This is a genomic window from uncultured Treponema sp. (assembly GCF_946187725.1).
GTDB lineage: Bacteria > Spirochaetota > Spirochaetia > Treponematales > Treponemataceae > Treponema_D.
The window spans coordinates 172,137-225,607 of sequence record NZ_CAMHSK010000001.1 but is presented as its reverse complement, the minus strand read 5'-3'; the positions used below and the strand labels follow the sequence as shown (position 1 = coordinate 225,607).

Here is a 53,471-nt window from a genome sequence, read left to right as displayed (position 1 = left end):
CATACATTTACACAACCGACGGTTGGACTCTTCTTGCAAAAGCAGGAGCAAACGGGAGAGATGGTACGAGTGGCACTGGCGGAACCACAATAATTTCTTCTGGATTGACTTCTTCAATCGGTTCTTACGCAATTGCAACTCTTCTTAGTACGGAAGAACTTACAAACCAAGATGTCACAATCACTGTGAATGTTACGGAAGATAACCTTTCAAAAGTCGGATTTGTATATTCAGAATCTCAAATTGACTGGTCAGATTCAAAATCTGTTTTAACAAACGCTTCATTCACGGCGATTACAGCTGATTCAGAAGGAAAATACAAAATCACGGCAACTAAGAACGGATATTACACCGTGGCAGCCAAAAAAGGTGGTGGCTATGTTGTTGCGACAGAAGACAAAATCTCAAACATCGACAAAACAGCCCCGGCAGCTGTAAGCGGACTGACTGCAAAATACATGACAAGCACTCAGAAAATCACCGTAACATGGGTGAACCCGACAGACAGTGATTTGGATTACATTTCATTAAGCTACACAAAGGTCGGAACAGCAGTCGTTACTGATTCTCATGCGACTTCTCCGTATGTTTTGAGCGATATTGAAGTTGACGGAAGCGAATATGTGTTCTCTGTTAAAGCCGTTGACAAAACATGAAATGCGAGCGTTGTTCAGACAGCAAGCGTTACTCCGGCGGAAGGTGCTCGCGTACAGGACATCACTTTGAGCCGCTACCATTTGGCGTACAACGATGCTGACCAGACTGTGACGGTGGTTGCCAGATTGATGAACGCAGAGCAGATTGAGGAAGGCACGGTCGTAAAGATTCAGACAAAAGACCCGAGCGGAAACATGACCACTACGGTTGCGACACTCGACAAAGCGGCCGGAACAGCCACCGCAACTATTACCGCTCCTTCAACAAGTTCTAATTCTGATTATAGAGACCGTACGTACACGGTGCTGTGCAAGATTGGCAATGATGAAACGGACACGACGCATACAGCGCGCTTCACTGTAAGCGCAGGGTCATCCCTGTTTTCAGTGTTTCACTCCTTGAACAGAAGTGAGTACACCAGCGCCAAGGTGCAGATTCCCCTGAACAATGTGACGGCTTCCACAAGGTATTATGTGCGCATCGAGGGCAGCAACCTTGACTTGACCGCTCCGTACATTCAGTTGTACGACTCTACGGGAGCAGCGTACTATACCGAGCCGGTTGCCGTAGACACGAGCGCGGTTCGATGGACGGCGACAAGCGGAGAAAATCCCCAGACAATCGACACAGAGATTCCCGTTCCCATGGCGAATGATACCTACACGGTAGGGGTGCTGTTCGGAGATGCTGTGGTGACCTCGCGCACACGGACATTGCAGGTTTACGATGTGCCCAATTTCACGAGTTTCACCATTCCTCAGGTCGAGTTCACGGAGGTAGGCAACACGGTTACGGCGACAATCATCGGAAAAAACTTTGACACGCCAGATGTGGTTTTGTCCAATTTCACGGCAACTTGCGCGGGTAAGCCGAGCATCGTTGCAAGCACCAGCTTTACGCGTACAAGCGACACCCTGTTAACTGCCACGTTCACCATTCCGGGAACGGTTGGTGAATACGACATTACGGTGCGCTACGGCACGAATTTGATAACCGGCACGCTCAAGGTAGTCAGCGCGTACAGCGTGGGCGACGTGCTCCTGAGCGACGGCACGATTGTGCGCTATGATGCAGACAACCTTACCTTTACCTCTGAACAGAAGTCAAAGGCGGTGGGCGTTCTGTACGGACTTGACGAGTACGGCATACCACGCGGTTGGCTGGGCATATACAATTCTTACGGCGGAACGAACAGCGGAGAGTACAGGTGGGCACCAAGCGGAACGACGGGTTACAACACGAAATTCAGCGACATCGTCTGTACGCCAAGCAATGCTGGTTCGGGTGTGGCAGATACGGCTACCTTTAAGGGCGACACGGACGGAAGCGACAACTGGGCGTACATCTGCTCCGTAGACCCTGCGGGAACTGCGGACGCGGCGACAAACTACCCGGCGTTCAACTACGTGAACAATTACGCCACGACGTTCGGTCTTACAGGCGAATACGCTGACGGCTGGTACATGCCGAGCATTGCAGAACTTTGTTACATCTACAGAAGCAAGACCGTGCTGAATGCAGTATTAAATGCAGTGGGTGGAATACACTTGTGTGATTTCTATTGGTCGTCGTCGCAGAACGGCTACTACTACTACGAAGCGTGGGATGTCACTATCTCTGACGGCAAAGTGGACTTCATCAGCAAGAACTACGATAACTATGTCTGTTGTGTCCGGGCTTTTAAATAGCGTAGCGGTTGTCGCTATGTAACGGTACACAGTGACTCCCCATGCAGAAACATTTGGAGGGGGCTGTCCAAAAAGAATTGGGCAGCCTCAATTATTTTAAATTTACAAGAGAATTCAAATCTGCTAAAATTTAAATATGAGCAGAGGCGTAAGCGATAAAATTACATACAAACCGTATAATCAGGGCGAGCAGTGGCTTCTGCCACCAAGCCTGGATGAACTGGTTCCGCAAAATCATTTTGTAAGAATAGTCAGTAAAACGGTAGACGAACTTAAGATTGGAGAAGTTTTTGAAAAAAATACAAAAGGCGGAGGTGCAAGTCGTTACACTCCGGTCATGCTTTTTAAGGTATTGATTTACTGCTACATGACAGGAACTTATTCTTCAAGGCAGATTGCAAAGCAGTGCCGGGAGAATGTAAATGTAATGTGGCTTACAGCCTTTCAGCAACCTGATTTCAGGACGATTAACAAATTCCGTAGTGAAAAGTTAAAAAACTCAATTGAAGAAATATTTGTATCAACAGTAAAGCTTCTGAACAGAAAAGGTTATGTTAGCCTTGAAAAATATTTTGTTGACGGGACAAAAATCGAAAGCGCAGCAAATAAATATACTTTCGTGTGGAAAAAAGCTGTAGAAAAAAATGAGAAGAATCTGGATGAGAAACTAAAAGTATTCCTCAAAGATGTAGAAGAAATTACCAAGAAAGAAAATCAGATTTACGGTGACAAAGATTTTGCCGAAACGGGCGATGACACTCCGGTAACTAGTGAAGAAATAAAGGAAGTGGCAGAACCGATTAATAAAAAACTTGCCGAAATCAATAATCTTGAGGACGACGAATCAAAAGATATAAAAAAAAACTGAAAAAAGCAAAACGTTTGATTGAAAAAGATTATCTTCCAAGAAAAGAGAAATATGAAAACTCAAACGAAACTTTCAAAGGCAGAAACAGTTATTCAAAAACTGATGAAGATGCAACTTTCATGCGGATGAAAGAAGATCATATGCTCAACGGTCAGCTTAAACCTGGCTACAACATTCAGGTCGGCACAGAGAATAATTTTGTAATTGGTTATGATGTATTTCCGAATCCGACTGACACACGAACCTTTATACCTCATCTTGAAAATGTTCAGAAACGGCTTAACTGTAAGTTCAATACTGTGATAGCAGATGCTGGCTATGGAAGTGAAGAAAATTACGATTATCTTGAAAAGAATGAAATAACTGGAATTGTAAAGTACACAAGTTACGAAAAAGAAATGAAAAGAAGTTTTAAGAAGAAAACATTCAATGCAGAAAACTGGAAATACGATTCCGTTCAGAAAGAATATACATGTCCCTGCGGAAATCCAGTTCCTTACAAACTGACACGAAAAAGAAAAAGCGATTCTGGCTATGAACAGACCGTGGATGTTTACCAATGTGAAAACTGTGAGGGCTGCCCATTCAGAGAGTTATGTACTAAATCAGAATATGGACGAATGGTTCAGAGAAACGATCACTGGCTTGAACAGAAAACAAAAGTAAAAAACTATCTCGCAACAGAAGAATATAAATCTCTTATGAAAAAACGTTCCACCGAATGCGAAACCGTCTTCGGTCAGACAAAAGGTAATCTAAAATTCAGAAGATTTCATCTCCGTGGGAAAGAAAAAGTTGGAACAGAATGGGGCTTGTTGATGATTGGATATGATTTTAAGCAACTGATTCGCTTAATGAATGCCTAAAGAAAAAAACAAAATGGACAAATCCTCAAAAAAGAGCGCTTGAACATGAAAAAGGGGCTGTCCATATGAAGTTATTATTAACTTCTAGGACAGCCCCCTCCAAACCTCTGCTCATCATGAAATCTAGCATTATGCGCTCTCCAATGCATCTAAGTTTCTGAAACTTGTTATCGAAGAATAAATTTGTTTTAGGTACTTCTTGAAATATTCATTTTTTTCTGAATCAAAATTGGAATGTATAACTTCGCCATCGTTCGTGAGCAGAATAGATTCTGCCGTTTTGCAATCTTCAAAACAAACATCAGTATCAGTATAAGTAATCAAAATTCCGTCTTTTTCACAAAATTCTTTTCTCATTTTATACACCAAAAGATTACATTTTTCTTCCAATAAATATTCTATCACAGTTCTTTTGAAATTGTATATATTTGTCTAAGTTTTTATATTCTACATCCCCTTTCTCACATAGTAGGAGAAAAAAAAGGCGAGGAATTTCCCCGCCTTTAGATGGACTTGTGTCTTTCGACCAGCCTGATAAATTCTGTCGTTACTATTTATTTCACAATCTCAGCCAATGCAGCCTTCATTCCCTTGCTCTGGATATCAGCGAGGTGGCCTGCAACTGCGGCTTCGAGTCCTGCGTATTTTGTCAAATCTTCTTTCCAGAAATCAACATTTGAGAGGACGCGGTTTGCGATTACTTTTGCGTCTTTTGTCTCTTTGTTGAGGGCTGCGAAGAATTCGAGGACTGGCATTGTGTCCTTGTTCGGGTAAACGCCATCGTCGCGTTTAGATTCGAGGTATTTTGCGCCCTTCTCGTCTGTTTTGATTTCGGTGCCGTTGTAGAATGCGATGAGGGCTGCGATTGAGAATCCGAGCAATTTTGGAACTGAGCCGCTCTTTTTGATTGACTGTGTAACTGATGGCAAACAGCGTGTCCAGTATTTAGCGACTGAGTTCAAAGAAATCTCGATGAGGCGGTGCGGGTTGAACGGATTCTGGAAGCGTGTCCATACATCCTGTGCGTATTTCTTGAGGTCTTCCTGGTCGCCGTCTATTGAAGGAACGATTTCATTGAAGATGATGTCGTGCATGAATTTCTGAGCGTCTGCGTTCGGTGTGTTGAATCCGCTTCCGACTTTCTCTGAGCAAACGATGTCCTGAACATAGTTTGAACCTGCGAGGAATGCTGCCAAAACAGAAGATGTGTGTGCGCCGTTCAAGATGCGGACTTTTCGTGTGTGGTAGTAGTCCATGTTCTGAACCCACTTAACTGAAAGGCCTGCTTTAACGAGTGGAAGTTCATCTTCGTGTGATTTTTTAGATTCGATAACCCAGAAGTGGAAAAGCTCTGCTGAGTCAAGGAGTTTGTCTTCGTAGCCGAGTTTTTCGCAAAGGTTCTCTGCCTGAGTTTTGCCGTTTTCTTCTTTAGAAAGGAGTGGGAAATATCCCGGAACGATGCGGTCAACCAAGCATGAACAAACATCACAAGCCTCGTCGAACCAGTTGATGAAGTCCGGTCCGAGCTGCCACATTTCTGCGTAGCGGAGGATGTTGATTCGGAGGTTGAGACCTGCCTGATCTGAAAGCTCACAAGGAATCAAAATCATGCCTTTTGATGTGTCGCCTTTGAAAGCCTGGAATCGTTTGTAAAGGAATGCAGTTACTTTTGCAGGGAAGTTTTTCTGCGGCTTCTGATCGAGTGTAACTGGAACTCCATCAATTTCTGTGTCGAAGCGGATTCCGGCCTCTGTTGTGTTTGAAACGATGAATCGCAAATCCGGGCTTGAAGCCAATGCGATATAATCATCATAGTTTGTGTATGGGTTGATTGAGCGGCTGATTGAATTAATAGCCCGTGTCTCAACAGTTGGTTTTCCGTCTTTCATGCCACGGAGAACTGTTGTGTAAAGATTGTCCTGTGCATTCATTGCATCAATCATGCCTTTTTCGAGCGGCTGAACGATTACGATATTGCCGTTAAAATCGGTTTTTTCGTTTACAATATCAATCTGCCAGTCTACGAATGCGCGCAAAAATCCGCCTTCGCCGAACTGAAGAACCTTTTCTGGTCGCTGAACCTTCTTTACTACATCTTTTATTGATTTAAGAGCCATAATCTGAACCTCCGGAATTTACCTGAATTAAAATCTTCTCTAATTTTATAATCTTGAAACTCAAAAATTCATATAGCGATTATTGACACCTTTTTGATTAAAACCGTGAAAAAAATTTTTAATTATTTTTTTTTGTAAAATAGAGATAAAACTTGTAAAAAAAACGCGCTCATTATAGAATATAGAGATGTATAATTCTAAAAGCAGTCGAAGATTAGGCTTCATCCTTTCAACCATTCATGCAGGCTCTGCACTCAAGCTTTTTCGCAAAGTCGTTTCGCAGGCCATGAAAGATGACGGAGCTTTTTTCGTTTTTCCGGGTGGCAAGCTTAATTCAAAAAGCGGTCCAGAGCGTCTCCGCAATGATATTTACAAACTCGTCAATCCTTCGAATGTTGACGGTCTCATCAGCTGGGCATCTAGTATCAGCGGTTCAGTTTCAGTTCAAGAAGTCGAAGAATTTCACAAGCAGTTTCAGTCCATTCCTTTTGTAACAATCGGTCAGAAAGTTCCTGGGCATCCGTACACAGGTTTTGACGCTTATACCGGCATGAAGGAACTTGTAAGGCACTTCATTCAGGTTCACGGCGTAAAAAAAATCGCTTTCCTTCGCGGTCCTGAAAATCATACTTCCGCAGAAGACCGTTTCAGAGGCTACAAAGATGCACTCATCGAAGCAGGTCTCGACACTCCCGAAAATCAGGAGCTTGTCACCTATCCGCTGAGCTGGTCCGACGGTGAGCTTGGCATTGCATGGCTCATCGAAGAAAAGGGCTTCGTTCCGGGCAAGGATTTTGAGGCTCTTCTTTCAGCCAGCGACATGATGACATTCTCTGCGGTCAATTATCTCAAACAAAGAGGAATCCGCATTCCAAAAGACCTTCAGGTTGGCGGTTTCAATGACACAGAAGAAAGCCGAATTTCAATTCCTTCATTCACTACAGTTCACATGCCGAATGCAGAACTTGGACTTGCCGGATACGAAAAAATCAACAATATTCTCGACGGAATGCTCGGTGTTGCCGATTCAAATCTTCCAGCATATCCTGTCATTCGTGAAAGCTGCGGCTGTGTTCACACAAAAATCTGGTCATCATCTGATACGCACACAAAAATCCGTTCAAGGGAGCAGTTTCAGCAGGAAGTCTGCAAAGTTTTCCGTCTCGACCAGAATTCTACCGCACTCGACTCAATGCTTAATCCGCTTTTTGGGAACGACAAATCTAAATTCTACGATCAGTTCACTCAAAAAGTCACGACTTATTTCCAGAACGGCGGCGATTTGATTCGTATGTTTACCGCCATGTCACTCTTCCGCTCGGTCACCTGCCTTCCGCCAGAGTACATCGAAAAAGTCATCCGTCACATCACGCTTCTTGTACCGCGAATTCAGGAACGGGTCTTAATCGAAAAACAATACGAAAGTGACAAAATCAACGGAATCATAAGTTCATTAAAAAACAGCCTTCTTTCTGTTTTTGAACGCGACAAGCTCATTTCGGTTTTAAAAGACCATCTTTGCAAAATCGGAATCAATACAACGGCAATCGTTCTTTACGACGACGATTCATATTCAAACTATATCGGCGGATTCAATTCAGCGAACGAAATCCGAACTGAAGAAGTTCGATTCCCAAAAGAATATCTCGTTCCAGAACGATATGCTTCTGATTTTGAAAAGGGTGCTTTCATCGTTCAGCCGCTTTTTGTTGACGAACGCTCTTACGGTTACATCATCTGCAATTATTTTGGTGCTCAGGGCATCGTTTACGAAGATTTGCGTTCTTCGGTCAGTTCAGCATTGCAGAGTATTTTCCTGTTTGAGCAGACAAGTGATGCAAAACGCGTTGCAGAACAGGCCGAATTCGCCAAAACAGAGTTTTTCGCAAATGTTGGAAGCGATTTGTGCGATCCTCTCAAAGACCTTTCTTCAAAGCTCCAGCAAATGGAAACAAACATTGAGAACGGTGTTCTTGACAGGGACATTCTGGCAGAGCAGCTTCTTTTCCTGCGCTCACAGATTGATGCACAGCTCGAAAAAACAGAAACTCTCGTCGATTTGACGCGCTCTCAGGTTGATGACCTGCCGATGGATAAAAAGCTCTTTGACATACGGCAAATTCTTCCGGGAAGCGTTGCAGCAGGTCTCGACAGGACATTCCCGCTTCTGTACGGTGATTCAGAACGACTCAAGCGCGCACTTCACACAATCTTTGATTTCTCAGAAAAAACTACCTGCGTTTCAGAAAAACTTGACGGAATTCACATTGAATTCTATTCAAGCAAATTTGAATGGCAGAAACCGGAACTTCTTCTTGCCGAAAAAATCATTCTCCTTCAGTACGGTGATGTCATAAAATCTGAAAATTACACAGAAGTTGTTCTTCCGTGGCCAAATCTTGCAGGGCAGCCTTCACTCGTCCACAATATTGACGAAGCCAAGGTCTACAGTTTCACCGAAAATCTTTCAAGCGACCGCAAATCTTTCAATGCGAAATATCTCTTTAGCGATGATGTTGATTCAGAATCCCTCGAAAACATCATTCTTCTTTGGGAACCTGATTCAGCACCTATCGATGAATGGGTAAAAGTTTACGGTCTGCGCCACGATGACCTTTTCTACCGTGCGCCGCTCATCTGTTACAGCCGCAACATGATTGGACACAGTTTCATCGACATGCTGGAACAGAAAATCAAAACTCAGCGCTCTTCACCGGTTCTCTTCGTCAATGCAAAACATACTCACTACGGAACATGGGCAACGGACGCGAACAGCATAAACATCCCTTCTATGGAAGAATTTGATAAAATTCTTGCTGAAATCACGCCGTCGCTTATCGTATTTGAGTCAATCACCGAAGAAAATATCCGGCAAATCAGACAGAATCCAAAAACTGTTCTCGTGCCGATTATCGTTCTTCCAGACGCAATTGACACCGAAGAAGAAATTGAACTTCTCTGCTCTCATCCAAGAATCATTCTCTGCAACCGTGGAGCCGCTGAATCAGAGCAGTTTGACGAACGAATCCGTGGAATCCTTTCGGGTGATGAAATTCTTCCACCGCACACGGGCGCACTCGTTAAAAAAGCAATTCTGTACCTCAACAGGAATGCCTCTCAGCAGATTGTCCGCTGGAAGCTCGCAGATACCGTTCATGTAAGCGAAGATTATCTCACGCGAATCTTCCACAAGGAAATCGGTCTGAGCCTTTGGGAATACCTGAACCGCTACAGAATCTACATCGCAACAAAAATGCTTCTTGAAACAAACGATACAATCTATGAAATCGCGGAGAATTCCGGCTTTCAGGACCAGGCATACTTCTGCCGCGTATTCAAGAAGATTTACGGTGTTCCGCCAGGAAAAATCCGCTCTAAATAAACTCATTATCCGGGGAAACTGGCATTTCTGCCTTTATTCTCCGGATACATTCCTGCCTCCCGACTTTTATTTAATTAGTATTAAAAAAAAACGAAGAAATTTAGAAAATATTGCAAATTAGGTCGAAATAGTTATAATCAGTCGGTTTTGTCCAATAACACAAAAGTATTTTTAATTTCTAATTAGCGGTTTACGCGTTAATATGGTTCTACGAGGTTAGGTATGAACGCACAAGAAACAAATGTTTTAAATGCACCGAAGAAGGATCTCTGGAAAAATGTAAAGAGACATTTCTCGGTTTATGCTCTTCTTATCATTCCAGTTGTGTACTATGCTATTTTGAAGTATGGACCAATTGTTAATGGTCAGATTGCATTCAAGGACTTCGCCCCTGTAGATGGTGTTTGGGGAAGTGTTTGGGTTGGATTCAAGAATTTCAGCACTTTCATCCATTCGTTCTATTTTGGCGAACTTTTGAGAAATACAATTCTTTATAGTTTGGCAAAGCTCTGTATTTCAGTGCCACTTTCAATTATTCTGTCTGTGGCTTTGTATGAATGTACACACAATGTACTGCGCCGTGTCGTTCAGACTTTGGCTTATTTGCCGCACTTCCTTTCTTGGGTTATCATGTACGGTATTCTTCTTATTTTGCTTGCACCAGGCGATGGTCTTGTAAATGATGTAATCAAATCATTCGGCGGTACAGCAAAAGACTTCCTTACAAACACAAGGGTATTCCCTGTTGTCGTTGTTCTTTCTGACGCATGGAAGGAAATGGGTTGGGCCGCAATCATCTTCATCGCAGCTCTTATGGGAATTGACCCGTCTTTGTTCGAGGCTGCAATGGTTGAAGGTGCTTCTGCTGTTCAGCGCGTATGGTACATCACAATTCCTTCTATTAAGCCTGTTATCGTTACAGTAGTTCTTTTGAAACTTGGTACAGTTCTTGATGCCGGATTCAACCAGATGTTCATGCTTTATTCACCTGCCGTTTATTCGGTCGCTGATATCATCGATACATGGGTTTACCGACAGGGTCTTCTTCAGTTTGAGTTCGCTCTGGCAACTGCAGTAGGTATCTTCAAGGGTGTAATCGGTATGCTCCTTGTTATGGTTTCAAACAAAATCGTCAAAAAACTGACTGAATCATCACTCTTGTAATTTGAGGTGCTAAAAATGGAAAAACCAAAGACAGTAAAACTTACATCTGGTGATAGAGCATTTTACATCGGTGTCAACACATTCCTTATTTTCATCGGAATTATCATCGCTGTACCAATCATCAGTACGATTTCATCTTCTGTAACACCAAACGGTTTCAGAGGAAACTCTTTCGATAAATTCTTCCTGATGCCATGGTATTGGGATGGTTCAGCATACAAAGCTCTTCTTGGAAACAACGGATTTATCCTTGCTTTCTGGAACTCAATCAAAATCATGCTTTTCGGAGTAGTCACTTCATTGTCACTCACTGTTCCGATGGCATATTGTATGTCTGTTCAGGATTTGCCTGGCCGCAAAATCCTCAACTACTTCGTTCTTATTCCATATTTGTTCAACATCGGTGTTATCCCGACCTTCCTGGTTGTCACAAATCTTCATCTTACGAATCATTTGTGTTCAATCTTCTTGCCGGGTGCAATCGGTACATACAACTGTTTGATTATGCGCGGCTTCTTCGAGGGAATTCCTGAATCACTTAAAGAATCTGCACGAATCGACGGTGCTGCTGAATGGTATGTTCTTCTTTCTATCATTCTTCCACTGTCAAAGCCAATCATCATGACAATCGGTTTGTATTATGCAGTCGGTTACTGGAATGACTTCATGCACGCACTTCTTTACTTAACAGAAGCTTACTTGCAGCCACTTCCAATCCTCACTCGAAACATTCTTTTGGGTGCTTCAATGAGCGAAACTTTGGATACTGGTACAGCGTTCGGTGCAGCTTCAATTGCATCAATCAAGGCAGCATGTGTATTCCTTTCTGCTATTCCGATGATGCTCGCTTATCCGTTCATCCAGAAATACTTCACTAAAGGTACAATGCTCGGTTCAGTTAAGGGCTAATCCTAAAATCGTAACAATATGGGCGACTGTGGGTTTTATATCCAGTCGCCTAGTTGTATATAGTCTCTCTTCGGGGAGACATAATTTAAAACTTAATTTCATTTGTTTTCATAATTAAGGAGGAAAAAATGAAAAAATTGTTGAAAGGGCTTATTGCTTCAGCATTGGTCGTTGCAATCGCAGCTCCAGCTTTCTCTGCAAAAGCAAAAACTAACAAAGACGGTACTGTAGACATCGAACTTTGGTACGGTGCTGCTGCATCTGAGGCCGGTCCAGTTCCAAACGAATGGGTTGGTTATAAAATCATTAAAGACAAACTCAAGATTAACCTCAAACTTACAAACTTGCCTTCATCAGAGGCTGACCAGAACACAAAAATCAACGCTGCAGGTGCTGCAAACACATTGCCTGATTTGTTCATGGTTTCTAACGAAGTTTACCCAACTCTCGTTTCAAAGAAATTGCTCGCTGAAGTCGACAAAATGTACAAAATGATGCCTAACCGCACTGCAAAATTGTACGACAAAGAATCACGCGCTTTCACTACAATCGGAAAGCACTCTTACGCTCTCGCTCAGCCGGGTTCTATCGTTCGCAACGAAGGCGTTCTTATCCGAAAAGACTGGCTCGACAAACTCGGTCTCAAAGTTCCAAAGACAACTGATGAGTTCTTCGAAGTTATGAAAGCATTCACAGAAAAAGACCCAGACGGTAACGGAAAAGCTGATACATACGGATACGGTGCATTCCTTGAAGTTAGTTCATCAAACGAAGGTCTTGGACGACGCCTTGACCCAATCTTTGGTGCATTCGGTGTTGCTGGTACATGGAACCTCGCAAATGCAAAAGAAGCTGGTCTTAACATCTACAAACCAGAATATTATGACGCAATGTGCTTCGTAAAGAAAATGGTTGACGCTGGTGTAATCGATCCAAACTGGCTTTCATACAAAAAAGATGACTTCCGTGCAGCATGGAAACAGGGCCGCTTCGGTATCATGCGTGAACAGAACGCTGCTTATGCTAACGAAGGAAACTACAAACCATTCGACAACAACTTCCCAGAGGGTGAATGGATTGTTGTTGAGCCACCAGTAGGACCAAAAGGAAAGTCTGCTGCAGGTACATACTCACAGGCTTACCGAATGTATGCCGTTTCTGCAAAAGCTGCTAAAGAAGGAAAACTTGAAAAAATCGCTGAACTCCTTGAATGGATGTCTTCAGACGAAGGTTACTACCTCCTCGGATGGGGTCAGGAAGGTGTAAACTATGTTCTTGACAATGGCGTTCCAACAGCAAAAGGTTTGGCTGATCCATCAAAAGCTTACACAGAATCTGCTATGATTCCTTACACACAGCTCCGCAACATGGTTTACTACAATGGCGATGCTGAGTTGGCTTCTCGCTACCCAACATGGTACTCAAAGAATGGTAAAGCAATGTCTGCTCTCAAAACACTCCGCGAGATGCAGTCAAAAGCTTGGACTCCATGTAGAGGCCAGGATAAAATGCCAAACCCAACAGCAGATGTTAAACGATTCTACGAACAGGGCGTTGTTGAGTTCATGACTGGTAACCGTGCTCTTAACCCAACTGAATGGAAGAAATTCCTTGATGATTTCAGCAAGAACGGTGGTAAAGCATGGGAAGCTGAAGGTCTTGCAAAGGCTAAAGAAGCTCGTCTCATCAAATAAGTTGAACTGACGGTTTAATTCCGAAAGCAAAACACTTTTCCACAGCGGGCATTGGAGAAATCTAATGTCCGCTTTTTTTTGTGTATCTTTTGTGGATAACAAAGTGAGTTTTCCACATAAAATACCCTAAATGTTGAGAATTTGTGGAAAACTGAAAAGTTGTACACAGATTTTATACAAGTTTTCAACACTTTTTCCACATTTTCACATTATAAAGAGGCATCGAATGAGCAAAATCGCTATCAGAATCAATGCTGCGGATGTCGTGGCAGTCGCACTTGAACCGCTTTCAAAAGGAACCTGCGTAACACTTGAAGCAATGGACGATGTTCCAGAAGTCTCTGTTACACTTCAGGAAGACATCACAGCAGGTCATAAATTCGCAATCAAAGACATCAAAAAAGGCGAGCCAGTCATCAAATACGGCTACCCGATTGGAGCCGCAACAGAGGACATCGCAACAGGAAAACATGTTCACACACATAACATTCACACTTTGCTTTCCGGCGAACTTGAATACACTTATGATGAAGCAAAGGCAAAAGCGGCTTACGATGCCTGGTACAAGGAAACTGAAAAACTTCGCGCAAATGTTCCGACGGTGAATGTCTACAAACGCGCTGATGGTCGGGTCGGAAGCCGAAACGAAATCTGGATCGTGCCTCTCGTTGGCTGCGTAAACAAAATCTCTGAAAATCTTGCCATGTGGGCAAACGCTAAATTCTGCGCAGGAGAGCCAAAACCGAGCGAGAAGGGCGGTGTCGAAGGATTTTTCACATGGACTCATCCATACGGCTGTTCTCAGATGGGCGGCGACAAGGAAACAACTGCAAAAATCCTTTCTGATTTGGTTCATCATCCGAATGCGGGCGGCGTTCTGGTCGTTTCACTCGGCTGTGAAGAAAACAATGTTCCGTATTTCAAGGAATTTTTGGGTGAATACGACGAAAACCGCGTAAAATTCATGGTCACCCAGCAGTTCGAAGACGAAATGGAAGAAGGCAAAAAGCTTTTGACCGAACTTGCTGAATACGCCGGAAAATTCCAGCGCGAAGAAGCTCCGCTCACAGACATCGTGCTTGGCATGAAGTGCGGCGGCTCGGACGGAATGAGCGGAATCACCGCAAACGCATTGATTGGCCGAATCTGCGACGCAATGACAGGAATGGGCGGCCGTGTAATGCTCACTGAAGTGCCAGAAATGTTTGGTGCAGAGCAGATGCTCATGAACCGCTGCGTTGACAAAGAAAGATTCGACAAAACAGTAAACCTTATCAACGGATTTAAAGGCTACTACGCCCGTCACAACCAGGTCTGCTACGAAAATCCTTCACCGGGAAACAAAGCAGGCGGAATCACAACGCTGGAAGACAAATCTTTGGGCTGTGTCCAGAAGGGCGGAAAAGCCCCGGTCACAGGCGTTTTGAAGTACGGCGAGCGGCTCCCGCAGAACGTAACAGGCCTCACCTTGCTTGAAGGACCTGGCAACGACATAGTTTCAACGACAGACATGACAGCCGCAGGCGCAAACATCATCCTCTTCTCAACAGGACGAGGAACTCCTCTCGGTGCCCCAGTTCCGACAGTCAAAATCGCCACAAACCACCCGCTCGCACAGAACAAACACGGCTGGATTGACTTTGATGCAGCCCGCATTCTCGACGAGCCAAGCGATTCTGTACGCGACGCACTCTTGCAGCAGATTATCGACATTGTTTCAGGCCGCGCCGTCACCAAAAACGAAAAGAACGGCTACCGCGAGATTGCGATTTTTAAGGATGGGGTGACACTGTAAAAAACACGGTGGTTGAGCCAGTCGAAGCCACCACCCCGCATTGTCGGGCATTTTACCCCCACCCGGCAATGCAATCTTTTCTCTTTTACAAAAATGCACTACACTCTTCTTATGAAAAAGATTTTTGGGGGCGCATCCCTCACTTCGTTCGGGTCGGGCTTTCCACGGTTACGCTTAAGCTCCATTGCTGGCGCAACGCTTCGCGCCGTTACAATCCCTTGCGCTTTTCTCCTTCTCGCACTTAGTGGGTGCAAAGAAAAGTCTCCTGCAACCGTTGCAGCAAATTCTTCAGAAGAGGCAGCAATCGCACAAAACAATGCAACTTCTGTAAAATCTTCTTCCGCAAACGGAAAAAAAATCGACTATGACCTTTCTGAAATGAACTCAAATCTCGTATATGCTGAAGTTTTCAATATGATGATTGAGCCTGAAATCTACGATGACAAGGTAATCAAAATGCGTGGAAATTTTGTTACCTACGAAAATTCTCCCACGGCAAACGGCGGCAAATCTTACGCTGTAATCATCTCAGACGCCCTTGCGTGTTGCAAACAGGGAATCGAATTTCGCTACGATTTCGACGGCAAAATGCCAAAAGACGGCGATATCATCACGGTTACGGGAGTTTATGTCACTGCCATGCTTCCAAACGATGTCGCTTACAATTATGTAAAGGCAGATTCTGTGGAAATGTAATCTTTTTGTGCCGATAATCATGGCATGAAGAAATTTGCTATTTTTATCGGGATTTTCTCCTTTATTTCAGGTTTTGCGTTCTCGCAGACAAAAATCACATATTCTGGTGATTCAGGTTATTCTCTCGTCGAAAGAACAAATCTCAGACGGTACATAAACGGAAAATACTCAGGCTTAACGAGCCGTGAAGTCCGTTCGTTTATCAGCCGGGCAAACGCTCCCAAAGGCATGCGCTCTTCTGAAAAAGACCGCTGGTATGACGGCAATTTCTTCGTGCTTGAAGAGACTCTCCGTGATACCCATGCGACAATGGCCGGAATCCACGATACAATTCCTTCAGTTTTTAAGATTTCTACGGACGGAAAAATGTCCATGATAGAAGACAATGGATATCCGACTTTCAGAGGCTTTCCTTCATATCCCGCTGATGAGCTTAAATCGGGCGATTCATGGACTGGGCAGGCAGAACGAGCCGTTGACCCGATGAACAAGGGCATTTTTACACGAATGCCTGTCCTGGTACGATATACCTTCGCCGACAGTGAAGTTTACAAAGGCGAAGATGTTTACAGAATCAAGGCAATCTGGCAGACAAATTATCCTGCCTCAAGTTACGGTGCGGATCCGAGAGGGGATTCTACGCTCAAAAAAGGAATCGGCAGTCACAAAGCAGACATAATCGTTCGCAAGGCAACAGGAGAGGCGATTTTAATCAGTGATTTGGTTGATGAGACCTTCGCTTACGCAGACGGAACTCAGGTCAATCTCAAAGGCACAATCACCATGTTCACCGAATACCCGCCTGCAATCGACCGCGACAAACTGATTTTTGCATTGAACCGAATCGCAAAGGCAGAAGAACCACCAGCAAAACCAGCCGTCAAAACAGAAGTTGCAGGAACAGCTATCGCTTCTGTAAAAGAAACTGCACCATCAGCTCCGAATTTCGGCTTTGGAGAAAGTCCTGCCATAGCAAAGGCACCAGAAGCAAATTCTTCCGGCACAGGCAGCACGCTTTCAGAGAAAATTTCATCAGCAAGCGGCAATTCATCTTCAGGAAACGATAAAAACAATATGGTCTTCGAGGAAACGCCCGCTGGAATCAGACTTTCGGTTCGAGACATAAAATTCAAGGCTGATAGTGATGATATTGTTGAAAGCGAAGGTGCCAGAATTGACGAAATTGCAGAAGTTTTGAAACTCGCACCAAATTCTCAGTTTTTGATTGAAGGCCATACGGCTGCAACTGGAAGACCAGACGGCGAATATAAACTTTCCGTTCTGCGTGCAAAAAAAATAGCGGCGGAACTCTCAAAACGAGGAATTTCCGCCGACAAGTTCATTTGTAAAGGTCACGGTGGCAACAAACCGATTGCAAGCAACTCCACCAACTCAGGCAAAGCGCAAAACCGCCGTGTAGAAATCACAATTTTGGAATAAAATCCTTAAAGAGCTTACTTCCTTTTTCCGGAAATTGTGATTGTCGCGATTGTCGGTGCTTTTCCGCCCGCAATTGCTGTTTCACCGTTTCCATCGCGTCCATAAAGAATCACACGGATGTTTGCGGTTGACCCCTTATTGATTGTGTATGCAACTTCATAAGTCTTTTTGGCAGAGCGTGCTTTTCTTGATTCATCAAGTGCAAGTTCTGTCTTTTTACCGCCTGAAATGCCCTGAATCAAAACAGCGACATTGCTTGTTCCGTGGTTTCCGAAAGCAGCTTCAATCTCATTGATTTCAAGATTTTCCTGGGCTGTAATCGGGAAGTCAACATAAAGAGTGTCTTTTCCTTCAATCTTTCCAGAATATCCTGTGTAAGTGATTCCGCCTTTTGCGAAGGTTGCGTTAATTTTTGAAGCATTGTGTTTCCATGTACCTGCAGAAGGAACAGCTTTATTTGCCTTTGCGATGTCCTCATTGTCGCTTCGACCTTCAAGAGAATTGCTTGCGTCCAAGCTGTCCAACCATGTGACAGAGAATGAGTTTGGATCCGGCTTTGAGATTACGAGCTTGAATTCACCAGAAACACCTTTTTCGTCTTTTGCAGTTGCTTTGACCGTAATTTCAGTGTCTTCGGCAACAGGTTTTGAAATAAGGAAGCCAGTCTCATCAATGCTTGCGATGTTTGAATCAGAAACAGTCCATTCATAATCAGCATTTGTAGGTCGAACAGGAGTGAGGCTTGCAGAGAACTGAAGGCTTTTTTTGCCGTAAATCATCTTTGCGTTATCAGCAGAAGAAATTTCGATGCTCTGAACAGGCACAAATTCAACTTTTTTGTCTGAAAGAACAGTGATTTTAGAAATTGTGGTCTTCTTTGTGGCGGTGATTGTTACAGCAGAAGGAGCGTACACAACATAAGCCTTTTCCTTGAATTTTACAGGTGAGCCAGTGTTGAAATCATAGAAGCTTTCGCCCTGCTTTGCGGCCTTAATCGTTCCGTTTCCGGCAGCACAGCCTGTTACAGAAACAACCGATTTTGCCTTAACCGGAATTGTGATTTTGCTTCCTGCTTCACCGACAAGTTTTCCGTCCACTACAGCAAATCCTTCGAGGCTCAAGTCCTTATAACTCTTTTCGTCAGCAAAAGTATAAGTCGTGAGTTTTGCCTTTTCTTCGCCTGAAAGAAGTGATTTTGAAGAATCTTTTGAGACTTTCCATCCGTGCTCTTTTGCGAAATTTTTGACATCCCAGTATGATTCCAGGTCTTTTTTATATTTGAGGGTTGTGATGTCGTAGTATCGGTTGAGGATTGAATCTCGTCCGCTGAATTCAGATTTTACATCGCTGTCTGAAAGAACATATGCCTTTCCATCAGTTTCTGCACCGATGCTTTCAGCAGTTGCCTTATCGATTTTCCATCCGATTACAGTGTCCAAAACACCTTCTGCGGTGAGGGCATTTCCTTTCCACAAAGATTTTTCGATTCCGCTCGCAGAACTGTTAACGAAAGCAACCTGATTGTAGTAGCCTGAATTCCATGGCGTTCTTGCAAGATAAGTTTTTTCGCCGTCCTGAGATGAAATTTTTGAATTGAAGATTACGAGACCTTTTGCAGCCTTGTTTCCGATTGTCATTCTCGGAGCACCGATATAAGAAGTCGGGTCTGTGTGGAATTCATCAAAAAGGGAAACAAGCTCACATTCTTCAAACAAAGCGACTTTTCCGCTTTCTTCCATCCAGATGAAGTCCGTGTCGCCTTCGACATAGCACTGATAGAACCATGATTTTCCTGTCATGCGGAGTGTGTCCTGATATGACTTGAATGCACAGTTATATGCGGCAAGATTTCCAGTTGAATCGAAGCCGATTGTCTCAGCCTGACCGTTTGAGCCGGTTGCGTTTTTTCGAAGGAATGTATTATGGAATGTGATATTCTCTACGGTAAGATTTCCTGTGCCTTCAAATTCAAAGACACAGCGTGCTTTCTGACCAGATGCCTGCTTGCATTTGAGCAAATCGCCATTGTTCTCTACAGCGATTACAACATCTTCGCCATATTTTGCGCTTGTATCGCCCGAAAGAGTGATGTCAGCCGCACCATTATAATAGAGAACTTCTTCGTAAGTTCCTTTTGGTACTTTGATTGTGTATGAACCTGAATCTGAACCTATTGCATCAAGAGCTTCCTGAATTGTAGCAAAGTTCTTTGCAGCAACATTCTTTCCAGAAAGGGTGACTTCCGCAGAAATCTGTTGAACAGCGGCGGTAAATGCAAGTCCGGCCGCAAGAAGACCAATTATTTTTTTCATGAAAATTTCCTCCATTTTCTGATTCTAGTATTCTATTTGTCAAATACCGAAAAAGAAATGGAGAAAAAAAACATGAATTTGATGAATAGAGACAAAAAAGACAGGACTCGCGAAGCAATCTAACTCTGCATTGTTGTGTTCTTTACGATAACATCATGTGCGCCGCCTTCCGTAATTGAAACAGAAGAAACCAGCGTAAGTTTTGCTTTCTCCTGCAATTCAGGAATCGAAAGCGCACCACAGTTACACATCGTGTGAGTGACCTTGCGTAAAGTCATGCCGACGCCATCATGTAAGTGACCGGCATAAGGAACATAAGAATCAACGCCCTCTTCAAAGGCCATTGATTTTTTGCCGCCCAAGTCATATCGCTGCCAGTTGCGTGCTCTGTTGCTGCCTTCGCCCCAGTACTCTTTGACATACTGACCATTAACCACGAGTTTGTTTGAAGGAGACTCGTCGAATCGGGCAAAGTAACGACCGAGCATTACGAAATCCGCGCCCATTGCAAGTGCGAGCGTGATGTGATAGTCGTGAACGATTCCGCCGTCTGAGCAGATTGGAATATAGATTCCTGTTTTTTTGTAATATTCATCTCGAGCCTTTGCAACTTCGATTGTAGCAGTTGCCTGACCACGACCAATACCTTTCTGCTCACGAGTGATACAGATTGAACCGCCGCCAATACCGATTTTGATGAAATCAGCACCAGCATCTGCAAGGAAGTTAAAGCCTTCGGCATCAACAACATTTCCTGCACCGACTTTTACATCTTTACCGAATTTTTCGTGGATGTCTTTGAGAGCCTTTTCCTGCCAGTAAGAAAAACCTTCGCTTGAATCCAAAACGAAAACATCTGCACCGGCTTCAAGCAATGCCGGAACTCGTTCCATATAATCGCGTGTGTTGATTCCGGCACCAACGATGTAGCGGTGTTTTGAATCCAGAAGCTCAAGCGGGTTAGATTCGTGAGTTGCGTAATCTTTTCGGAAAATCAATGAAACAAGATTGCCGTTTTTGTCAACGACAGGAAGCTGATTGACCTTTTTATTCCAGATAATCTCATTTGCTTCGCTGAGGGTGATTCCTTCCTGACCTGTGACCATTTCAGAAAGCGGAGTCATATATTCAGAAACTTTTGAATTCGGCTTGCAGTGCGTGATTCGGAAATCTTTTGAGGTGATGATTCCAACCAGTTTTCCGTGTGCAGTTCCATCTTCAGTAACGGCACAAGTTGAATGACCAGTTTTTTCGCTCAAAGCGATTACATCTTCCAAAGTCTGATCAGGACGAACATTTGAATCGGAAGTAACAAATCCTGCCTTGTAAGATTTGACCCGCGCAATCATTGCTGCCTGGTCTTCGATTGACTGACTTCCGTAGATAAAACTAATTCCGCCTTCTTTTGCGAGAGCGATTGCCATTTTATCATCCGAAACAGCCTGCATTACGGCAGAAACCATTGGAATGTTCATGCTGAGAGGAGATTCTTCTCCGGCCTTTTTGTTGAATTTGACGAGCGGTGTTCTAAGGCTCACATTATCAGGAATGCAATCCTTGCTTGAATAGCCCGGAACCAGAAGATACTCACCGAAAGTGTGTGACGGCTCAGAAAAGTAAAATGCCATGATTTTCTCCTATTTTTTTTAATAAATAAATTGAATGAGTATAGCAAAAAAATTAAGTAAAATTCAATAAATTTTTTAATCCAGATTGAAGAAAATAAGCTTTTTTTAAATGAATCTATGCTATACTGTCTTCATGCTGATTTTTTCGAGCGGGCGTACAGACATTCCTGCTTTTTACTCAGAGTGGTTCTTGAATCGAATACGCGACGGCTTTGTTGATGTGCGGAATCCATATTACAGTGAACAGGTTGCAAGATACAAACTCACGCCGGATGTCGTTGACTGCCTCGTTTTCTGCACAAAAAATCCTGCCCCAATGATTCCGCATCTTGAAGAACTCAAATCAAAGAAAATGGGCCTTTACTTTTTTGTAACAATCACGCCTTATGAAAAAGATGTCGAACCAAATGTCCCCGAAAAAGAGCAGGTTCTTGATTCCTTCATCGAAATGAGCAAAATCTTAGGAAAAGACCAGGTTTGCTGGCGTTACGATCCAATCTTCACGGACGAAAAATATTCAGTTTCCTTCCATATAAAAGCATTCAGAAAGATGGCCGAAAAACTTCGCGGCACGACCGACCGCTGCATGATTAGCTTCATCGATTTGTACGAAAAGACCAAAAAGAATTTCCCCGGCATAAAAGAAGTTTCTGAACAAGACCAGAAATTCCTCGCGCAGTCATTTTCCCGAATCGGCTTTGAAAATGACATAAAAATCGAATCCTGCGCCGAAAAACTCGACTTAACAGCGTATGGTGTTGAACAGGGCGCCTGTGTCAGCCGTCAAATTGTTGAAAAAGCGAGCGGAATTCATCTTCTCGCCAAAGCTGGAAAATCTAATCTTCGCAAGCACTGCATCTGTCTTCCAACAACTGACATCGGGGCTTACAATTCCTGCCCTCATCTGTGCAAATACTGCTATGCGAATTATGACAAACGCCTTGTCGAAAAGAATTTTGCAAGGCACAATCCGAATTCCACATTTTTGCTCGGCGAATCCAAGCCAGACGATATTTTTCATTATGCAAAACAGGAAAGTCTTCGGGACAGGCAGTTGTTTTTGTTCTGAAATTAGCCGATAATTTTATAAAGAGAAGATTTTATGAAGAAATTTTTTATAAGCATTCTCGCATTAGCAATTTTCTCAGGGAGCGCCTTTTCAAAACAGTGGACAAACAATATCGGTGCAGGAGTAAGTTTTCCGCTTTCATCAATCGGAGTCAGCGAAACTAACTCAAAAGACATCTTTCAGACCGGCTATGGAATCGAAGGAACTTACATCGGTTTGCACGAAAATGACTTCACGGCAAAGGCAAACATTTCAATCGGTCTTGCAGCATCAAATGATCTTTCCAGCAAAGAAAGCACAGAATGCGGCGTATTTGAGAATATCGCGCTCGGTGCAGGCTATTCTTTTGTAAACACCGAATCAGCACTTTTCGGAATCACCGGCATGTTCGGTGTCGAAATGGGTCAGTATTCTTTCGCCGATGAAGATGATGAAACTTCACTCTCGCTGGTAACAATCAGTTTTGGTGCAGACATTTTTGGAATTTACAGGTTCAATGAACGAATCGGCTTATTTGCAAATCTGAACACCCGCTGGATTGCCGACGGAACAGCCCGAAGCGAAATCGAAACGGAATCAATAATCAACGGAAGTAAAAAACAAGTTACAAATTCAGAAAACACGGACTTATCAGGAAAATTCATTTTACAGCCGACAATCGGCGTAATCTGGAGCTTTTAAAGCACAAAATCCATAAAAAAATCTGTAATTACTTTTTTCTATTTTCGATTTCCGATATAATTCAACCTATGAAAATCGTAGACATTCTGAATAAAAAGAAAGTTTCGCTCTCCTTTGAGGTTTTCCCACCCAAAAAGCAGGACGCACTTGAATCAATAAAAAATACCGCTATATCGCTTACTTCACTCAATCCTGATTTTATAAGCGTCACTTATGGAGCTGGCGGCACAACACAAACATACACTGCCGAAATCGCTTCAGAATTGGAAAAGCACGGCACAGCGGCTCTTGCTCACCTCACTTGCGTACGCTCAACCCGCGAAGCACTCAATCACATAATCTCAAATCTAAAAGAAAAAAATATTTCAAATGTTCTCGCCCTTCGAGGTGATTTTCCAAAAGATGCCGTTACAGGCGAAAATGTCTTTCCATCAGGCTTTGCGCACGCTTCTGATTTAGTTCCGTTGCTCAAAAAAGAAGGTTTCTGCGTGGGCGGTGCATGTTACCCGGAAGGCCATCCAGAAAGTTCCAGCCGTGATAATGATATTGAAAATCTAAAGCATAAAGTTGAAGCTGGTGTAGATTTTTTGACCACTCAAATGTTCTTCGACAATGACATGCTTTATTCTTTCCTTTACCGTTTGCAGTCAGCGGGTATTCATGTTCCGGTTATTGCAGGAATCATGCCGATTACAAATGCGAATCAGGTAAGCCGCATGGTAGACCTGTCAAACGCTTACATTCCACGAAAACTTCTTGCAATCTGCGACCGTTTCAAAAACAGTCCGGAAGCAATGAAACAGGCTGGAATCGCCTATGCCACTGACCAGATAATCGACTTGATTTCAAATGGCGTGCGCGGGATTCACATCTACACGATGAACAAACCGGAAATCGCACAGGCAATAATCAGCAATGTAAACGAAATCATAAAAGCAACGAATCAATAGGGCGTAACGGCTTCGCCGTCGGGCTTTCCGCCGTTCCGCTGTCGCTCCATTCGCTTCGCGAACAAGCGGCTACTATCCCTTACGCATAAAAAAAGCACCTCGAAAGGTGCTTTTTTTGCATACACTGCCTTTTTGAACGCTTATTTTTTCTCAAAGAATAGAATCATCGGGCTTGCGCTTCTTGCTGTGACGACGCCATCTTTAATTGGGGCGTGTGTTGCATCTTCGAGGCGAAGGCCTGTTTCTGTGAGTTTGTACAGAAAGTTAACGCCGTCTTCCATGCCGGTGAAGTGCATTGTAATCACGCCGTCATAAGAAGATTTGAGCGAATTTGAAATGAAGTAATCAAGCGTGACAGTAACAGAGCCAATTGCCTTGCTTGCGATGATGTTCGGCTGCAAAAGCTTGTAATTGCTCCATGTAACCGAATTTTCGTTATTGAATTTGATTGTGCCGTAATTCGAGCTCTTGAAGACAGGGCCAGCCTCGGCAATTCGCTTTAATTCACTCTGCCGCCTTGCAAGCTCATTTTCAAGCAGGGAATCAATATCTTCAGCCAAAGCAACCAGAGTTTCATTCTTTGGGCGCCCCTTTTCGATGTACTGAAGAATCATCGTGTCGGAATTTGCACCACGAATCGTCATTTTAAGATTGCTGCCCGCAAATTCATATTCCTTTTCGGCCTTTTTAACGATGTCCGTATAAGTCCATGAACCGCCAGCATTTTCCGTATTCAAAACAGCCGTTCCCGCAAAGCCAGAATCTGCGTTTTCGATTACAGTACCATCACCGCTTAATCCTGGAATTCCGAACGAAAATCCGTAAACAGGATTCATTCGGTTAATGTCAATTCTTCCGACCTTAATCATGTTCTTAAAGCTTTCAGGGTACCATTTTTTTGCAATCAAGCTCTGAATAATTGCCTTGTCGCCGTTGTTTTCACCCTTCAAATCTTCAGTTTTAGCACCAGAATCTTTTTTTGCCAGAGAAACATCAAAATCTTCAGTCGTAAAAACATCAAGATTGTGAGAAAAACACCATCCGTAAGTGCCAGACTCAGTTAAAACCCTGAGCCATTCACCGCTCATGTTACCCTTTCCATTCGTTACAGCCGCTCCAGCCCCACGATACAGACAGCGGATGATTTCGCCCTCACGAAGACGATAAACCTGTTTCGAAGTGTTCACCGCGTCCGCACGAATAGGAAGACCGTCAAGTTTTACTGAAGCATAAGTGTGTTCAAATTCAGAAAAACGCTTCTGCTGTTTAAGGGCCTTTGATTTGCTTTCAGGTTCAGTAAGCTGCCATAGAGGAACCTCAAAATTCTCCTTTACACCAGGAATTGAAACTACATAAACCTGAGAGATATTCGACTTAATGTGTACCTTCAAAATCGTACCGTCTTTAAGTTCATGTTCCGCATTGCTCCACAAAAGCACGCTGTAACCAAGATTTTTGCCACAAGATGAAAAAAGCCCCATCAAAATGAAAGCTGAAATCAAAAGGAAAAGTTTTCGTAAAGACATAGTATTGTAATTATATAGAAAAGAGTGAGAAAAATCACTATAATCTTAGCACTATGGCTGGATTTTATGATTTTTATGATGTAGCTGTCGTTGGCGGTGGTCATGCTGGAATTGAGGCGGCTCTTGCTTCGGCACGAATGGGGCTCAAAACTGTTTTAATCACACAGACTATCGACTCCATCTCACGAATGAGCTGCAATCCTTCAATCGGTGGCATCGCAAAAGGCAACATCGTGCGCGAAATTGATGCCCTCGGCGGCGAAATGGGTAAGCTCATCGATAAATCAATGATTCAGTTCCGTATGCTGAACAAAAGCCGCGGACCGGCAGTTCAGTCACCACGAAGTCAGGCCGACAAACTTCTTTATTCTAGCCTTGCCCGCCAGACTGTCGAAACTACACCGAATCTTTTTACGCTCATGGACACCGTTGTGGATTTGCTCACAACAGAAAGTGAAACTCAGCTTCCACCAGCCGAAAGCACACAGAGCGGTCAGATTCCGGGTGAATTTACAGAAAAAGATGTTTTGACCGCGGCCGCAAAATCTGGCAAAAGACAGAAAATCACAGCCGTCGTAACGGAGCGCGGAAGATTGATTCCAGTGCGCTCAGTTGTTCTCACGACAGGCACTTTTTTGGGCGGACGCATTTTTATTGGCGAATACGATGCTCCTTGTGGCCGAATCGGCGAGCAGGCAGCTTTTGGTCTCACTCAGTCACTCAACCGCCTTGGATTCACGACAGGCCGATTGAAGACAGGAACTCCGCCACGAATCTTAAAGCACACAATTGATTTCTCAAGTCTTGAAATTCAAGCGGGAGACGACACAATCGTTCCATTCTCTTTTGAAAACGAAGAAGTTACCCGTCCGCAGGTTCCATGCCATCTGGTCTACACGAACGCAAAAACTCATGAAATTATCCGTGAAAATATCGGCCGCTCCCCACTCTATTCTGGCAAAATTCACGGAATCGGCCCACGCTACTGCCCTTCAATCGAAGACAAAGTAATGCGATTTGCCGAGCGAGAACGACATCAGCTTTTTGTTGAGCCAGAAAGTCTTGCAACCGATGAAATTTATCTCAACGGTCTTTCATCAAGCCTGCCCGAAGAAGTTCAGGACGCTTTTTTGCGCACTTTGCCGGGCTTTGAAAACTGCCATGTAGCTCGCCCAGGCTATGCCGTTGAATACGATTATGTTGAGCCGACCCAGCTTTTCCCGTCTTTGGAAACAAAACGAGTCGCAGGCCTTTTCAACGCAGGTCAGATTAACGGCACTTCAGGCTACGAAGAAGCCGCAGGTCAGGGCTTAGTCGCAGGAATCAACGCCGCCCTTTACGCACGAAGTCACAAAGAATTGTGTGGTGGCTTGTGCATGGCAAAATCAGGGCTTGGTCAGGTTCCGGCCAGCGCAGAACCAAACGCATTCGCTTTCAAATCGCATTTTACGCTCGAAGAAATCAAGCATTTTGCAGAAATTTCAGAGAAAGAAACCCATGCAGTCAACTCACTTCTTGAAGATTTCCAGAAACAGCAAGGAAATGAAAATTTCCACAAAATTCCTGAATACGAGCCATTAATTCTTGGCCGCGATGAAGCATATATCGGTGTTTTGATTGATGATTTGGTCACGCTCGGAACAAAAGAGCCGTACCGAATGTTCACGGCACGCGCAGAATACCGCTTAAAGCTCCGCCACGACACAGCCGACCGCCGCCTTGCCGAAAAAGCATTTAAGGTCGGAATCAAAACAGAAGCTCAGTTCGAAGCGACAAAACTCAAATATCAGCAGGTTGAAGAAGCGACAGAAATTTTGCTCAAAAAAGCAGATGCTGAAAACCCTGGCTTCCCTGCAATCGTGTGGGAAATCGCGCAGGAAGACGCAAAATACAAATATTACATCGAAAAGCAAGACGCACGAGTCGCAAAAATGCACAAAATGGAGCACTTTCACATCCCTGCCGATTTTGATTACGGAAAAATCCCGGCACTCTCAGGCGAAAGCCGCCAAAAGCTAGAAGCCGTCCGCCCACTCACGCTAGGCCAAGCCAGCCGAATCTCAGGCATCCGAAATTCGGACATCATGTTATTAATGGTGTACTTGAAATAGGGGGTACGGGGGCAAAGCACCTGTAGATGGGGGTGTGTGAGCAACGAAGTGCGAACCAGGGGGAAGGCTTTCCCCCTAAAAATTGCTAACTTCTCACTGCTCATTGCTAATTATCTTAACCATCTCGTCTTTGCTGAAAATGCCTGCATTGCACAAATCGACGGCAAATTCAGAAATTGACTTGTTCAGGAAAAGCAAATCTTCCGTGCACAATGAAAACGGAATGTCATTTTCGGCCACTTCACGAATAAGTTTTGCTTTTTCTTCTGATACGGAAAGAATCGGCGCAGGGCTGAACTCGACATGAATATTATTGTCTTTTGAAAAACTGATAATTTCTGGGAAAATTTTCCCACTTTTGAACTCTTCCAAGTCATCATAATTAAAGGCGATGTTCGGATTCAAAAGATGCGTCGGATGAAGATTCTGCATAAGCTCAAAAATTTCTTCATGAGTCTTCAAAGTCCTGCACCCCAGACATGAAATTCGCGATTTCAAATTCATTTTTCGGGCAGTATTGAAAATTCCCAGAAATTTTTCAGGATTATCCGCGAATGAACTTCCGTAAAGCTCAATTCCTTTAAAAACACCACTTTCCAAAAGCATTGTGGCAAGCGTAATATTGTTTTCTTTGTCAGTGTTGATTCCAAGGAAAGGGTTAATTTGAATCTGCTTTGAATATTTTTCAGCGGCATTTTTTACGACATCAACAAATTCAGTGGCATTCCTGCATTTTGAAATGAAATTTACATTTACGGTGCCGTTCAAAACTTTTACATTCTCACAAACGCTCTCTGAAATCGAATGGCAGAACAAAAGAAGCAAATCATGTGCCGTTCCAACGCGTGTATGAGTGTAATCAAAAAATTCCGGCCAAAAGCCAAAAGATTTATCAGTGCCTATGCTCTTAATATCAAAATTTGAATAAGGAGGAAGATAGAATCCAGCCCATTTTATATAGTCTGAATACCTCATTCCTGTACTAAGATGCTTGCAGGAGTCAATTTTTGAGATTCGGAGGAAATCAGAAATAGAAACCACGGTGTGCTTCCTTTTTTAGGATTTTAGCTCTATTTCCAGTTTTCTTCAACGAGATTCTTGTATTTTGCTTTTTCTTCATCAGAAAGGAATGAGTCATCAAAACTGTTAAGGATGACCTTTTTTAAGTCAGCCTTTGAAAAGTGAAGTTTTGAATAAAGATTCCAATATTCGTCCAAAAGTTCTACACCAAAGAAAATCGGATCATCTGTCGCAATTGTGACAGGAATTCCAGAGTCAAACATTTCACGAACAGGATGCTCGCTCATTTTTTTGACATATTTTTTGGTAAAGACATTGCTTGTCGGAGCAACTTCAACAGGAATATGTTTTTCGGCAAGATATTTTACAAGTTCTGAATCCTGAACAGAAGTGATTCCATGTCCAATTCGTTCTGCATGACAGATTTTAAGTGCATCCCAAATTGATTCAGGGCCAACATCTTCGCCGGCATGTGCAACAGCATGGAATTTATCAGCAAGAGCTTTTTCAAAAACAGGACCAAAATCACCAGAAGGACCTTTTGATTCAGCACCGCCCAAACCGATTCCGATAAAGCCTTCAAACGGATTTGCCTTGAACATTTTGTAATTGTTTTCAGCATTTTCAAGACCAAAGGTGCGTGAAACATCGCCTAAAAGCCAGACCGTATATCCTGTTTCGTCCTTAATTTTCTTGAGATTTCGCTCGAAACACTTTGCCATTTCAGAATAGTCGAAACCTTTTTTGATAAATGCAGACGGGGCAAAAAAAGCCTCGCAGTGAACAACGCCATTTCGAACAAGATAATTCTTGAGGTCTTCAAAAATGAGGTCAAAATCAGAAACTTCGGTAAACAAATCCTGAACTTTGAGGAAAGCCGCGATGAATCCGTTCAAATCAGAATAAGAGAAAAGTTTTTTAATTTCAGCATCACTGAACTCTACGCCGTTCTTTTTGAGATAAAGTTTTTTTATAGTCTCCCGGCTCATAACAGCTTCAATATGAATATGAAGTTCTGCCTTTGGAATGTCTTTGAAAAACTCGTAAAATTCTGATTTATTCATTCACCAGCCCCATTAGAATTCATTTTTTATTCTAACTTAAATTTCGGCAGATTTCAGATAAAAGTTGAAAGAAATTAGGAATTAGCAATGAGAAATGTACAATTATCTTTTTAAAACAACTTCCAATTTCTCATTGCACATTGTTAATTGTCAATTTTCTCCAGTTCTTCAACAAGATTTGCGAAGACATCAAGTGCTGCCTGAACAGGCTCGGTTGTGCTCATGTCAACACCGGCGACTTTCAGGCTTTCAATCGGATATCGGCTTCCACCGCTCTTGAGGAATTTGAAGTAATCCTCGCGCTCTTTTTCACCGCCTTCTGTGACGCGTTTTGCAAGTGCAAGAGAGGCAGAAATTCCTGTAGCATACTTGTAGACATAGAATGCGTTGTAAAAATGCGGAATTCTAAGTCCTTCCATATCGCTTTCTTCTTCAAAGTGCATTTCGCTTCCAAAATACTGAACCAAAAGCTCACGGTAGATTTTTCGCAAAACCTGAGCCGAAAGAGGTGTGCCATTTTCAACAAGTTCGTGTGCTTTAAGCTCGAATTCGGCGAACATTGTCTGACGGTGTAAAGTGGCAAGAATATCATCAGCGCGCATTGAAAGAAGATATGCCTTCATTTCTGGAGTTTTTGCTTCTTTCAAGAGATATTCAAAGACAAGTTCCTCGTTGAAAGTTGATGCGACCTCAGCTTCGAAAATCGTGTAGTTGTAGCACATAAAAGGATTGTTGTGAGCCGAATAATAGCTGTGCATTGAATGTCCGCCCTCGTGAGCCATTGTGAACACATCACGGATTACATCATCCTTGTAGTTCAGAAGAATGTACGGATAGCCGGTGTAGCAGCCCGATGAGAACGCACCGCTCCGCTTTCCCTTGTTTTCGTAGCGGTCAACCCAGCCGTTCTTCAAGCCGTCGCAAAGAATGTCAGTGTATTCCTTTCCGAGAGGTTTGAGCGCATTTCGGCAGATTTCAACAGCTTCATCATAACTGGTCTTGCATTCAACATCCTTTACGAGCGGAACATAGACATCATAATGACGAAGTTCTGACACGCCCAGGAGCTTTTTTCGCAAAGAATAATATTTGTGCAAAGTCGGAAGATTTTTGTGCACGGTTTCAATCAAATTTCGGTAAACCGACTCAGGCACTTTGTTTCCGTAAAGAGCCGCCTCAAGCGATGATTTGTAACCTCGTGCGCGTGCCTGAAAAATGTCCTGATTTACGCTTCCTGCATAAAGAGAAGCGATTGTATTTTCGTGCTTTACGAATTCCTTGTAAAAGTTTTTGTAAGCCTTTTCGCGCACCGCACGGTCAGGATTATGAAGGAATGTCGAAAAAGTGCTCTGTGTAAGCGGTTTTTCTTCTCCGCCTGCATTTACGCTCTCAAACTGCAAGTCAACATTCGTAAGGAGAGAAAAAGCCTTGTCCGCGGTCTGACCGCTTTCTGCCTGCAAAGAAAGAATTCGCTCTTCCTTTTCGCTCAAAATGTAAGGCTTATGATGAAGTTCTTTCTGCAAAAAGATTTTATAGTCGGCGAATTCAGGCAAATCCATCCAGGAATTGATTTTTTCGTCAGGAATTGCCATAAGTTCCGGCGCAAAGAAAGAAGTTGCACTTTCGGCAGCAGAATATGCCATCAAAGCGCGGCCTTCCCTGTCCTGAGAAGCGGCATCACTTTCATCCGCAGTGTGTTGAAGTGACGCATAGCTGTAGACAGTCTCAATTACCTTTTCGAGCGCTTCGTTCGCCTTGAGACAGCCGAGCAATGAATCCGAAGATTCGCCCATTTTGCCCTTGAATGAAACTACATCATCAGAGAGCTTTTTAATAGAAGAAAGTGCTTTTTCCCAGTCTTCGTCAGATTTGTATAAAGTAGACAAGTCCCATTTGTCGCTAGAAGGGACCTCGTTTCGTGCAGGAATTGTATTTTTAGCCATGTAAGCATTATATAACAATAACCTTATTTTTGAACAGCATAGATTAAATTTCTGACCAATGAACCAGGGAGAAATTTTATGAGCAGAACAAAAAATCGGGTTGAACGGTATGGAATTGCAAGAACCTTACCTTTCATTAATCGTTTATAAGCATAGCGGGCAACTTTTTTGCAGTCAGCAAACAAAAAATGCTTGAAAAGACTTGAAGAACCAGCTTCAGCACGCTCCCAAAAATCCGTTGAAACAGGCCCCGGACAAAGAGCCGTTATAGTGACGCCAGTTCCTTTGAGTTCGACAGAAAGTGCTTCAGAAAATGAGCGGACATAGGCTTTTGTCGCATAATAGACAGCCATTTTTGGGCCGGGCATAAATGACGCAACAGAAGCGACATTGAGAACCTTTCCGTTTTTGCGTGAAATCATCTGCGGAAGAAAATAGTGTGTGAGATTCGTTAAGGCGGCGACATTCAGTTGAATCATCTGCTGAAGTTTTTGCAAATTACTTTGAGCAAAGAATCCGAAATCTCCGAAGCCGGCATTGTTCACAAGAATATCGATTGACAGGTTCTGAGCGCAAACAAAATCAAAGATCAGTTTAGCAGAACCAATCATACTCAAATCCTGAGCAAAGGTCGTTACATGAATTTGAAATTCTGCTTCAAGCTCGGTTTTGAGTTCATTCAGTTTTTCAAGTCTGCGGGCAACAAGCACAAGATTATAGCCGTCTTTTGCAAAAAGCCGTGCAAGTTCGGCCCCAATTCCACCAGATGCACCTGTAATCAACACTGTCATGCCAATAATTGTAAAATACACTTTTGTTTCCGTCAACTTTTGCATCAGGAAGGCAAATGTCGAGTTTTGCAAATCTTCTGAAAACAACAAAAACAAGCTCTCGGCGGGAACATGGCACTGAACTCCACGGTTGTGCGAAATTGGAAATTAGACTCGCTTCGCTCGCTCGCACAAAGTGGGTTCGTGCCATAACCCCGCCTACGCTTGTTTTTGCATCACTCAGCAAATGCAAAACTCGGCATTTTTCCATTATATGCCGATATAGCCATCTAATGGCGAGTTTTGAACTTACCGGATATGGCAAAAACGGCGCGAGGGAGCGAAACGGCTTACGAAAACACTCGTTTTGTGCTGCCGCGCAAGCGGCAAATGTATATAGTTACAAGCACAAAACGCGTGTAGCAGGCTAGCCTGCGGTTTCGATAAGCCGTTATCACGACTGGGAGCCGTTTTTATGCAGTCAGTGAATTTCAAAACTCGACATTTGACCTAGAAGAAATATTCGCTATAATATCCGCATGTCTTCAAAAAAATCACGCTCGCTGCTTAGTGCAGGGCTTTCACTTTCGTTTTTTACGCTCTGTTCACGCATTTTAGGTCTTGTGCGCGAAATGACAAAGGCGGCTTTCCTGGGAACTTCAAAATATGCAGATGCGTTTGGAATTGCTTTTATGATTCCGAACTTGCTCCGCCGTCTTTTTGCTGAAAACGCGATTTCCGTCGCTTTTATTCCTACTTTTAAAGGCTATCTCGAAGATTCTGAATCCGATGAAGGCAAAAAAACTATCCGCGACTTTTTGAGCGCAACTATCACGCTGATTACATTTTTGACGACTTGTGTTGTTCTGGCAGGAATTTTGCTCACTCCGCTGATTGTACGCATCTTTCTGGATAACAACGATTCTGCTCTTCTCCACGAAACCACGATTCTTACCCGAATCATGTTCCCTTATCTCGTTGTGATTTCGATTGCGGCGTTTTTTCAGGGTGTTTTGAATGGAGTCAAAATCTTTTCGCCATCGGGCTTTACTCCGGTTCTTTTCAATTCTGTCGTAATTGCGGCAACTTACATTCTCACACCAATTCTCACCGGCAATATCGAAGACAGCGAAGTAAAAGCTCAGATGGCTGCCCGCGCAATGTCAATCGGCGTAATTTCGGGCGGCTGTGTTCAGGCACTTTTCCAGCTTCCGTTCGTGCTCAAAACAGGCTGGACTTTCCATTTTACCACTCTCAAAAAGGCTTTCACAAATCCGGGAACTCGCCGTGTAATGAAACTGATTGTACCGACGATTATCGGAATGGCGGCCTACCAGCTCAATGATGTCGTTTCCACGGCTCTTGCAGGCAAAGCAGGAACAGGTATCGTCTCTTCGCTCCAGTATTCGCTCCGCTTGCAGGAATTGATTTTGGGCATTTTCGCGGTTTCAATCGGAACGGTCATTTTGCCCGATTTGAGCGGACTGGCAAAAAAACAACTCTGGGAAGATTTCAATGCGATGCTCGTTCAGGCGGCAAAAATCATGGCGCTGATTTCGATTCCGGTCACTTTTTTCTCACTCGTCTGCGGCGAAGAAATCATTTCGCTCGTCTACAAGTCAAAGAAATTCTCAGATGAATCAGTCCGCCTAACGCTGGTGGCTTTCAGGATGCACATTGCAGGTCTATTTTTCATCGCGCTCAACCGAATCATTTCCCCGGCTTTCTACGCCCAGGGAAACACAAAATCTCCGACAGTGGCAGGAATTTTCGGTTTTGCGGTAAACATCGCGCTTGCAGTTGCAGTCGTCACATTCAGAAATAACGGAACGGGAGCCGGAATCGCGCTGGCACTTTCAATCGCAAGCTTTGCAAACACGGTCGCGCTTTTCATCTTTTTGAAGAAAAATCAAAATCTCGATGTAAAGGCAGTCACCAAGGGAACGATTTTCTACTCGCTAAAACTGATTGTATTTTCAGTAATCGCCGCAGTTCCAACCTTCTTCGTAAGAAACGCCTTGAATCAGCTTTTAGCAGGCAGAGGAAGACTGATTGGCTTTGGTCTGCCGGTCTTCGCCTGTGCAATGGTTTTCGCGATTGCAGGCGTGGCAATGCTTGTGATTACGAAAGATGAAATCGTAAGGGTAATAATCAGGAAATTCAGAAAAAGATAAATACTACTCGTAATGTCCGCGACATGAAAGAATTTGTAATTCATCATCTTGAATACGATAAACGAATCTGTTCACATCATCAATTCTGCGACTCCAGAATCCACTGAATTCGTTTTTTAACGGTTCAGGTTTGCCAATTCCTTTATTCATTCCGTTTCTTTCAACATCTTTCAATATTGCATGTATTCTCTTTAATGTTTTCTTGTCCTGCGATTGCCAATACAGATAATCATCCCAAGCCTCATCGAACCAGATTTTCTTCATTATTTCACCTCGATGATTTCATGCTCAACGCCTTTACCTTCATTCAAGGCTTTTATTCCTCGTCTAAGATGTTCAAGGTTACTCTCCGAATAGAACGGATCGCTTGATTCCAGAGAAACTTCAAATGGGATGCGTTTTTCGCGGATGACTTTTTTTGCGAACATTTTGAATGCGCTGGTAATTGAAAGCCCCAGCTGCTCGCAAACTTCTTCAAAAGAGTTTTTTTCGTCACTGTCCATTCTAAAATTAACCATTGCCTGTGCCATAATTCACCTTCCTTACATACAATGTAAATCATAAATCAATATTTGTAAAGCAAAATAAAGCAAATAAATGTAAAAAAGCCGTGCAACTTCCATTCTGTGAAAATTGCACGGCAACATGACAACAATCCGTTATGACTTAATTTGTCAGAATATATGCAGTGTCGGTTGCAAATTCCGTAACAGAATCTGGCAGTTTTGTAAAGATGAGCGTGATTGTACACCCGCTTCCTTTTATTCCTTTGCCGCTCGTGGTGTATGTGCCTTCAATAGAGCCGATGATTTCATTGTTATAAGAAAGTTTTCCTGTAAAAGTCCCGTCATTGTATACAGGTGCTATGCAGTGATAGCCGTCACCATTACCTGTGCTTCCTTCTGGCCAAAGCCAAATTCCTTCGCCTTTTTTCAAAGAAGTTTTATTGTCTGAGGTTCTAAAACTCGCGGTTGTTGGTAATGTTCCGTAAAAATAATCGATAAGAGAAATTGATGAACCAGAAATTTCATATTTATAAACTACCATCGTGGCAAATTGGTTGGCACAAACTGCAAGCTCACTTTCAAGTTCCACTTCGGAAAGTCCAGAATACATTCGAAGAACTTCTTCATATTCTTCAAGTGACGAAAAACTATATGTTATGCCTCTGTTTTCGCCAGAAAAACTCTTGAAGGAAAGGAAAAGCAAGTTTTGGTTTGAATCATAAGAATATCTATAAATTGAGTTTTCGGTTTTTGTCTCATTGTTTTTTATGCGCGTATATGTTTCGGTTGCAGCGTCGTTCGTAAAAGTCCATGTTCTCATCTTTTCGGAAGAACTGCCTTCAAGTGTAAATGTCTTACCGCTAAATGGATTTGTTCCCACAGATTCCGGCAATGTCACAGTCGGCGTTGTTGCTGAAGAACCACCTTCAGTTTTTCCGCTGTTTGAACTTGCTTTTACTTCAACAGCAGGAACAGTCGCCTTGAACTCTGTTGCAGTTGCTTCAAAATCAAAACTCTTCTGACTTGCAACATCTGTAAGTTTTCCGTTGCTCAAAATTTTCTCTACTGTGAGTGAAAGTTTGACTTCCGAATTTCCAAATTTCGAGATGTCCCCTTTGTATGTGCCTGAATACTTTGCAGTCGCGGCGTTTTTCTCCGTGAAAGTCCATGTTCCACCCTTAGACTCGTCAACAACCGCGCGATAAGAAATGTTTGCACTTACACCAGGATTCGTTTCTGTAAAACGATATGAACCATTTGACGCCTGGAGTGTCGCTGTCCTCTGACCACTTGTATTTGTTGTTGCCGCCGTCACGGTTCCTGTCGTTGAAACAGATTCTGTTCCTTTCGAACTTTGATCCGTGGAATCATCATCATTGCTGCATGAAGATATTCCAAAAATCAGTGCCGAGGCCAGCAGAACTGCTGAAATTGATTTTATTGCTTTCATAAAAAAAGCCTCCTTTAATTTTTTAATATTATGACATTCACTAGATGTCAATTCTACTTACAGCATATCTTAACATTAGCCAATTGACAAGCACTAAATGTCAAATAAGCGTATGTTCAAAAATAAGAATGGAGAATCAAACAATATCTCTGGGAAAAATATTGCCCGCATCCGAAAGGGAAGCATTCCAAAACTTTCGCAACGGGCTTTTGCGGATAAACTGCAATTATACGGAATCGATGTTGATAAAAATGCGATTCAGAGGATTGAATGTGGAAAAAGATTCGTAACTGATATTGAACTTGTCGCAATCGCTGAAGTCCTGAAAGTGCCTGTTGCTAGCCTGATAGAAAAACAATAAACTGTTTCATAATCTTTGCAACTTTATAGAAAATAATTTTGGGACAAATATCATGAAACAATACACACAAGAAGAATTGAAAAAAATCTACACTGCACGGCGGGAAAAGCTGCTTTCCTACATGACAGAAAATAGCATCACGGCGGTAGTTTTTGAGGACTGTGAGGAAAGGCGCAATCCTGCTGTCCGATATTTTACCGGTCACCCGACAGACGCACTTTTTATCATCGCACAGAATGGAAAATGTGCCCTTATTCCTTGGGATGAAAATCTCGCAAAAGAACGCTCTGTTGATGTCGATATTCTTCCATATAACAAATACGAACGAAGAAACACTCGTGCCGTAAAAGAAGTTTTGAAGTCTTTCAGAATCAAGTCTAACCGTCTCAAGGTTGAAATTCCGCCAAGCACTCCGTATCCGCTTTTCTTGCAGTATGTTGACGCGCTTGAAGGTTGGGATGTTCTCTGCCGAGAGAAGAGTGCTCATGATTTCGTGGTCGATATGCGTTCTACAAAAGATGAATACGAAATTGAATGTACCCGCGAGGCTTGCCGCGTTGGTGACTGGATTATCTCTGAAATTGAGCGTGGAATCCGTGAAAACTGGCTTCAGAAAGAAAGTGATGTTGCCCTTTTGATTGAATCGGAACTTCGAAAATGCGGATGTGAGCGAACAGGATTTGACACTCTCGCAGCAGGTCCAAGCCGAAGTTTTGCGATTCATGCTTTCCCTGGCTACACAAATGCTCCATGGCCGGCACAGGGGCTTTCAATCCTCGACTTCGGTGTTGTTTATGAAGGCTACACAAGCGATACAACTTTGACTGTCGCAAAAGGCCCGCTCAATGCCAAACAGGAAGAACTTCTTGCACTCGTAGAAAAGGCGGCAGAACAAGCTCTTCCGCTTTACAAAGCTGGCTCGCCAATAAAAAAAGCAGCCGAAGCTGCTGATTTGGTTTTCTCAAAGGCAAAACGCACCATGCCGCACACGCTTGGTCACGGAATCGGTCTTGAAATCCATGAATTCCCGCGCGTAACCCCCAAACACCCAGATGACCTTCTTTTTAAGGCTGGAATGATTGTCACTCTGGAGCCAGGCCTCTACGACCCGGAACTTGGCGGCGTCCGTCTTGAAAACGATGTCCTCATCACCGAAACCGGCAATGAGGTTTTGACACATTCTAAGATTATCAGAATCTAAGGAAGTGCTGATTAATTCTCCATTGAATTAATCAGTGTTTTCCTAAATTGCTTTTTCGAGAGTATCTGCCTCGTTGTTGAGAACAATACGCAATGTCTCATCTTCGAGGCTTTCTGAGAGTTCGCGAAGGTCGCCCAAAACTTCCTTTACGAGCTCCAGCCCTTCCTTTTCAGTTGGCTTTGCACTTTTGTTTTCATGAATCAAACCTGAACGAATGAGTGCCTTGGTTGTAGCATAAAGGCCAGGCTTTCCAGAAAGCTTTGAAATCACATAATCAAGAAGAAGACGATTCTGGCTGGTCATGAATTCGTTTCGCTGCTCATCCGGCAAGAATTCGAGCATCTCACGGAGAGACTTGAACATTGAAAGGAAAGACCTGAATCTGTAAAGAAGGCTCCTGTCTTCGATTGCGGCGATAATTGACGGAAGCATATCAATTGCACGGCGCAAGGTCAAATCATCAACTTTTGGAACTGTTTTTTCTGCGGTCTCTTCTTGCATATCGTCCTCCAGAATTTCTTCAGTACCTATATTTTCCACTGTTTTTTCAGATTCCGCAACTGTTTCTTTTTCATCTTCTTCAATCTCTGTTTCAAATCGCGGTTCTGGCTCTGGTTCTAGTTGAATTTCTTCTTCCGAGTGGAATTCTTCTTCAATATTCGATTTCTGAGACTCTGGTTCCGGCAAGGTTTCTTCTTCCGTCAGAACTTCTTCATCAACTTCAGATTCCTGAACCTCTGGCTCTGACTCTTCCTGAGTTTCCTCCGGGATTTCTTCCTGTATTTCGGGCTGCAGTTTCAATTCGTTTACAGCCAGGGTTTCAATCTTCTTTGCTTCTTCAGCTGCCTGAGCCGCATCTGCTGCCTGGGATGCAGCTTCCCATGCACTTTGAGCGGCATAATTCGCCTTTTCAGCAAGTTCTGCAGCACGCTTTATCTGAGCTTCAAGCATATCAAGAGAATCATCAGAAATTTCTTTTCTGGCCGCAGCAGGTGTTTCTACCTCAACGACTTCAGATTCACCGTTTCCATTTTCCGCATAGTCAGAATTTTCGCTTTCTTCTGCAAAAACAGGTTCAGCAAGGTCTTCTGTCTCAAGCAGCTGTTCACCTTCATTCTCAAGCATATTATCATCCATTTTTTCGGCAACTGAGTCCAGATTTTCTGAGTCAGCTTCCGGGTCAGCAAGCATTTCCATATTAAAATCTACATTTTCAGATTTTTCTTCTGATTCTTCGGCTGGATTTTCTTCTTCTGTGTTCTGTTCTTCGGAAAGTTCATTCTCTTCTTCCGCTGGCTCTGAATCGCCCATACTTTCGGCAATTTCATCAAAATTCATTTCATCAGAGACAAGTTCATCCGCTTCGAGTGGCTTCTCTTCTTCGTTAGAATTTGCACTTTCAGCAGTAACATCAGCTGAATCCACAGAATCTACTGAATCCGTTGAATTTTCGGTCTCAGGTAAATTTTCTGGAACTTCCGTCTCGACTTCAGGTTCAGTGGTTTCAGAATCCAGTTTTCCACCTGAGAAAAGACTGTCATAATCTACACTGTTACCCGAATTTCCTGAAAAATCGATTGAAGCAAGGCTGTCATCATCGCCTATGATTCTTTCGGATGCGGCCTTTGAACGGTGATTGAATGAATCGGCATTGCTTGCCTTTTTGTAAAGCTGGAGTGCCTTTCCAAGCTGATTCTGTTTTTCATAAAGTTCACCGAGGTAAACCATTGCAATTGCATCTTTCGGATTTTTCTGAATCGCGGCCTGCAAATACGGTTCCGAGCGCTTTTCGTCACCAATTTGAACGAATCTTCGGCCCCAATCACGATAAACTTCATTATAATCAGGATTGATTTTTTTGATTCTGGTGAAACATTCTTCGGCCTTTTCGTTCGAGCCAGTGCAAATATAATACTGACCAAGAAGATTTAATGTCTGAACATCATTTTTGTCAGTTTCCTGCAATTTTTCGATTTTAGCCAGCGCCGTGCCAAAATCATTTGCCGAAATATGAATCGATGCCGACTGTTTGATAAGTTTCACATCATTCGGATTCAATTTTTCAGCATGAGAGATGACCTCAACCGCATCAAGAGTTTTTCCCTGACTTTCGAGAGCGTGTGCAAGTCCTGTGAGTGCGTTTCGATAGCCTTCATCAACATCAAGGGCCTTTTTATATTCAACTTCCGCATCTTCAAAAATGCTCTGACGGTTGAAAATATTACCCTTTGCAGTATGGATTTTTACATCATCAGGATTGAGCTTCAACGCCTGATTTACGATTTCATCTGCCTCACTGACTTTGTTCACATTCAGAAGAAGGTCAGCATATGCTTCAATGGCATCAGTCCAGCCCGGTTTTGCACGAAGGGCGCCTTCAAAGAAATTGAGTGCCTTGGCTCTCTCACCGATTTCCGCATAACTTTTTGCGATATTGAATTGAAGAATCGGATGATTGGCATCAAATTTTAGACCGCGATTGTATGCTTCGATTGCCTTAGTATGCTTGCCCTGAAGAGCGTAAATTGCTCCAAGATGATTATTTGCAAGGACATCGGACGGATTTTCTTCAACGACTTCCTCAAAACACTGAATCGCCTCGTCATATTTTCCCATGAGACGATAAGTGAAACCGAGATTATAAGAAATTTTCGCTCTTGTCTTTTGATTTTCTTCACAAGTTTCAAGTGCGTTTTTCAGAATCGTCACTGACTCTTCATATTTTTGCTGACGGCGATAAATTCCTGATATTGCAATTCGAGCCTCAAAATTCGCCGGATCAGCTTTCTCGACCTGCTGAAAAATAGTCAAAGCCTGGTCATCTTTACCAGCCTTTGTGTAAAGATTTCCAAGCTGCATTTTGTAATCGAGATTGTCAGGAGCTTCCATGATCAAATTCTTGAAAATTTTAGCCGCAAGAGAATAATCATGGGCAATCAAAGCTGATTTTGCCCGGTCCAACAAAGTGTTCACATCAGACATAATTTATAACTCCGTTATTTTTTTGATAATCGGGAACTAGGACGGGCGAAAACTTCTTTTGAAAGCAGTCCGTTGATTCTACCGTCCACTTTAGAATACGCACTTACCGCAAAATAATAAATTCTTCCGTTCTCTAGTCCAGTCAGCGTGGTTGATGTCACATTTCCGACCTTGATTGGTGAAGTTCCCTGAACTGCAACACGTCCAAGATATTCACCAGGTCTGTTTCCATAATACACATAGTATCCACCGGCATTATCATCAACAGAATAACTCCAGTTCAAAGTAACCGAACCGTCACCCGCAACTGCATTCAAAGCAAATGGCGGCAAAGGCTCATTCTGTTCTTCATATTTTAGCGTAATTTCAGAAATCTTTGGAGTCTGACTGCCCGCACCATCAGGCAACAGTTCTGCAGAAAGCTGGAAATACAGCCCCGTAACGCCATCAATCTTTTCGCCAGGAACAATTTCCTTCCAGGCCGGGAAATTATCATTCCAGCCGTAACAGTTGTCGCCACTTCGAATGTAAAAACGGATATCAGTCTGCGGAGGAACATTCATCAGAGTGTCGATTTCATCAAGAACAGCTGCCTGAGAAATCAAAAGCGGTTTCGTAATGATTTTTCCGCCGCCAATCGTATATTTTTCATTTCCTGACAGGAAAATATCAGCTCGTTCCCTTCCGGCAGGAACACGCGAAATCCTGAAATTGTCGATTTTACCAACATAATCCGGGCAAATTTCAAGTCCTGCTTTTTCGCCAAGAATCGGATAGTAAACCGTTCCATATTCATGACCAGTTTCAGTGACAAAAATCAGCGATTCAGTACGACCGTCAACGAGATATTCAAGAAGTCCGCTCTCAGAATCAAAACTTACTGTATGCCTTGACCACTTATCCGGAACCAGAGTTTTGTAACCAGAGAGATGAATTTCGCTGGCCGGATATGGTACGAAAATTTTATTGAAAGTCCATTCAAGCCGGTTCTTAAAGAAAGAAGCCAGAATCATCTGATATTCAGAATGAGATTCATCGTTTAAAGAAGAGCGCCATGAAAAGACCGTCTCGCCGTTTTCTGCAAGTGACGGACAAAGCCAGAATTCAATCGTAAATGAGCCTGTGAATCCTTCTTTACCAAAAAGAGCAGAAGGCTTTCCGCTTAAAACAAGGCCCTTTTTATTTCCGCGACTCATTGCCGCACCATTTCCCTTTACAGCCTCAGAAACGGGCACAAGATTGTTCGAAACAATCGAATAATTGTTCGCCGCATCATAGACTTTAGAGTCATCAAAAGTCAGGAGCAAATCCGTTGAAGAATCAGAACGAAGCGTCTTAGTTGAAAGTTCCAGTGCATCATAGCCAAACTGACCGTTTTTTGTACCAACCACGACACCGTTCATTTCGGAAATTTCATCCCAGCCATTTTCACCGCCAAGCACAAGCGTCTTAGGGGTAGCGAAAGAAAAATTAGCAATTAGCAATGAGAAATTTGCAATTAGCAAAAATTTTCTCACCCCAGCGAAGCCCTTCAGTCTTTCACTGACACTTTTTGAAAAATCCGATAAAATATTTTTTGTACCCATTATGCTTACGACCAAAACATCAGACTATGAAAAACTTCATGAAACTGCGTTAAGGGCGCCCTCCTCAAGCGGTGTATATTTATGGCGGAATCACGAGGAAACCGTCATTTATGTTGGCAAAGCAAAGAACCTGAAGAACAGGCTCTCTTCATATTTTTCAGGCGATAGGGGCATCAAAACCCAGCTTCTCGTCTCAAATGCGGCATCAATCGAATACATTACGACAAGCAATGAGTACGAGGCATTTCTTCTCGAAAACAACTTAATCAAGAAGTACAACCCCCGCTACAACATCCAGCTCAAAGACGGAAAATCATACCCCGTCCTCAAAATCACGAACGAAGATTTTCCGCGTCTCTATAAAACCCGGCAGGTTCATCGTAATGACGGAGCCGCATATTTTGGTCCCTTCCCAGACGCTGGTGCTCTCGACACTTTCATCGACACGCTCTACAAGCTTTATCCTGTAAGACATTGCCGTACATTCAAAAAGCGCGAAGCACCTTGCATGTATTATCACATCGGGCGATGTAAAGCCCCGTGCTGCAATAAAATCGATAAAGAGACCTATACTGTATATATCGATGAAATTAAGTCTCTACTTGAGGGGAAAGGCGACGAAACAGTACAGAGAATCACCGCAGAAATGAAGAATGCCGCCGCCAATCTGAACTTTGAAAAAGCGGCCCGATTGCGTGATGGATTGCGTGCGCTCACAATCATGCAGAATCAGAACATAGTCGAAGATTTTGCCGCCGAAGACCGTGACTATATCGCGCACTGGCGTGAAGGCGAACTTGTAAGCTTTACAGTGCTCAAAATTCGTGGCGGAAAGCTCCTGGGCCGTGACAATTACCGTGTCGAAAGTCTGAACGAAGATGACGAACTTCTTGAGGAATTCGCAAGGGCGTACTACACGGACAAAGATTCGCTTCCACCCAAAATTTTCATCGACGAAAAAGACAATACGGAGTTTCTGGAAGAATGGCTATTACAGTTAGCAGGTAGCAAGGAGCAGTTAGTAGTTACTGCTCACTGCTCACCGCTAACTGCTAACTCTTCACTTTCCACTTCCTCTCTTTTGGAAAAGGTCTCGGAATCGTCTTCTCGTCGTGATGTTGCCGCTTTGAACATGGCGCGCGAGAACGCTAAGGAAGACATAATTCGGCGGGTGCGGGAACGGGGCGACATGCCGGCACTTAATGAGCTTAAAGAATTACTGAATCTTCCGCGATTGCCTGAACGAATCGAAGGCTTTGATATTGCTCATATCGGCGGCAAATTCCCGGTTGCTTCGCTTATCTCGTTCTGGCGGGGAAATCCTGACAAAAAGAATTACCGCTATTTCCGTCTCAAAACGACTAACGGTGTAATTGATGACTTTGCCTCAATGCGCGAAGCCGCAACCCGCCGTTATTCACGGCTCTCGAACGAAAATGCTGAACTGCCCGACCTTATCTTAATCGATGGTGGCATCGGTCAGGTCAATGCCGTTGACGGAATCCTCAAAATGCTCAATCTTGACATTCCGATTGCGGGTCTTGCCAAACGTGACGAGGAAATCTGGCGTCCACATGCAAGCCACCCGATTTGCCTTCCGCGTCGAAGCGATGCCCTGCGATTGCTCCAGCGCGTTCGTGATGAAACCCATCGTTTTGCAACCAGCCGGAACCAAAATTTACGCACAAAAGAAAATACAGTCTCAATCTTTGCAAGCCTTCCCCATGTCGGCGAAAAACGCGAAAAAATTCTCATCAAGGAATTCGTTACGCTTGAAAATCTTGCCGCCGCCGAAGAAGCAAAAATCGCACAGGTACTGCATGTCCGAGCACCCGAAGCAAGCGAAATTCTTCTTGCCGCACGCACTGAACTTGAAAAACGAAATGAAACAAAAGACTCAAAGAAAATCCTGTTCAATGCGCAGCTTGGCTTGAATTCCGGCAACGCTCAAAGCGAAGATTATGCATCAACTCTTGCCGACGCAGCCCTTGGAGAGTAGGCTCGTTCAGAAATCTGAGTTTCCGTACGAATCTGATTATAATTTTCTTATGAATCTGAAATAAACACTGTCTTTTACTCGAAATAGGTTGTATAATATATAGACCGATATGTTTTTAGCAACTGCACGAGAAGCAACTGCATTTTTTTATGCACTTTGCGACTTATTCTGCGCGTCAATCATTGGCATCTTGCTTTACACCACCCTCACAGATGTTGACCGCACCAACAAACGAATTCATCTCATCGCTGTCTTAATCACGGTAATCGTTTACTGCATTTCCGACAGTCTATGGATTTTCTCTTATTGCAATTTTATCATTCCTTGCACACGCGTTCCGCGATACATCACCAGCATCATCAAATATATCATCATTTCAGGCTGTTCATACACAATCTGCCGTTTTTTCTTTTCAATCTGGGAATCCGTCGTTGGCAGCAGAAAAAGAAGGTCTAAGACCATTTTTCTTCCAATCGTGATTCTCGTTTTAGCCGTAATCACCACGCCTTTCACGCATCTCATCTTTGAAATCAACAACTTCGGCTTCATGCTCAAAGGCCCGCTTTATCAGCTTTTTACAACGGTTCTTTTCGGATACCTCATTGTATTCTCAATCTTTTCAGTTATTTTCTACTTCCAGACTGAAAACGACTTTGCCAAAGAACAGTACAGTTTCGTCCTCATCTACACAATTCCTGCACTGTTCGGCGCATACATCCACTATCATCACTGGACAATTCCAAGTTTCGCAATCGGGTTCACTTTTGCTACGCTCATTATCTATATCTTCCAAATGCGTGACATGGTTTCACTCGACGCACTCACAGGAATCAACAACAGACGGCAAGGCGAACGCTTCTTCATGGAGCAAATCAGCCGCATAAACGAAGAGCCTCATCAGCTCATGGAATGCCTTTTCCTCTTCATGATGGATTTAAACAAATTCAAGGCAATCAACGACAATTACGGTCATGCAGAAGGCGACAAAGCCTTAATCGCCACATCTGAAGTCCTCAAAGAAGCCTGCTCACACATCAGACGGCGCTGCATTCTCAGTCGCTTTGGTGGCGATGAATTCGTAATCGGCGTTGTATTCACTCCCGATGAAGCACATTTGCTCAACGAAAAAATCAACGAGCTTATAATCAAAAAGAACGAAGAACTCAATACACCATACAAGATTTCAATCAGCGTCGGATACACTTACTACAAAAAGGAATTCAGGGATTTGCGCACCTTCCTTTCAAAAGCCGATAAAATCATGTACGAAATGAAGGAAGCCGCTCACAAACGCGAAGCCGAAGAAAAATCGCTAGAAAAAAAAGAATAAAAAAAGTAGACTACAATCATGAATCTTTCAAATGTGGTGATAATTCTGTGCCGTCCCGAAGAAAGCCGGAATGTAGGTGCAGTCTGCCGTGCTATGGCAAACAACGGTCTCAAAAATCTGCGAATTGTCGGCAAAAAATCAGATTTTGACGAAGAGAGGGTGCGCATCCTTGCAATTCATGCGGCATCTATCTGGGAAAATGCAGAATTCTTTGATTCAATCACCGCAGCTTCAAAAGACTGTGTTCTATGTGCAGGCACAACCCGCCGTCGCGGTAAAAAACGCGGAAAACTCCTTCTTCCAGAAGAACTTGCAGAAAGTGTCTCGCCAATTACCCAGGATGGAAAAATCGCCGTGGTCTTCGGAAACGAACGCACAGGCCTAGAAGAACAAGAACTTGATGAGTGCACAATGGGAGTCACAATTCCGTCTGATGAAGGTTTTCCGTCTCTCAATCTTTCGCACGCAGTTCAGCTCGTTTCTTATCAGATTTTCAGAAAATCCCTTGAAGAAAAGAATAAAATTTCTGCCGGTTACACACCAGTTACGCTTGAACGGCTCGATAAAACAGTCACAGGAATTGCCGACAATCTTCAGAAAATAGGCTTTTTCAAAGTCACCGGTCGAAGCGACATGGAAAAGTTCTGGACGGATGTACTTTCCCGTGCGGCTTTAAGCGAAAGCGAAGCTCAATATATCGAGAAAGTTTTCTCAAAAGCAGCGGGATTGGCAAGCAAACACGCTCTATAAGCGAATGTGTTCTGGTTCAATCACATCGCCTCTGCAATAAAGAAGACCTGCATTTTTAACGACTTTTTCAAGCTGACGGATATTTCCACGCCACTGAATTGTTTTTAAAACCGAAACGGCTTCTGCGGAAAGTTTTTTATTAATCTTGTACTTTTTCAGAACAGATTCCGCAATTTCCGGGATGTCATCAAGGCGTTCCCTCAAGGGCGGAATTCTAAGCGTTACATCGTTTATTCTGTGAAGCAAATCTTCCCGGAATTCACCTTTTTGGATTTTAGCATCAAGATTTCTGTTCGTGGCAAAAATCATTCTGGAATCGACGGGAATATCTTTATTGGAGCCAATGCGATTTACCACATTTTCGCTCAAAACCTGAAGCAGCTTTGTCTGAAAAGAAGGCGAAATGTCACCTATTTCATCTAAAAACAAAGTTCCGCCATAAGTCTCTTCAAAAAGCCCCATTGATTCAACCGCACCGGTAAAGGCACCTTTTACAACGCCAAACAGTTTAGATTCAATAAGCATTTCATTCGAATTTGCAAGAACCTGCTGCTTAAATTCACTCTTTCGGCGAGAAGAAAGCTCATGAATTGCCTTTGCAATCAAAGTCTTGCCTGTGCCAGTTTCACCCAAAAGCAATACGGAAACATCAAAAGCCGCAACTCTAAGGATTTCAGCACGCAATTTCTGCATCGCCGTAGAACTTCCAGCCAAAGCAGCATAACTGGGGCTAAGCTCACACAGCATCTTGTGTTTTTCAATGTCAAAATTATTGTTTTCGGGCAGATTATTGGAAGAATTATCAGAATCAAATTTTTCGAGCAAAACCGAAAGCTCTGTCATGGAACGATATTCAGAAAGCTGGAAATCATTTTCTGAAATCAGTTTTTTTAGATTTTCATCAACGCAAGAATCTTTTGCAAAAATAAGGCGCGTGTCATATTTTTCTAGAATCTTGCAAAGAAGCTGAAAATCAGAAGCATAACGGATTATTTTATGCGATTTATGCCGTGCAAAAATCAGCTCATCCAGCTTGTCTGTAAAAAGAACACAGGAATCCGACATCACTCTCTCCGTGCGACTTATTTTGCCTGCTTTTCAAGACTCTCGACATGATAGATTCCGGATTCACCGGACTTTTTCTTACCGAAAAGCCGCGTGCAAATCAGCAGCGTTTTATACCACCAATAAGGGAAAATCAGGAACAGCTTCGCCGGATTGTGCGCGATTTCATTCCATATTTCATGGCCGGCATCAAAAGATTTTTCACTGACCCGTTTGATTCGGCCACCGAAAATTCCAAGACAGTCTCTGTAATACAAAAATATGCTCGATGAAAATTGCTCGCGCCTGTGATAAGCCCAGAGATTTTTTTCTTTTATGCCTTCGCTTACAATGACAAGAGAGGGGGATGCCTTATAAATCGCCTGAACGACATTTGGTTCCGCACTTTTGGGGAAATAGCCGACATAACGGCCGACAATCCGAAGATTTTTGAAAGTGTCGTGAACATTATGTTCTGCCGTCTGAAGAGTTTTTTTATGTGCTCCAAGAAGATAAAGCGATCTGTAGTTATAATCAAGCGTGTTTAGAATCTGAATGACCGCATTGAAAGGATTGTAACGAACAGGAACATCAAGTTTAAGAAAACGAGCACCCTTCAAGATGCTTTTTGAAACCGGGAGAACCAAATCTGCGTTTCGCAAGGCATCACCCAAATCCTTTTTTTTGTTACGAGCCTTGAGTAAATCCCAAACCGAGAGAAAAACAATCTGCTTCATGCCAGGCTTTTCAAGAATCCGCATGATTTCGCCTTCAAGCTCTTCCTGACGGCAAATATCAATTGGTACCCCAAGCAATTCGATTCGCTTCATTTTGAAAAGACACCCCTTTTTTCTATGCGGAACAGTTTAACACAAAAATTAAATGATTAGCAATCATCATTTACATCTTCATTACTAATTGCGGATTGCAAAACGGCGATTCCATAAAGTGCCGCCGTCTCACAGCGAAGGATGTTTGTTTTTAAATGAACAGGCGTGAATCCAGCCTCTCGCAGGATTTCTATTTCAGCAGGGGAAATTCCGCCCTCGCTTCCACAGAAAAGTGCGGCTTTCTTCGCTTTTGTGATTTTTTTGCAGGCTTCGGAAACTGACATCGTAAAATCATTTCGCTCATAAAGCACGATGGCAAGTTTTTCTGAGTCAGAAAGGTTTTCAGTTTCTGCTTTCCATAAATCCGCGGCTTCTTTTAAATTCACGCAATCTTCAATCTGTGTGTTAACGGGACTTCCGCTCTGTTGCCGGGCTTCTTTGATAATCCGCTCAAAACGCTCTGAACGAAAATTCATTTTCTCGCCGCCTTTTTGAGAAAATTCTGTCTGAACCGGGAAAATTTTGGCCACACCACATTCTGTTGCCTGGCGCACAATCAGGTCAAATTTTGAAGACTTTGGAACCGCCATGAAAAGCGAAAATTCACATGATTCAATCGCGTCAGTCTCTTCAGGCTGATTTTCGCCCTTTTGTTCTGAATCAAGAAGGTCACAACTTTGCAACAAGATTTTTTTTAATTTTTCATCAACCGCACAGACCGTCATCGGCTGCAAAACGCCGTCGGGAAGCCTCACATGAATCATGTCACCGGCACGAATTCGAAGTACGCTACGCAAATAACGATAATCCTTGCCGATTATAGTGAGAAATCCGTCTGAATCGAGTGCTTTTTGCGAAATGTATTGGCGCACCGGTTATTTTTTCTCGTCTTTCTTAGAATCTTCCAAAATTGCCAAATCCTGGAGTTCTTTGAGCGTTTTTGTATTTTTAATCAGTTCAGTGAAATTCTCTTTCTGAAGAATTGAAATTGCTTCGTTCAACTGGATGTCGTAATCCAAATCATAGAGCATTGTGCCCTTTGTTTTGTTGACTTCGTTACGAACCAGCTTGCGAAGACTTGATTCATCGATTTCGGTATATTTTGACTTGAGAGTCTTTGCAAAGTCAGAAATCTGTTTTTCGGTCAAATCAGAGCGGCCGTCAACAAAATCAGAAACTTCGGTAGACTTGTACAATTCAAGATACTGCTTTTCGCCTTCTTCACTCAAAACAGGGAAGAGAATTTCGCGGTCAGGCGGAATGCCGATTTTGTCAATGTTAACATCGCTCGGAGTGTAGTAGCGTGCCATGGTAATTTTGATGCCATCGGTAGCAGAAAGCGGCAAAACCTGCTGAACAGAACCTTTTCCGTAAGTGCGCTGACCAACAAGATATGCGAGATGATTGTCTTTTAAAGCACCGCTGACAATTTCCGAAGCCGAAGCACTTCCTTTGTTAATCAAAACAACGATTGGCATGTTACGGACAGTTGTTTTTTTGGCAGAAGCAGTGAAGACTGAATTTTCAAATGAAAGACGGCTTTTTGTTGATACAATCGAACCACTGTCGATAAATTTGTCTGCGATATCAGCGGCACTTGTAATCAGGCCGCCTGGATTGTTACGCAAATCGATGATAAGGGAAGTTGCATTTGCTTCTTTGAAAGCATTGAGTGCTTCCTGAGTGCGCTCAACTGTCTGCGGGGTAAATTCGATGAGGCGCATATAACCGATTTTTGTGCCTTCAATCATGCCGTATTTGACGGTCGGAACTTCGATGATTGCACGCACAAGCGAAACCGGGAATTCCATATTCTTTCCACGGCGGATTACAAGCTCAACACTTTCACCGACCTTTCCGCGAAGCATATCAAGAACCTGCTCCATAGTGATTGTAGAAGTGTCCGTGCCGTTAATAGAAATAATTAAGTCACCAGCAAGAATTCCTGCTTTAAATCCTGGAGTATCTTCAACAGGAGAAGCAACTTCGACATAAGCAGGTTTTTCAGGACTGGATTCAGCAGATTTTGAAATCTGAAGACCAACACCGCCAAAAGAGCCTGAAGTTGTATCACTGATATTTCTGAAGCTTGATTTGTCGAGGTAAACGGTGTAAGGGTCTTTTAATGATTCAAGCATTCCCTTGAGGGCACCGGCATACAGAACCTGAGGATCGATTTCATCAACATAATTTCTTTCGACGAAATCAAAAACTCCGTTCATCATCTCCATAAACTGGCGTGACTTACCGGATTTTTCAGACGCAGAATTTGCAGCAGACTGTGCAAAACACTGGGAAGCAAAAAGTGCAATTATAAAAATCAGAAGAACTGAGTTTATTCGTTTTAAAATTGAATCAAATTTTTTCATATAATTCTATTCTATGTATCTATGGAAGAAAAATCAATGATTATGAAAATTTTATCGTTTCTTTTTTAAGGGAATTTCTCTTTATAAGAGCAGGTTTTTATGATATAATGTTCTCTATGCAGATTATTCCAGTTGCAAGCGGCAAAGGCGGTGTCGGTAAAAGCCTTCTTTCCGCAAATTTAGCAATCGCACTCGGAGCTTCGGGCAAAAAAGTTGTTCTCGCAGATTTAGATTTAGGAGCTTCCAATCTTCATCTTGTTATCGGGCAGAATTCTCCCAAAAAAGGAATAGGCACTTTTCTTACAGGCGAATCAAAATTCGAAGAAATCATAGCTCCTACAGATTATAAAAATGTAAGCTTTATCGCCGGTGATTCTGAAATTCCGGGATTGAGCGCACTCAAAGCTGCTCAAAAAAACGCATTGATTAAAAAATTCCACTCGGTTGATGCTGATTATCTCATTGTCGATTTGGGAGCAGGCACGCATCTTACGATTCTTGATTTGTTCCTCACTTCTCCGCAGGGCATAATCGTTACGGCACCAACAGTCACGGCAACATTGAACGGCTATCTTTTCCTGAAAAACGCTGTTTTCCGCCTGATGGCAGCAACTTTCAAAAAGAATTCAAAGGCCGCCGAATTCATCAGCAGACTTCGAAATGATTCCGCATCGCTTCAGCGCCTTTACATTCCAAAATTAATCGAAAAAATCTCAGAAATCGACCCTGAAAGCGGCAATCGGTTTAAAAAGCGTCTCACTCAGTTTAAGCCACGACTTATCATGAACATGATTGATGAACCAAAAGATGCCGAAAAAGCACAGAAGATTCGCCGTTCATGCCAGCAGTATCTTGGAATTGAAGTAGAATCTTTGGGCGTCATGTACCGTGACACAATGCAAGACAAGGCACTTTCTTCAAGTCTGCCAGTTACGGTTTACAAGCCGAATTCCGTTCTTGCACAGGCAATTTTCCGCATTGCAGATAAAATTCTTCAGGGCGAGTCACTTTCTTTCGACGAAACCTTTGAACTTGCTTCAGAAGAGGCAAACGATGATTATTCAGCAAAAATGTCTTATGTCGAAGACTTGGTCGGAAGCGGGGCTTTGAATGTCGCAGAACTTGCCGAAATGATTAAAACTCAAGCCTACGAAATCACTCAGCTCAAAAACGAAAATATCATGCTCAAATCACGCTTAGTAAAAGCAGCTCAACAAGGATTTAAACTATGATTCTTCCATTATATATCAATTATCCTTCATGGATTCATCCGGAAATCTTTCCAGGCCTTCCTTTTCTGGGACTTTTGCGTTGGTACGGTCTCATGTACATCTTCGCATTTGGTACGGCTTTTCTTGTCCTCAAAAAACTGTTGAAAGAAGGTGCTTTGGATTCAACTGATTCAAACGGCACTCTTCGTAAGGCAACAGAAGACGATATTTTCAGTTTTATCGCCACAGGAATCGTTTTTCTGCTGATTGGTGCACGCGTTTTCTCAACTTTGGTTTACGACACTTCCGGAATCTACATCAGAAAACCGTGGCTCATTTTCTGGCCATTCCAGAACGGCAGGTTCACAGGTCTTGCAGGCATGAGCTATCACGGTGGATTTATCGGTGGTCTTTTAGGCATGATTTTCTGGTGCTGGAAGCACAAAGTTCCCTTCTTCAAGTGGGCAGATGCCATGGTCACGGCAATTCCCCTCGGCTATACATTCGGTCGAATCGGCAATTTCATGAATGGCGAGCTTTACGGCAGAATTACCACGGCAAAATGGGGCATTATTTTCCCGCACGCAGAAAAATTCTCATCATCGCTTGGCTGGGTCAAAGAATTCATGGCAAAAATCGGCATGGAAGCTCAGACTAATCTCGTGAACCTTCCGAGACATCCAAGTCAGCTTTACGAAGCACTTTTTGAAGGAATCATTCTATTTTCTATCATTTGGATTTTGCACAAAAAAAAACCCTTTGATGGATTTTCTGGTGCAATTTACACTGGCGGTTACGGATTTTTCAGATTTTTCATCGAATATTTCAGGGAACCAGACGCAGACATCGGTTATCGGATTGCGGCAGACACAAATGCTCCACTCTACATGAACACAAGCCTGCTCAATATCTCGACCGGTCAAATTCTGTGCTTCCTGATGATTCTCGGTGGAATCGGAGTTGCCGTAGCAGGTTATTTATTGAACAAAAGGAAAACTAAAGCATGAAAAAATCTAATTTCTTCTATATCATTGTTGCTTTTTCGCTGATTTTTATTTCTTGCGGCAAAAAGGATTCTAAAACTGTGCTCCGCATGAATGTTTCTTCTGAGCCAGATTCATTTTTCCCATGGGAATCTGCAGCAACAGATACAGCCGCAATTTTTTACAATATTTTTGACGGACTTTTTTCTTTTAACGAAAAAGGCGCTATAGAGCCTGCTTTATGTGAATCTTATGAAATTTCAGACGACAAACTGACTTACACATTCCATTTGCGAAAGGGCGTAAAATTTCATAACGGTGCTGATTTTACCAGTGCAGACTGTA

Annotated in this window: 41 protein-coding genes and 1 pseudogene (1 of these 42 only partly in view); 24 read left to right on the top strand and 18 right to left on the bottom strand. The window is 43.1% G+C overall.

Annotated features, from left to right (window positions below):
* The 4 genes and pseudogenes from Q0Q74_RS00990 to Q0Q74_RS00975 all read left to right on the top strand — a co-directional run.
* Positions 1–656 (top strand): annotated as a pseudogene (locus tag Q0Q74_RS00990) (hypothetical protein); the annotation flags it as partial.
* Positions 657–1,682: 1,026 nt separating this feature from the next.
* Entirely contained in the window at positions 1,683–2,345 is a 663-nt protein-coding gene (locus tag Q0Q74_RS00985; protein ID WP_294427648.1) for a DUF1566 domain-containing protein, read from the top strand.
* Positions 2,346–2,481: 136 nt separating this feature from the next.
* Entirely contained in the window at positions 2,482–3,213 is a 732-nt protein-coding gene (locus Q0Q74_RS00980) for a transposase (protein ID WP_294427646.1), read from the top strand.
* A 14-nt stretch (positions 3,214–3,227) separates the two neighbouring features.
* Complete coding sequence (locus tag Q0Q74_RS00975) at positions 3,228–4,079, top strand: transposase (RefSeq protein WP_294427644.1); 852 nt, start codon at positions 3,228–3,230, stop codon at positions 4,077–4,079.
* Between the two features lie 129 nt (positions 4,080–4,208).
* Here Q0Q74_RS00975 and Q0Q74_RS00970 read toward each other — a convergent pair whose 3' ends face one another.
* Together Q0Q74_RS00970 and Q0Q74_RS00965 are read right to left on the bottom strand one after the other, a co-directional pair.
* Positions 4,209–4,436 carry a hypothetical protein gene (locus Q0Q74_RS00970; RefSeq protein ID WP_294427641.1) on the bottom strand — a complete coding sequence of 76 codons (228 nt, stop codon included), beginning with the start codon at positions 4,434–4,436 and terminating at the stop codon, positions 4,209–4,211.
* Between the two features lie 197 nt (positions 4,437–4,633).
* Positions 4,634–6,196: a tagaturonate reductase gene (locus Q0Q74_RS00965; RefSeq protein WP_294427637.1), complete on the bottom strand. Its 1,563-nt coding sequence runs from the start codon at positions 6,194–6,196 to the stop codon at positions 4,634–4,636.
* A gap of 187 nt (positions 6,197–6,383) precedes the next feature.
* Between Q0Q74_RS00965 and Q0Q74_RS00960 the strand changes: the two genes are divergently transcribed.
* The 7 genes from Q0Q74_RS00960 to Q0Q74_RS00930 all read left to right on the top strand — a co-directional run bounded on the left by Q0Q74_RS00960 (position 6,384) and on the right by Q0Q74_RS00930 (position 17,276).
* Positions 6,384–9,578, top strand: a complete 3,195-nt coding sequence (locus tag Q0Q74_RS00960; RefSeq protein WP_294427636.1) for a helix-turn-helix domain-containing protein — start codon at positions 6,384–6,386, stop codon at positions 9,576–9,578.
* Between the two features lie 222 nt (positions 9,579–9,800).
* A complete protein-coding gene (locus tag Q0Q74_RS00955; RefSeq protein ID WP_294427634.1) occupies positions 9,801–10,742 on the top strand; it encodes a sugar ABC transporter permease in 942 nt (313 codons plus the stop codon).
* Positions 10,743–10,757: 15 nt separating this feature from the next.
* On the top strand, positions 10,758–11,651 hold the full coding sequence (locus Q0Q74_RS00950) for a carbohydrate ABC transporter permease (RefSeq protein ID WP_294427632.1): 894 nt from the start codon (positions 10,758–10,760) through the stop codon (positions 11,649–11,651).
* Between the two features lie 128 nt (positions 11,652–11,779).
* On the top strand, positions 11,780–13,345 hold the full coding sequence (locus Q0Q74_RS00945) for an extracellular solute-binding protein (protein ID WP_294427630.1): 1,566 nt from the start codon (positions 11,780–11,782) through the stop codon (positions 13,343–13,345).
* Between the two features lie 226 nt (positions 13,346–13,571).
* Complete coding sequence (locus tag Q0Q74_RS00940) at positions 13,572–15,140, top strand: UxaA family hydrolase (protein ID WP_294427628.1); 1,569 nt, start codon at positions 13,572–13,574, stop codon at positions 15,138–15,140.
* A 111-nt stretch (positions 15,141–15,251) separates the two neighbouring features.
* Complete coding sequence (locus Q0Q74_RS00935; protein WP_294427626.1) at positions 15,252–15,836, top strand: hypothetical protein; 585 nt, start codon at positions 15,252–15,254, stop codon at positions 15,834–15,836.
* A 24-nt stretch (positions 15,837–15,860) separates the two neighbouring features.
* The gene (locus Q0Q74_RS00930) at positions 15,861–17,276 is read left to right on the top strand and encodes an OmpA family protein (RefSeq protein ID WP_294427625.1); all 1,416 of its coding nucleotides are present in this window, start codon (positions 15,861–15,863) and stop codon (positions 17,274–17,276) included.
* 14 nt (positions 17,277–17,290) lie between these two features.
* On the opposite strand, the gene Q0Q74_RS00925 is transcribed toward Q0Q74_RS00930, so the two are convergent.
* Positions 17,291–19,588, bottom strand: a complete 2,298-nt coding sequence (locus tag Q0Q74_RS00925) for a pectinesterase family protein (protein WP_294427623.1) — start codon at positions 19,586–19,588, stop codon at positions 17,291–17,293.
* A gap of 119 nt (positions 19,589–19,707) precedes the next feature.
* Positions 19,708–21,216 carry an IMP dehydrogenase gene (locus tag Q0Q74_RS00920; RefSeq protein ID WP_294427621.1) on the bottom strand — a complete coding sequence of 503 codons (1,509 nt, stop codon included), beginning with the start codon at positions 21,214–21,216 and terminating at the stop codon, positions 19,708–19,710.
* A gap of 133 nt (positions 21,217–21,349) precedes the next feature.
* Between Q0Q74_RS00920 and Q0Q74_RS00915 the strand changes: the two genes are divergently transcribed.
* From Q0Q74_RS00915 to metF, 3 genes are all read left to right on the top strand, one after another.
* Positions 21,350–22,285 carry a DUF1848 family protein gene (locus Q0Q74_RS00915; protein WP_294427620.1) on the top strand — a complete coding sequence of 312 codons (936 nt, stop codon included), beginning with the start codon at positions 21,350–21,352 and terminating at the stop codon, positions 22,283–22,285.
* A gap of 33 nt (positions 22,286–22,318) precedes the next feature.
* Positions 22,319–22,966, top strand: coding sequence for a hypothetical protein (locus Q0Q74_RS00910; RefSeq protein ID WP_294427618.1), 648 nt, complete (start codon positions 22,319–22,321; stop codon positions 22,964–22,966).
* A gap of 68 nt (positions 22,967–23,034) precedes the next feature.
* Positions 23,035–23,916 (top strand): methylenetetrahydrofolate reductase [NAD(P)H], encoded by an 882-nt coding sequence (gene metF, locus Q0Q74_RS00905; protein ID WP_294427617.1) that lies wholly within the window; start codon positions 23,035–23,037, stop codon positions 23,914–23,916.
* A gap of 140 nt (positions 23,917–24,056) precedes the next feature.
* Here the strand turns inward: metF and Q0Q74_RS00900 are convergent, their stop codons facing one another.
* On the bottom strand, positions 24,057–25,442 hold the full coding sequence (locus Q0Q74_RS00900; RefSeq protein WP_294427615.1) for an SH3 domain-containing protein: 1,386 nt from the start codon (positions 25,440–25,442) through the stop codon (positions 24,057–24,059).
* Between the two features lie 53 nt (positions 25,443–25,495).
* Between Q0Q74_RS00900 and Q0Q74_RS00895 the strand changes: the two genes are divergently transcribed.
* Positions 25,496–27,553 carry an FAD-dependent oxidoreductase gene (locus Q0Q74_RS00895; RefSeq protein WP_294427613.1) on the top strand — a complete coding sequence of 686 codons (2,058 nt, stop codon included), beginning with the start codon at positions 25,496–25,498 and terminating at the stop codon, positions 27,551–27,553.
* Positions 27,554–27,646: 93 nt separating this feature from the next.
* Here the strand turns inward: Q0Q74_RS00895 and Q0Q74_RS00890 are convergent, their stop codons facing one another.
* From Q0Q74_RS00890 to Q0Q74_RS00875, 4 genes are all read right to left on the bottom strand, one after another.
* A complete protein-coding gene (locus Q0Q74_RS00890) occupies positions 27,647–28,594 on the bottom strand; it encodes a hypothetical protein (protein WP_294427611.1) in 948 nt (315 codons plus the stop codon).
* A gap of 29 nt (positions 28,595–28,623) precedes the next feature.
* On the bottom strand, positions 28,624–29,637 hold the full coding sequence (add, locus tag Q0Q74_RS00885; protein ID WP_294427609.1) for an adenosine deaminase: 1,014 nt from the start codon (positions 29,635–29,637) through the stop codon (positions 28,624–28,626).
* A gap of 143 nt (positions 29,638–29,780) precedes the next feature.
* A complete protein-coding gene (pepF, locus tag Q0Q74_RS00880) occupies positions 29,781–31,580 on the bottom strand; it encodes an oligoendopeptidase F (protein ID WP_294427608.1) in 1,800 nt (599 codons plus the stop codon).
* Positions 31,581–31,603: 23 nt separating this feature from the next.
* A complete protein-coding gene (locus Q0Q74_RS00875; protein ID WP_294427606.1) occupies positions 31,604–32,371 on the bottom strand; it encodes an SDR family oxidoreductase in 768 nt (255 codons plus the stop codon).
* A 518-nt stretch (positions 32,372–32,889) separates the two neighbouring features.
* On the opposite strand from Q0Q74_RS00875, the gene murJ reads away from it, so the two are divergent.
* Positions 32,890–34,524, top strand: coding sequence for a murein biosynthesis integral membrane protein MurJ (murJ, locus tag Q0Q74_RS00870; RefSeq protein ID WP_294427603.1), 1,635 nt, complete (start codon positions 32,890–32,892; stop codon positions 34,522–34,524).
* Positions 34,525–34,527: 3 nt separating this feature from the next.
* Here the strand turns inward: murJ and Q0Q74_RS00865 are convergent, their stop codons facing one another.
* From Q0Q74_RS00865 to Q0Q74_RS00855, 3 genes are all read right to left on the bottom strand, one after another.
* A complete protein-coding gene (locus tag Q0Q74_RS00865; RefSeq protein ID WP_294427601.1) occupies positions 34,528–34,788 on the bottom strand; it encodes a Txe/YoeB family addiction module toxin in 261 nt (86 codons plus the stop codon).
* Positions 34,788–35,054, bottom strand: a complete 267-nt coding sequence (locus Q0Q74_RS00860) for a type II toxin-antitoxin system RelB/DinJ family antitoxin (protein WP_294427599.1) — start codon at positions 35,052–35,054, stop codon at positions 34,788–34,790. Before Q0Q74_RS00860 ends, Q0Q74_RS00865 begins: the two co-directional genes overlap by 1 nt.
* A 136-nt stretch (positions 35,055–35,190) precedes the next feature.
* The gene (locus Q0Q74_RS00855) at positions 35,191–36,480 is read right to left on the bottom strand and encodes a hypothetical protein (protein WP_294427597.1); all 1,290 of its coding nucleotides are present in this window, start codon (positions 36,478–36,480) and stop codon (positions 35,191–35,193) included.
* A gap of 112 nt (positions 36,481–36,592) precedes the next feature.
* Here Q0Q74_RS00855 and Q0Q74_RS00850 point away from each other — a divergent pair, with 112 nt between their 5' ends.
* Both Q0Q74_RS00850 and Q0Q74_RS00845 read left to right on the top strand, forming a co-directional pair.
* Positions 36,593–36,841 carry a helix-turn-helix transcriptional regulator gene (locus tag Q0Q74_RS00850; protein ID WP_294427595.1) on the top strand — a complete coding sequence of 83 codons (249 nt, stop codon included), beginning with the start codon at positions 36,593–36,595 and terminating at the stop codon, positions 36,839–36,841.
* A gap of 52 nt (positions 36,842–36,893) precedes the next feature.
* A complete protein-coding gene (locus Q0Q74_RS00845) occupies positions 36,894–38,042 on the top strand; it encodes a Xaa-Pro peptidase family protein (RefSeq protein WP_294427593.1) in 1,149 nt (382 codons plus the stop codon).
* Positions 38,043–38,084: 42 nt separating this feature from the next.
* On the opposite strand, the gene Q0Q74_RS00840 is transcribed toward Q0Q74_RS00845, so the two are convergent.
* On the bottom strand, positions 38,085–41,024 hold the full coding sequence (locus Q0Q74_RS00840) for a tetratricopeptide repeat protein (protein ID WP_294427592.1): 2,940 nt from the start codon (positions 41,022–41,024) through the stop codon (positions 38,085–38,087).
* 14 nt (positions 41,025–41,038) lie between these two features.
* Positions 41,039–42,508 (bottom strand): fibronectin type III domain-containing protein, encoded by a 1,470-nt coding sequence (locus tag Q0Q74_RS00835; RefSeq protein ID WP_294427590.1) that lies wholly within the window; start codon positions 42,506–42,508, stop codon positions 41,039–41,041.
* Between the two features lie 103 nt (positions 42,509–42,611).
* Between Q0Q74_RS00835 and uvrC the strand changes: the two genes are divergently transcribed.
* The 3 genes from uvrC to Q0Q74_RS00820 all read left to right on the top strand — a co-directional run bounded on the left by uvrC (position 42,612) and on the right by Q0Q74_RS00820 (position 46,689).
* Positions 42,612–44,609, top strand: a complete 1,998-nt coding sequence (gene uvrC, locus Q0Q74_RS00830) for an excinuclease ABC subunit UvrC (protein ID WP_294427589.1) — start codon at positions 42,612–42,614, stop codon at positions 44,607–44,609.
* Between the two features lie 109 nt (positions 44,610–44,718).
* Positions 44,719–45,939: a GGDEF domain-containing protein gene (locus Q0Q74_RS00825; RefSeq protein WP_294427587.1), complete on the top strand. Its 1,221-nt coding sequence runs from the start codon at positions 44,719–44,721 to the stop codon at positions 45,937–45,939.
* Between the two features lie 18 nt (positions 45,940–45,957).
* Entirely contained in the window at positions 45,958–46,689 is a 732-nt protein-coding gene (locus Q0Q74_RS00820) for an RNA methyltransferase (RefSeq protein WP_294427584.1), read from the top strand.
* Here Q0Q74_RS00820 and Q0Q74_RS00815 read toward each other — a convergent pair.
* From Q0Q74_RS00815 to Q0Q74_RS00800, 4 genes are read right to left on the bottom strand one after another with little or no spacing between them, the layout of a single operon-like run.
* Complete coding sequence (locus Q0Q74_RS00815) at positions 46,684–47,754, bottom strand: sigma 54-interacting transcriptional regulator (protein ID WP_294427582.1); 1,071 nt, start codon at positions 47,752–47,754, stop codon at positions 46,684–46,686. The genes Q0Q74_RS00820 and Q0Q74_RS00815 overlap by 6 nt on opposite strands.
* 17 nt (positions 47,755–47,771) lie before the next feature.
* Positions 47,772–48,563 carry a WecB/TagA/CpsF family glycosyltransferase gene (locus tag Q0Q74_RS00810; RefSeq protein ID WP_294427580.1) on the bottom strand — a complete coding sequence of 264 codons (792 nt, stop codon included), beginning with the start codon at positions 48,561–48,563 and terminating at the stop codon, positions 47,772–47,774.
* A 56-nt stretch (positions 48,564–48,619) separates the two neighbouring features.
* Complete coding sequence (locus Q0Q74_RS00805; RefSeq protein WP_294427578.1) at positions 48,620–49,435, bottom strand: 16S rRNA (uracil(1498)-N(3))-methyltransferase; 816 nt, start codon at positions 49,433–49,435, stop codon at positions 48,620–48,622.
* Positions 49,436–49,438: 3 nt separating this feature from the next.
* The gene (locus tag Q0Q74_RS00800) at positions 49,439–50,932 is read right to left on the bottom strand and encodes a S41 family peptidase (RefSeq protein WP_294427576.1); all 1,494 of its coding nucleotides are present in this window, start codon (positions 50,930–50,932) and stop codon (positions 49,439–49,441) included.
* 116 nt (positions 50,933–51,048) lie between these two features.
* Between Q0Q74_RS00800 and Q0Q74_RS00795 the strand changes: the two genes are divergently transcribed.
* The 3 genes in view from Q0Q74_RS00795 to Q0Q74_RS00785 are tightly spaced (each overlapping or abutting the next) and all read left to right on the top strand, a layout consistent with a single transcriptional unit that may run on beyond the window.
* On the top strand, positions 51,049–52,164 hold the full coding sequence (locus Q0Q74_RS00795; protein ID WP_294427574.1) for a P-loop NTPase: 1,116 nt from the start codon (positions 51,049–51,051) through the stop codon (positions 52,162–52,164).
* Positions 52,161–53,150, top strand: coding sequence for a prolipoprotein diacylglyceryl transferase (gene lgt, locus Q0Q74_RS00790; protein WP_294427572.1), 990 nt, complete (start codon positions 52,161–52,163; stop codon positions 53,148–53,150). Before Q0Q74_RS00795 ends, lgt begins: the two co-directional genes overlap by 4 nt.
* On the top strand, positions 53,147–53,471 hold the 5' portion of the coding sequence (locus tag Q0Q74_RS00785) for an ABC transporter substrate-binding protein (RefSeq protein WP_294427570.1). It continues 1,166 nt past the right edge of the window; 325 of the gene's 1,491 nt are visible here — the first part of the coding sequence; its start codon is at positions 53,147–53,149; its stop codon lies off the right edge, out of view. The genes lgt and Q0Q74_RS00785 overlap by 4 nt, the downstream gene beginning before the upstream one ends.

What these genes read in the sequence shown, in the direction of transcription:
- Q0Q74_RS00980 (WP_294427646.1), top strand. Translation starts at nt 2,482, where the DNA reads ATGAGCAGAGGCGTAAGCGATAAAATTACATACAAACCGTATAATCAG.
- Q0Q74_RS00970 (WP_294427641.1), bottom strand. Translation starts at nt 4,436, where the DNA reads ATGAGAAAAGAATTTTGTGAAAAAGACGGAATTTTGATTACTTATACT.
- Q0Q74_RS00965 (WP_294427637.1), bottom strand. Translation starts at nt 6,196, where the DNA reads ATGGCTCTTAAATCAATAAAAGATGTAGTAAAGAAGGTTCAGCGACCA.
- Q0Q74_RS00960 (WP_294427636.1), top strand. Translation starts at nt 6,384, where the DNA reads ATGTATAATTCTAAAAGCAGTCGAAGATTAGGCTTCATCCTTTCAACC.
- Q0Q74_RS00955 (WP_294427634.1), top strand. Translation starts at nt 9,801, where the DNA reads ATGAACGCACAAGAAACAAATGTTTTAAATGCACCGAAGAAGGATCTC.
- Q0Q74_RS00950 (WP_294427632.1), top strand. Translation starts at nt 10,758, where the DNA reads ATGGAAAAACCAAAGACAGTAAAACTTACATCTGGTGATAGAGCATTT.
- Q0Q74_RS00945 (WP_294427630.1), top strand. Translation starts at nt 11,780, where the DNA reads ATGAAAAAATTGTTGAAAGGGCTTATTGCTTCAGCATTGGTCGTTGCA.
- Q0Q74_RS00940 (WP_294427628.1), top strand. Translation starts at nt 13,572, where the DNA reads ATGAGCAAAATCGCTATCAGAATCAATGCTGCGGATGTCGTGGCAGTC.
- Q0Q74_RS00935 (WP_294427626.1), top strand. Translation starts at nt 15,252, where the DNA reads ATGAAAAAGATTTTTGGGGGCGCATCCCTCACTTCGTTCGGGTCGGGC.
- Q0Q74_RS00930 (WP_294427625.1), top strand. Translation starts at nt 15,861, where the DNA reads ATGAAGAAATTTGCTATTTTTATCGGGATTTTCTCCTTTATTTCAGGT.
- Q0Q74_RS00925 (WP_294427623.1), bottom strand. Translation starts at nt 19,588, where the DNA reads ATGAAAAAAATAATTGGTCTTCTTGCGGCCGGACTTGCATTTACCGCC.
- Q0Q74_RS00920 (WP_294427621.1), bottom strand. Translation starts at nt 21,216, where the DNA reads ATGGCATTTTACTTTTCTGAGCCGTCACACACTTTCGGTGAGTATCTT.
- Q0Q74_RS00915 (WP_294427620.1), top strand. Translation starts at nt 21,350, where the DNA reads ATGCTGATTTTTTCGAGCGGGCGTACAGACATTCCTGCTTTTTACTCA.
- Q0Q74_RS00910 (WP_294427618.1), top strand. Translation starts at nt 22,319, where the DNA reads ATGAAGAAATTTTTTATAAGCATTCTCGCATTAGCAATTTTCTCAGGG.
- metF (WP_294427617.1), top strand. Translation starts at nt 23,035, where the DNA reads ATGAAAATCGTAGACATTCTGAATAAAAAGAAAGTTTCGCTCTCCTTT.
- Q0Q74_RS00900 (WP_294427615.1), bottom strand. Translation starts at nt 25,442, where the DNA reads ATGTCTTTACGAAAACTTTTCCTTTTGATTTCAGCTTTCATTTTGATG.
- Q0Q74_RS00895 (WP_294427613.1), top strand. Translation starts at nt 25,496, where the DNA reads ATGGCTGGATTTTATGATTTTTATGATGTAGCTGTCGTTGGCGGTGGT.
- add (WP_294427609.1), bottom strand. Translation starts at nt 29,637, where the DNA reads ATGAATAAATCAGAATTTTACGAGTTTTTCAAAGACATTCCAAAGGCA.
- pepF (WP_294427608.1), bottom strand. Translation starts at nt 31,580, where the DNA reads ATGGCTAAAAATACAATTCCTGCACGAAACGAGGTCCCTTCTAGCGAC.
- Q0Q74_RS00875 (WP_294427606.1), bottom strand. Translation starts at nt 32,371, where the DNA reads ATGACAGTGTTGATTACAGGTGCATCTGGTGGAATTGGGGCCGAACTT.
- murJ (WP_294427603.1), top strand. Translation starts at nt 32,890, where the DNA reads ATGTCTTCAAAAAAATCACGCTCGCTGCTTAGTGCAGGGCTTTCACTT.
- Q0Q74_RS00865 (WP_294427601.1), bottom strand. Translation starts at nt 34,788, where the DNA reads ATGAAGAAAATCTGGTTCGATGAGGCTTGGGATGATTATCTGTATTGG.
- Q0Q74_RS00860 (WP_294427599.1), bottom strand. Translation starts at nt 35,054, where the DNA reads ATGGCACAGGCAATGGTTAATTTTAGAATGGACAGTGACGAAAAAAAC.
- Q0Q74_RS00855 (WP_294427597.1), bottom strand. Translation starts at nt 36,480, where the DNA reads ATGAAAGCAATAAAATCAATTTCAGCAGTTCTGCTGGCCTCGGCACTG.
- Q0Q74_RS00850 (WP_294427595.1), top strand. Translation starts at nt 36,593, where the DNA reads ATGTTCAAAAATAAGAATGGAGAATCAAACAATATCTCTGGGAAAAAT.
- Q0Q74_RS00845 (WP_294427593.1), top strand. Translation starts at nt 36,894, where the DNA reads ATGAAACAATACACACAAGAAGAATTGAAAAAAATCTACACTGCACGG.
- Q0Q74_RS00840 (WP_294427592.1), bottom strand. Translation starts at nt 41,024, where the DNA reads ATGTCTGATGTGAACACTTTGTTGGACCGGGCAAAATCAGCTTTGATT.
- uvrC (WP_294427589.1), top strand. Translation starts at nt 42,612, where the DNA reads ATGCTTACGACCAAAACATCAGACTATGAAAAACTTCATGAAACTGCG.
- Q0Q74_RS00825 (WP_294427587.1), top strand. Translation starts at nt 44,719, where the DNA reads ATGTTTTTAGCAACTGCACGAGAAGCAACTGCATTTTTTTATGCACTT.
- Q0Q74_RS00820 (WP_294427584.1), top strand. Translation starts at nt 45,958, where the DNA reads ATGAATCTTTCAAATGTGGTGATAATTCTGTGCCGTCCCGAAGAAAGC.
- Q0Q74_RS00815 (WP_294427582.1), bottom strand. Translation starts at nt 47,754, where the DNA reads ATGTCGGATTCCTGTGTTCTTTTTACAGACAAGCTGGATGAGCTGATT.
- Q0Q74_RS00810 (WP_294427580.1), bottom strand. Translation starts at nt 48,563, where the DNA reads ATGAAGCGAATCGAATTGCTTGGGGTACCAATTGATATTTGCCGTCAG.
- Q0Q74_RS00800 (WP_294427576.1), bottom strand. Translation starts at nt 50,932, where the DNA reads ATGAAAAAATTTGATTCAATTTTAAAACGAATAAACTCAGTTCTTCTG.
- Q0Q74_RS00795 (WP_294427574.1), top strand. Translation starts at nt 51,049, where the DNA reads ATGCAGATTATTCCAGTTGCAAGCGGCAAAGGCGGTGTCGGTAAAAGC.
- lgt (WP_294427572.1), top strand. Translation starts at nt 52,161, where the DNA reads ATGATTCTTCCATTATATATCAATTATCCTTCATGGATTCATCCGGAA.